At 36.1% G+C, this 57,671-nt stretch carries 52 protein-coding genes, 3 tRNA genes and 1 riboswitch (2 of these 56 only partly in view); of the genes, 32 read left to right on the forward strand and 23 right to left on the reverse strand.

What is annotated here, in order from left to right; all coding sequences use genetic code 11:
• Together ACEN25_RS07140 and folP are read right to left on the reverse strand one after the other, a co-directional pair.
• On the reverse strand, positions 1-802 hold the 5' portion of the coding sequence (locus tag ACEN25_RS07140; RefSeq protein WP_441802326.1) for a calcium/sodium antiporter. Its footprint begins 152 nt before the window's first position; 802 of the gene's 954 nt are visible here — the first part of the coding sequence; the start codon lies at positions 800-802; the stop codon falls past the left edge of the window.
• Positions 803-906: 104 nt separating this feature from the next.
• Positions 907-1,734, reverse strand: coding sequence for a dihydropteroate synthase (gene folP, locus ACEN25_RS07145; protein ID WP_441802327.1), 828 nt, complete (start codon positions 1,732-1,734; stop codon positions 907-909).
• 155 nt (positions 1,735-1,889) lie between these two features.
• On the opposite strand from folP, the gene ACEN25_RS07150 reads away from it, so the two are divergent.
• The 9 genes from ACEN25_RS07150 to ACEN25_RS07190 all read left to right on the forward strand — a co-directional run bounded on the left by ACEN25_RS07150 (position 1,890) and on the right by ACEN25_RS07190 (position 10,019).
• The gene (locus tag ACEN25_RS07150; protein WP_441802328.1) at positions 1,890-2,441 is read left to right on the forward strand and encodes a DUF1599 domain-containing protein; all 552 of its coding nucleotides are present in this window, start codon (positions 1,890-1,892) and stop codon (positions 2,439-2,441) included.
• Between the two features lie 4 nt (positions 2,442-2,445).
• On the forward strand, positions 2,446-4,158 hold the full coding sequence (locus ACEN25_RS07155) for a BT_3928 family protein (protein WP_441802329.1): 1,713 nt from the start codon (positions 2,446-2,448) through the stop codon (positions 4,156-4,158).
• A complete protein-coding gene (locus ACEN25_RS07160; RefSeq protein ID WP_441802490.1) occupies positions 4,155-5,231 on the forward strand; it encodes an ABC transporter permease in 1,077 nt (358 codons plus the stop codon). The genes ACEN25_RS07155 and ACEN25_RS07160 overlap by 4 nt, the downstream gene beginning before the upstream one ends.
• A 213-nt stretch (positions 5,232-5,444) precedes the next feature.
• A complete protein-coding gene (tpiA, locus tag ACEN25_RS07165) occupies positions 5,445-6,194 on the forward strand; it encodes a triose-phosphate isomerase (RefSeq protein ID WP_028376251.1) in 750 nt (249 codons plus the stop codon).
• Positions 6,195-6,203: 9 nt separating this feature from the next.
• Positions 6,204-7,040, forward strand: coding sequence for a 50S ribosomal protein L11 methyltransferase (prmA, locus tag ACEN25_RS07170; protein WP_441802330.1), 837 nt, complete (start codon positions 6,204-6,206; stop codon positions 7,038-7,040).
• 25 nt (positions 7,041-7,065) lie between these two features.
• Positions 7,066-7,341: an ATP-dependent Clp protease adaptor ClpS gene (locus tag ACEN25_RS07175; protein WP_028376253.1), complete on the forward strand. Its 276-nt coding sequence runs from the start codon at positions 7,066-7,068 to the stop codon at positions 7,339-7,341.
• Positions 7,342-7,512: 171 nt separating this feature from the next.
• Positions 7,513-8,379, forward strand: a complete 867-nt coding sequence (locus ACEN25_RS07180; RefSeq protein ID WP_441802331.1) for a M57 family metalloprotease — start codon at positions 7,513-7,515, stop codon at positions 8,377-8,379.
• 139 nt (positions 8,380-8,518) lie between these two features.
• Positions 8,519-8,592: transfer RNA gene (locus ACEN25_RS07185), tRNA-Arg, on the forward strand.
• Positions 8,593-8,867: 275 nt separating this feature from the next.
• Positions 8,868-10,019 (forward strand): porin, encoded by a 1,152-nt coding sequence (locus ACEN25_RS07190; protein WP_441802332.1) that lies wholly within the window; start codon positions 8,868-8,870, stop codon positions 10,017-10,019.
• Between the two features lie 48 nt (positions 10,020-10,067).
• Here ACEN25_RS07190 and ACEN25_RS07195 read toward each other — a convergent pair whose 3' ends face one another.
• Positions 10,068-11,804 (reverse strand): ABC transporter ATP-binding protein, encoded by a 1,737-nt coding sequence (locus ACEN25_RS07195; RefSeq protein ID WP_441802333.1) that lies wholly within the window; start codon positions 11,802-11,804, stop codon positions 10,068-10,070.
• 243 nt (positions 11,805-12,047) lie between these two features.
• A complete protein-coding gene (locus tag ACEN25_RS07200) occupies positions 12,048-12,560 on the reverse strand; it encodes a fasciclin domain-containing protein (RefSeq protein ID WP_441802334.1) in 513 nt (170 codons plus the stop codon).
• A 120-nt stretch (positions 12,561-12,680) separates the two neighbouring features.
• Here ACEN25_RS07200 and ACEN25_RS07205 point away from each other — a divergent pair, with 120 nt between their 5' ends.
• The 5 genes from ACEN25_RS07205 to ACEN25_RS07225 all read left to right on the forward strand — a co-directional run bounded on the left by ACEN25_RS07205 (position 12,681) and on the right by ACEN25_RS07225 (position 17,407).
• Positions 12,681-13,238 (forward strand): RNA polymerase sigma factor, encoded by a 558-nt coding sequence (locus ACEN25_RS07205; protein ID WP_441802335.1) that lies wholly within the window; start codon positions 12,681-12,683, stop codon positions 13,236-13,238.
• Positions 13,235-14,014: an anti-sigma factor domain-containing protein gene (locus ACEN25_RS07210; protein WP_441802336.1), complete on the forward strand. Its 780-nt coding sequence runs from the start codon at positions 13,235-13,237 to the stop codon at positions 14,012-14,014. The genes ACEN25_RS07205 and ACEN25_RS07210 overlap by 4 nt, the downstream gene beginning before the upstream one ends.
• Positions 14,015-14,154: 140 nt before the next feature.
• A complete protein-coding gene (locus ACEN25_RS07215; protein ID WP_441802337.1) occupies positions 14,155-14,379 on the forward strand; it encodes a hypothetical protein in 225 nt (74 codons plus the stop codon).
• A gap of 82 nt (positions 14,380-14,461) precedes the next feature.
• Positions 14,462-16,900: a DUF4982 domain-containing protein gene (locus ACEN25_RS07220; RefSeq protein ID WP_441802338.1), complete on the forward strand. Its 2,439-nt coding sequence runs from the start codon at positions 14,462-14,464 to the stop codon at positions 16,898-16,900.
• A gap of 54 nt (positions 16,901-16,954) precedes the next feature.
• Positions 16,955-17,407 carry a Na(+)-translocating NADH-quinone reductase subunit F gene (locus ACEN25_RS07225; RefSeq protein ID WP_441802339.1) on the forward strand — a complete coding sequence of 151 codons (453 nt, stop codon included), beginning with the start codon at positions 16,955-16,957 and terminating at the stop codon, positions 17,405-17,407.
• 33 nt (positions 17,408-17,440) lie between these two features.
• Here ACEN25_RS07225 and ACEN25_RS07230 read toward each other — a convergent pair whose 3' ends face one another.
• The gene (locus ACEN25_RS07230; protein ID WP_028376266.1) at positions 17,441-19,009 is read right to left on the reverse strand and encodes a solute:sodium symporter family transporter; all 1,569 of its coding nucleotides are present in this window, start codon (positions 19,007-19,009) and stop codon (positions 17,441-17,443) included.
• 25 nt (positions 19,010-19,034) lie between these two features.
• A complete protein-coding gene (locus ACEN25_RS07235; RefSeq protein WP_441802340.1) occupies positions 19,035-19,901 on the reverse strand; it encodes an inositol oxygenase family protein in 867 nt (288 codons plus the stop codon).
• A 361-nt stretch (positions 19,902-20,262) separates the two neighbouring features.
• Positions 20,263-20,354, forward strand: a riboswitch (TPP riboswitch).
• Positions 20,355-20,404: 50 nt separating this feature from the next.
• Here ACEN25_RS07235 and thiM point away from each other — a divergent pair.
• The 5 genes from thiM (at position 20,405) to ACEN25_RS07260 (ending at position 25,877) form a co-directional block, all read left to right on the forward strand.
• Complete coding sequence (gene thiM / locus ACEN25_RS07240; protein WP_441802341.1) at positions 20,405-21,199, forward strand: hydroxyethylthiazole kinase; 795 nt, start codon at positions 20,405-20,407, stop codon at positions 21,197-21,199.
• Entirely contained in the window at positions 21,200-21,859 is a 660-nt protein-coding gene (gene thiE, locus ACEN25_RS07245) for a thiamine phosphate synthase (RefSeq protein ID WP_441802342.1), read from the forward strand.
• Positions 21,860-21,862: 3 nt separating this feature from the next.
• Positions 21,863-22,696 carry a bifunctional hydroxymethylpyrimidine kinase/phosphomethylpyrimidine kinase gene (gene thiD, locus ACEN25_RS07250; RefSeq protein WP_441802343.1) on the forward strand — a complete coding sequence of 278 codons (834 nt, stop codon included), beginning with the start codon at positions 21,863-21,865 and terminating at the stop codon, positions 22,694-22,696.
• Positions 22,683-23,336 carry a thiaminase II gene (tenA, locus tag ACEN25_RS07255; protein ID WP_441802344.1) on the forward strand — a complete coding sequence of 218 codons (654 nt, stop codon included), beginning with the start codon at positions 22,683-22,685 and terminating at the stop codon, positions 23,334-23,336. The genes thiD and tenA overlap by 14 nt, the downstream gene beginning before the upstream one ends.
• 486 nt (positions 23,337-23,822) lie before the next feature.
• Positions 23,823-25,877: a hypothetical protein gene (locus ACEN25_RS07260; RefSeq protein WP_441802345.1), complete on the forward strand. Its 2,055-nt coding sequence runs from the start codon at positions 23,823-23,825 to the stop codon at positions 25,875-25,877.
• A 57-nt stretch (positions 25,878-25,934) separates the two neighbouring features.
• Here the strand turns inward: ACEN25_RS07260 and ACEN25_RS07265 are convergent, their stop codons facing one another.
• Positions 25,935-26,324, reverse strand: coding sequence for a DUF423 domain-containing protein (locus tag ACEN25_RS07265; RefSeq protein ID WP_441802346.1), 390 nt, complete (start codon positions 26,322-26,324; stop codon positions 25,935-25,937).
• A gap of 83 nt (positions 26,325-26,407) precedes the next feature.
• On the opposite strand from ACEN25_RS07265, the gene ACEN25_RS07270 reads away from it, so the two are divergent.
• On the forward strand, positions 26,408-26,920 hold the full coding sequence (locus ACEN25_RS07270; RefSeq protein ID WP_441802347.1) for an adenine phosphoribosyltransferase: 513 nt from the start codon (positions 26,408-26,410) through the stop codon (positions 26,918-26,920).
• On the opposite strand, the gene ACEN25_RS07275 is transcribed toward ACEN25_RS07270, so the two are convergent.
• The 3 genes from ACEN25_RS07275 to ACEN25_RS07285 all read right to left on the reverse strand — a co-directional run bounded on the left by ACEN25_RS07275 (position 26,917) and on the right by ACEN25_RS07285 (position 29,730).
• Positions 26,917-27,069 (reverse strand): hypothetical protein, encoded by a 153-nt coding sequence (locus ACEN25_RS07275; RefSeq protein WP_028376275.1) that lies wholly within the window; start codon positions 27,067-27,069, stop codon positions 26,917-26,919. The genes ACEN25_RS07270 and ACEN25_RS07275 overlap by 4 nt on opposite strands.
• Before the next feature lie 500 nt (positions 27,070-27,569).
• Entirely contained in the window at positions 27,570-29,369 is a 1,800-nt protein-coding gene (locus ACEN25_RS07280; protein WP_441802348.1) for a M56 family metallopeptidase, read from the reverse strand.
• A 1-nt stretch (position 29,370) separates the two neighbouring features.
• Positions 29,371-29,730, reverse strand: coding sequence for a BlaI/MecI/CopY family transcriptional regulator (locus tag ACEN25_RS07285; RefSeq protein ID WP_028376277.1), 360 nt, complete (start codon positions 29,728-29,730; stop codon positions 29,371-29,373).
• A gap of 236 nt (positions 29,731-29,966) precedes the next feature.
• Between ACEN25_RS07285 and cdaA the strand changes: the two genes are divergently transcribed.
• Complete coding sequence (gene cdaA, locus ACEN25_RS07290) at positions 29,967-30,749, forward strand: diadenylate cyclase CdaA (RefSeq protein ID WP_441802349.1); 783 nt, start codon at positions 29,967-29,969, stop codon at positions 30,747-30,749.
• 6 nt (positions 30,750-30,755) lie between these two features.
• Here the strand turns inward: cdaA and ACEN25_RS07295 are convergent, their stop codons facing one another.
• Both ACEN25_RS07295 and truA read right to left on the reverse strand, forming a co-directional pair.
• On the reverse strand, positions 30,756-32,528 hold the full coding sequence (locus ACEN25_RS07295; RefSeq protein WP_441802350.1) for an ABC transporter ATP-binding protein: 1,773 nt from the start codon (positions 32,526-32,528) through the stop codon (positions 30,756-30,758).
• Positions 32,512-33,282 (reverse strand): tRNA pseudouridine(38-40) synthase TruA, encoded by a 771-nt coding sequence (truA, locus tag ACEN25_RS07300; RefSeq protein WP_441802351.1) that lies wholly within the window; start codon positions 33,280-33,282, stop codon positions 32,512-32,514. The genes ACEN25_RS07295 and truA overlap by 17 nt, the downstream gene beginning before the upstream one ends.
• Positions 33,283-33,372: 90 nt before the next feature.
• On the opposite strand from truA, the gene ACEN25_RS07305 reads away from it, so the two are divergent.
• Positions 33,373-33,867 (forward strand): metallophosphoesterase family protein, encoded by a 495-nt coding sequence (locus ACEN25_RS07305; protein WP_441802352.1) that lies wholly within the window; start codon positions 33,373-33,375, stop codon positions 33,865-33,867.
• A 90-nt stretch (positions 33,868-33,957) separates the two neighbouring features.
• Here ACEN25_RS07305 and ACEN25_RS07310 read toward each other — a convergent pair whose 3' ends face one another.
• Positions 33,958-34,368 carry a DUF4293 domain-containing protein gene (locus ACEN25_RS07310; RefSeq protein WP_441802353.1) on the reverse strand — a complete coding sequence of 137 codons (411 nt, stop codon included), beginning with the start codon at positions 34,366-34,368 and terminating at the stop codon, positions 33,958-33,960.
• Positions 34,369-34,578: 210 nt separating this feature from the next.
• Between ACEN25_RS07310 and rho the strand changes: the two genes are divergently transcribed.
• Entirely contained in the window at positions 34,579-36,315 is a 1,737-nt protein-coding gene (rho, locus tag ACEN25_RS07315; RefSeq protein ID WP_441802354.1) for a transcription termination factor Rho, read from the forward strand.
• 352 nt (positions 36,316-36,667) lie between these two features.
• Here rho and rpsT read toward each other — a convergent pair whose 3' ends face one another.
• The 4 genes from rpsT to proS all read right to left on the reverse strand — a co-directional run bounded on the left by rpsT (position 36,668) and on the right by proS (position 38,687).
• Positions 36,668-36,916, reverse strand: a complete 249-nt coding sequence (gene rpsT, locus ACEN25_RS07320) for a 30S ribosomal protein S20 (RefSeq protein ID WP_028376284.1) — start codon at positions 36,914-36,916, stop codon at positions 36,668-36,670.
• Between the two features lie 23 nt (positions 36,917-36,939).
• Positions 36,940-37,011: transfer RNA gene (locus ACEN25_RS07325), tRNA-Glu, on the reverse strand.
• Between the two features lie 46 nt (positions 37,012-37,057).
• Positions 37,058-37,129, reverse strand: a tRNA-Glu gene (locus ACEN25_RS07330).
• Positions 37,130-37,214: 85 nt separating this feature from the next.
• Complete coding sequence (proS, locus tag ACEN25_RS07335; protein WP_441802355.1) at positions 37,215-38,687, reverse strand: proline--tRNA ligase; 1,473 nt, start codon at positions 38,685-38,687, stop codon at positions 37,215-37,217.
• Positions 38,688-38,817: 130 nt separating this feature from the next.
• On the opposite strand from proS, the gene ACEN25_RS07340 reads away from it, so the two are divergent.
• From ACEN25_RS07340 to ACEN25_RS07375, 8 genes are all read left to right on the forward strand, one after another.
• Positions 38,818-39,954, forward strand: a complete 1,137-nt coding sequence (locus ACEN25_RS07340) for a hypothetical protein (protein ID WP_441802356.1) — start codon at positions 38,818-38,820, stop codon at positions 39,952-39,954.
• Between the two features lie 22 nt (positions 39,955-39,976).
• Positions 39,977-41,473 carry an OmpP1/FadL family transporter gene (locus tag ACEN25_RS07345; RefSeq protein ID WP_441802357.1) on the forward strand — a complete coding sequence of 499 codons (1,497 nt, stop codon included), beginning with the start codon at positions 39,977-39,979 and terminating at the stop codon, positions 41,471-41,473.
• Between the two features lie 173 nt (positions 41,474-41,646).
• Positions 41,647-42,327: a GTP cyclohydrolase I FolE gene (folE, locus tag ACEN25_RS07350; RefSeq protein WP_441802358.1), complete on the forward strand. Its 681-nt coding sequence runs from the start codon at positions 41,647-41,649 to the stop codon at positions 42,325-42,327.
• A gap of 44 nt (positions 42,328-42,371) precedes the next feature.
• Positions 42,372-43,859: a cysteine--tRNA ligase gene (gene cysS, locus ACEN25_RS07355; RefSeq protein ID WP_441802359.1), complete on the forward strand. Its 1,488-nt coding sequence runs from the start codon at positions 42,372-42,374 to the stop codon at positions 43,857-43,859.
• Between the two features lie 13 nt (positions 43,860-43,872).
• Positions 43,873-44,121, forward strand: a complete 249-nt coding sequence (gene yidD / locus ACEN25_RS07360) for a membrane protein insertion efficiency factor YidD (RefSeq protein ID WP_441802360.1) — start codon at positions 43,873-43,875, stop codon at positions 44,119-44,121.
• Positions 44,122-44,183: 62 nt separating this feature from the next.
• On the forward strand, positions 44,184-45,119 hold the full coding sequence (lgt, locus tag ACEN25_RS07365) for a prolipoprotein diacylglyceryl transferase (RefSeq protein ID WP_028376291.1): 936 nt from the start codon (positions 44,184-44,186) through the stop codon (positions 45,117-45,119).
• A 4-nt stretch (positions 45,120-45,123) separates the two neighbouring features.
• Positions 45,124-45,609 (forward strand): DUF192 domain-containing protein, encoded by a 486-nt coding sequence (locus ACEN25_RS07370; protein ID WP_441802361.1) that lies wholly within the window; start codon positions 45,124-45,126, stop codon positions 45,607-45,609.
• On the forward strand, positions 45,610-46,527 hold the full coding sequence (locus tag ACEN25_RS07375) for a glutaminase (RefSeq protein ID WP_441802362.1): 918 nt from the start codon (positions 45,610-45,612) through the stop codon (positions 46,525-46,527).
• Positions 46,528-46,621: 94 nt separating this feature from the next.
• Here the strand turns inward: ACEN25_RS07375 and secDF are convergent, their stop codons facing one another.
• The 5 genes from secDF to asnB all read right to left on the reverse strand — a co-directional run bounded on the left by secDF (position 46,622) and on the right by asnB (position 56,191).
• Complete coding sequence (secDF, locus tag ACEN25_RS07380; RefSeq protein WP_441802363.1) at positions 46,622-49,636, reverse strand: protein translocase subunit SecDF; 3,015 nt, start codon at positions 49,634-49,636, stop codon at positions 46,622-46,624.
• Positions 49,637-50,029: 393 nt separating this feature from the next.
• Positions 50,030-50,956, reverse strand: coding sequence for a malate dehydrogenase (gene mdh / locus ACEN25_RS07385; RefSeq protein ID WP_441802364.1), 927 nt, complete (start codon positions 50,954-50,956; stop codon positions 50,030-50,032).
• A 187-nt stretch (positions 50,957-51,143) separates the two neighbouring features.
• On the reverse strand, positions 51,144-52,145 hold the full coding sequence (locus tag ACEN25_RS07390) for a DUF6588 family protein (protein ID WP_441802365.1): 1,002 nt from the start codon (positions 52,143-52,145) through the stop codon (positions 51,144-51,146).
• Between the two features lie 117 nt (positions 52,146-52,262).
• Positions 52,263-54,203 carry a DNA topoisomerase (ATP-hydrolyzing) subunit B gene (gene gyrB / locus ACEN25_RS07395; RefSeq protein WP_441802366.1) on the reverse strand — a complete coding sequence of 647 codons (1,941 nt, stop codon included), beginning with the start codon at positions 54,201-54,203 and terminating at the stop codon, positions 52,263-52,265.
• 305 nt (positions 54,204-54,508) lie between these two features.
• The gene (gene asnB / locus ACEN25_RS07400) at positions 54,509-56,191 is read right to left on the reverse strand and encodes an asparagine synthase B (protein WP_028376298.1); all 1,683 of its coding nucleotides are present in this window, start codon (positions 56,189-56,191) and stop codon (positions 54,509-54,511) included.
• 256 nt (positions 56,192-56,447) lie between these two features.
• On the opposite strand from asnB, the gene ACEN25_RS07405 reads away from it, so the two are divergent.
• The gene (locus ACEN25_RS07405) at positions 56,448-56,999 is read left to right on the forward strand and encodes a DUF2911 domain-containing protein (protein ID WP_441802367.1); all 552 of its coding nucleotides are present in this window, start codon (positions 56,448-56,450) and stop codon (positions 56,997-56,999) included.
• A gap of 59 nt (positions 57,000-57,058) precedes the next feature.
• Here ACEN25_RS07405 and ACEN25_RS07410 read toward each other — a convergent pair whose 3' ends face one another.
• Positions 57,059-57,671: the 3' portion of a 7-carboxy-7-deazaguanine synthase QueE gene (locus ACEN25_RS07410; RefSeq protein WP_441802368.1), read on the reverse strand. The gene runs 20 nt beyond the window's last position; the window shows 613 of its 633 coding nt (coding positions 21-633); its start codon lies beyond the right edge, outside the window; its stop codon occupies positions 57,059-57,061.

The raw sequence follows: 57,671 nt of genomic DNA on the forward strand, positions 1-57,671 counted from the left end.
GATCATCAATTACCGGGATAGGAGTGATCACTGCCGTTAATCCTAATACTGAAGCGATATTAAAAATATTAGACCCTATGAGGTTTCCTAACGAGATTGCTTTCTCCTTCTTTAAAGCTGCTATGATTGAAGCCGCAAGCTCTGGCACACTCGTACCTATTGCAATAACAGTTACTGAAATTGCATAGTCGCTTATCCCTACAGATTCTGCTAATTCTTTAGCCCCCTGTACTAACCACTCTGATCCAAAATATAAAGCTACAGCACCAATAAGTAACCAAACTGTAATTTTAAAATAGGAGGTTTTAGAGAGACCGGCATCAATTTCGTCATTTTGCCCTTCTTGAGTCGCTTGTGACTTTTTTGCCCTACGTATTAAAATAATAAGGTAAAAAACTAAAGATACCAGTAGAATAAATCCTTCTAGCTTTGAGATTGTACGGTCATTCATAAGTGCCAGATAAAGTCCTAAAGAAAACAAAACCATAACAGGCCAGTTAAATTTAAAGAAATCATTATCTATTCCTAATGTAGAAATAATAGCCGTAAGCCCTAAAACCAACGCAATGTTTGCGATGTTACTCCCTATTACATTGCCCAAAGCGATATCTGGCGAACCGTCTAACGCTGCCTGTAAACTAACTAATAATTCTGGAGACGAGGTGGCAAACGAAACAACCGTTAAGCCTATTACCATTTTAGACAGCTTAAGCTTAAAAGATAAGCCCACTGAAGCTCTAACTAAAAACTCACCTCCTATAACCAGCAGCGTGAGACCCACCAAAATAAAAACAATACTCATAAACCTTTTTTAATGCAGCGAAGATACATAACCAACCTATAAAATGGAGAATATAGAAACCCGTCCTAACTCAAGAAATAAGTGTACTTAGTAAAGATTCCAATTTAATTTGAAAGTACCTCTAGTAATTTTATAGCCTGCACGGCTTCTCTCACATCGTGTACCCGCAGAATAGAAGCTCCCTTTTGCAAAGCGATAGTGTTAAGAACCGTTGTACCATTTAAAGCTTCCGCAGCAGAAATGCCAAGTGTTTTATAAATCATTCCTTTTCTGGAAATACCAATTAGAAAAGGTAGACCCGTTATTTCAAACTTTTCAGCATTATTTAAAAGTTCAAAATTATGACTACTAGTTTTAGCAAAACCAAATCCAGGGTCTAAAATAAGGTCATTAACACCTAATTCTCGAGCAGCGGCTACCCGTTCACTTAAATAAAAGAGCACTTCTGTGAGCACATCATCATAATGCGCAAGACCTGCCATTGTTTGCGGAGTACCTTTCATATGCATCATAATGTAAGGCACTTGTAAGTCTGCAATTGTAGTAAGCATTTGCTCATCGAGCATCCCTGCGGAAATATCATTTATTATTGCAGCACCTGCATCTATTGCTTTGCGCGCCACTTCAGCCCTAAAGGTATCTATAGAAATTAGGGTTGCAGGAAAATGTTTTAAAATAGACTCTATAACGGGTAATAGACGTTTTTGCTCTTCATCTACAGAAATATCTGTAGCACCCGGCCTAGAACTGTATGCTCCTACATCAATAAAAGTAGCACCTTCTTTTAGCATTTTTTCTGTTTGATTCAATAGTTTAGAATCACTAGAGTAATTACCTCCATCAAAAAAAGAATCTGGGGTAACATTAAGAATTCCCATCACTTTCGGTTTTGAAAGATCTATAAGTGTTCCTTTACAGTTAATGCTTTTCATGAAAATGTACTATGTTTTTTTAGATTGCTTATTTTAGGCGAAATTTACGCAAAATGAATGAGCCTCTTTCTTGAATCATTATCTATAGACTTCAAGAAATATACATTCAGATACAATTGAAGCACCAAAGCCCCTCGGGTAGTTAAACTATATTAATGAAGCAGACTTCGACACAATACGATGCGGTAATTACTACCTGTCGTAATTTATTTTCTAAAAAAATGAGTGACTACGGAAGTGCGTGGCGCATATTGAGACTTCCGTCTTTGACAGATCAAATTTTTATTAAAGCACAACGTATACGTGGGCTTCAGCAAAATGCAGTTCATAAAGTTAATGAAGGCGAAGCTTCAGAATTTATAGGAATTATAAATTACTCGGTAATGGCATTGATACAACTAGATCGCGGAGTGGTAGATCAACCCGATTTAGATCTTGATGAATCTTTAGAGTTGTATGATAAACATGTTGCTATCACTAAAAATCTAATGGAAAATAAAAATCACGATTATGGCGAGGCCTGGCGTGATATGCGTATTAGTTCATTAACAGATCTTATTTTACAAAAGTTATTACGGGTAAAGCAAATAGAAAATAACAAAGGTAAAACTCTGGTTTCTGAAGGGATAGATGCAAATTACCAGGACATGCTTAACTACGCAGTATTTGCCTTAATATTAATGGAAGAAGGTTCCGCAAAAAAATAAAAATTTGAAAAAACTAGTTGGTGTAATTCGCATTTTTGTAGGTATTCTCTTTATAATTTCAGGATTTATTAAACTCAATGATCCTGTAGGATTCTCTTTTAAGCTGCAGGAGTACTTCTCTCCAGATGTCTTAAATATGGAGTTTTTGAGTCCGTTTGCACTGGGACTTGCAATCTTGTTAGTTATCGTTGAGCTGGTTCTGGGAGTTGCATTAATTATAGGCTATTATAAGAAGCCTACGATGTGGCTTCTATTACTCATGATCTTGTTTTTCACCTTCCTTACCTTCTATTCTGCCTATTTTAATAAGGTCACAGACTGTGGTTGTTTTGGAGATGCGTTACCGCTTACCCCCTGGCAGTCTTTTTCAAAAGATGTAGTTTTATTAATTCTTATTTTGTTTTTGTTTTTCAATCTAAAACACATTCAGCCTTTCTTTTCTAATTTCGGCAGGTCTATTGTCATCTTTGCCACATTTATAGGATGCTTAAGTTTTGGATACTATGTTTTAATGCACCTTCCGGTTTTTGACTTTAGAGCGTATAAAGTAGGTGTAAATATTCAGGAAGGAATGGCTATTCCTGAGGGTGCTGAGAAAGCCGTTTTTGACTACCACTGGAAATTTGACGTTAATGGTTCTCAAAAAATTATTACCACTCAAGGAGAATACCCTTCTTCTGAAGGAACATTTCTAGGTGTAGATACCGAAGTTGTTTCACAAGGTTATGTACCACCTATACACGATTTTACAATAGAAAAAGAAGGTGAGAATTATACTGAAGATTTTCTAAACACACCCAATCTCATCGTAATTATAGCGTACGATATTAATAAAACAGAATGGAATGGCTGGCCGGTTATTAAGGAACTCACAAACGACGCATTAAAAAAGGGTTATACCGTAATTGGTCTTACATCTTCGGGCGAAAATGAGGTTAATGATCTCAAAGAAAAACAAAATATAAATTTTGATTTTTACTTTACAGACGCTACCGTTTTAAAAACAATTATACGCAGTAATCCCGGTATTTTGAAGTTACATAATAGTACAATTCTTCAAAAAAAACACTGGAACGATGCTAAAGAAATTGATCTTGAAGTTTTACCGACTGCAAAATCTACTCTCAATTTAGAATTAAAAAACAAATTAGACAGCATCTCGCGCTATGACCAATTGTATCGCCCCTTATTACAGGAATCAGATCCTGATAAACGTGAAAAACTTGCGCAGGAGTTAGGTATTGCTAAAGAAGATTACACTGGTGATCTTTGGAAAAAACAGCGCATGATAGACACCAGTAATCTAAAAATTATTAAAACGATTTTAGATAATTACGGCTATCCCGGAAAGTCATTAGTAGGCGAACCTACAAATCTTATCGCTCTTGAAGTGATACAGCACAATCCTATTCAGATAGAAGAATATCTAGATCTTTTTAAAAAAGCTGCGGCTCAGGGAGAAATCCCAATGACTCAAGTCGCTGCCTTAGAAGACAAGTATCTTATGCAGCTACACAAGGAACAACTGTACGGAACTCAAGCTCAGATTACAGCGGCAAACGGCTTTTTCATTTGGCCAATAAAAGACCCTGAATCTGTAAATGAAAGACGTGCTGCAGCAGGTTTTACACGTACTATAGAAGAATATGCTGCAGATTTAATGGCCAAAAATACTAGTTATAAAGCATTAAAATTATCTGATATTAAAACGCTCTGATTTCTTATATCCTAAATAAAATTGGTTATGCCCTGCTTACTCTATTTGGAGTAGTTACTGTGGTGTTTTTGTTATTTACCGTGCTTCCGGGAGACCCTGCGCGTATGATGCTTGATCAAAATGAAGATCCTCAGCAACTGGCGATTATTAAGCATAAATATGGTTTTGATCAACCCATATTAACGCAGTATGGGTACTATTTAAATGATTTATCTCCTATCTCAATACACAATAAATCAGGTACAAATTATACCAGTTTAACATCTAGTAAATACACCTATACCACACTCATATCCTCACGTGTTCACGCTTTAGTTTTAAAAGTACCCTACTTAAGAGAGTCGTTTCAAAAAACAGGAAAAACCGTTGTTGAAGTTATTTCAGAAACGCTACCAAATACTATAGTTCTTGCAGTGAGTGCAATTACACTTGCCATACTATTGGGTATTTTTTTAGGAATCGTATCTGCCAATGCTCGTGATACCTGGTTAGACAAATTAATACAAGTAATAAGTACACTGGGAATGAGTGTACCCAGTTTTTTTAGCGCCATTCTATTTGCATGGCTTTTTGGATATGTACTTCACAAGTATACAAATCTTAATATGACAGGAAGCCTTTATGAGATGGATGATTTTGGCGAAGCCATTACTATACAGTGGAAAAATATAGTATTGCCCGCTATAGTTTTAGGCATTCGGCCATTAGCTGTTGTCATTCAATTAATGCGTAATTCGCTTTTAGAGGTTTACAATCAGGAATATATACGTACGGCACAGGCAAAAGGCTTAAATAAATGGCAAATTGTGTGGCGCCATGCCCTTAAAAATGCCTTGAATCCCGTAGTAACCGCTGTTTCGGGTTGGTTTGCTTCGATGCTAGCGGGAGCCGTTTTTGTAGAATATATTTTTGGGTGGAATGGTTTGGGAAAAGAAATCGTTGATGCCTTAAATACACTAGACCTACCTATAATTATGGGATCTGTTTTAGTAATTGCTACGATGTTTATTCTCATAAACATTCTGGTTGACCTCATTTATGCTCTACTCGATCCTAAAGTACGTATTAGGTAGGTCAAATGTTGTAGAATAGCCTTACTAACGTTAATTTTATAGCTTATTCTTATTTTAAGCATAGTCACTTTTTCACGATTTATTTTCCGCTTTGCGACCGTTTAATAAAAGCAAATGTGCCGAAAATCTTCAGGAAAACTTTATAAAACTGAATTTAATAATAATATCATAACGTAATAGTTATTAATACAAACAACTACTAATCAAAATACAATGAGAAAAAACATCGTAGCCGGTAACTGGAAAATGAATACAGATCTTGCTGAAACTCAAGATTTAATTTCAGACTTAAAGAAAATTGCTAAAACTTCTGAGGCAGAAGTTATAATTGCACCTCCCTATACTAATCTTTACAGTGCTTTTGAGGCTGTAAAAGGCTTAGATATAAGCGTAGCTGCTCAAAATATGCATCAATCTGCTTCGGGTGCTTTTACCGGCGAGATAAGTGCAGGTATGTTAAAAAGTATTGGTATTAAAACAGTTATTTTAGGTCATAGTGAGCGTCGCGCGTATTTTGATGAAAAAGAAGATCTTTTAGCAGAAAAAGTAAATACTGCATTAGAAAATGATATGACAGTAATTTACTGTTTTGGAGAAGAATTAAAAGACCGAAACTTTAGCGAGCATTTTGAAGTGGTAAATAAACAAATTAGCAATGCATTATTTCACTTAGATGCAGCTGCGTGGAAAAATATAATATTAGCTTATGAGCCGGTTTGGGCAATAGGAACTGGCGAGACTGCCAGCCCTGATCAAGCTCAGGAAATGCACGCCTTTATACGCAAAACCATTGCCGATGAGTACTCACAGGAAATAGCAGATGAAGTTACCATTCTTTATGGTGGAAGTGTAAAACCTAACAATGCACAGGAAATTTTCTCAAAACCAGATGTTGACGGTGGTTTAATAGGTGGGGCTTCTTTAAAAGCAGAAGATTTTATGGCAATCGTAAATGCATTTTAATATATATAAATGGCTGAAGCATATTCTGAGTATGAGTTTAAAGTAAATCCCGTAAACCCGGGGGTAGAAATACTCATTGCGCAACTTGGCGAACTTGATTTTGAAAGTTTTGATGAGACCGAAGATGGCGTTAAAGCCTATATCGTATCCTCATTAGATCGCAATGATTTACTTGAGAATATTTATATTCTCAAAAATCAGGAGTTTGAAATAAGTTATTCTGTTAATCATATCGAACCGGTTAATTGGAATGAGGAATGGGAAAAGAACTTTGAGCCCATAGAGGTTGATGGTATTTGCTCGGTTAGAGCACCTTTTCATCCTAAACCAGATACCGAGTATGATATTGTTATTGAACCTAAAATGTCATTTGGTACAGGTCATCATGAGACCACACATTTGATGATTAAACATCTATTAAAGCTAGATGTAACCGGCAAAAAAACTTTAGATATGGGTTGTGGCACTGGTATTCTAGCAATACTAGCTGCTATGAAAGGCGCTAAGCCGGTTGAGGCAATAGATATAGACCCGTGGTGTTATGAAAACACGGTAGAAAATGTAGAGCGAAACGGAGTGTCATTTATTGAAGCTTTTGAAGGAGATGTAAAACTTCTAGACGGCAAACAGTATGATTTAATAATCGCTAATATTAATAGAAATATTCTTTTAGCAGATATACCAGCTTATGCAGGTTGTCTAAATCATACAGGTACTTTGCTTCTTAGCGGCTTTTATACCCAAGATATTCCTGCAATTACTGAAGTTTGTAATCAACATGGGCTAAATTTTATCATGAATTTTGAAAGAAATAATTGGGTAGCTTGTAAATTTGTAAAAAATTAAAACCCTGAATTTAAGTTTTTTACATATGAGCACAAGAGAAAAGATTCAAGAAGAAGTAGATGTCCTCGAGGCCGAAGATCGAAATAATGAGATAATTGTTTATAATGACGACGTTAATACCTTTGACCACGTTATAGAAACCTTAATACATGTGTGCGAGCATACGCCCATACAAGCAGAACAATGCTCACTTATTGTTCATTATAAAGGTAAATGTACCGTTAAAACAGGTAGTTACGATTATTTAGAACCCAGATGCAGCGCATTACTTGATGCGGGATTGAGCGCCGAAATCATCTGAAACTAACTCAAATATAATTAATTAAAAGCCTCCTCTCGGAGGCTTTTTCTTGTTAATAACATATCAATTAAATCGATTCAGTCGATAATATGCAAACTTTTAACGTTTAAAGGTTTTTATATTAAGTTTTTTTTAATAGTTTTCAGAAATCATTAATAAAAATTTAAATCTATGTTAGTACACACATTTAGAAAAGCTGCTCTATTCAGCTTAGGTTGTTCTTTAGTATTTGCCTCTTGTTCTGAAGATGCAACCGAAACTCCTGAAGTAGAAATGCAACAAACTGCTGCACTTGAAGTGTCACAGGCAATTCTTGATCAGGTTGAAGATTTAGGAATGAATACCCGATTTGTTAAATGGGATGATTTCTATTTTCCTGATGGCACTTCTGAACCCCGCCTATTTTTAGAAGAAGATGTTATCGTAACCCCAGAGCAATTAACCGCAATGGTCAATTTGACAAAAGTAGAAAAAGGTGCAACACAGAGTAAACAATACAGAACTTCTGCTTTAGTATCTCAGGGACGTACTATTTCTATAATAGGATATACCGGCGGAAACCAGGCACTAAGTACAAAAGAACGTACAGCATTACAGTGGGCAGTAGATAACTACAATAGATTAAGTGGCGTATCTATAAGCTTCAATCTAACCTTCGGTACAAACTATCAAAATAAAGATATGGTTGTTTACAATAATACTGTAAATAACCCAAGTGGTGCAGGTGGGAGCGCAGGGTTTCCAAGTAATGGTTTGCCTCATAAATTTGTTCAGATCTATGGTTTAGCAAATTATGATACTAATGTAGTAGAGCACGTTATTACGCACGAGATAGGACATTCTGTAGGTTTTAGACATACAGACTGGTTTAGCAGACAGAGTTGTGGAGATAATGTAAATGAAGGTGGAGATGTAAATTTAGTACCCGGTACACCTAGTGGTTATGATGCTACATCAATTATGTTAGCTTGCTTTAGCGCTAGTGAAGATGGTGAGTTTAATGCTAATGATATTACCGCTTTAAATAACATGTACTAGTAAACAAAATACCCCTAGAGAAAGCCATTTAAAAATTAAATGGCTTTTTTTTTAATTTATTCTTGTAGATAGTCAAAAAAGACTTATATTTGCACCCGCAAAATGAGACAACTATATGTTGATTTTTTGCTGAAATAAAGGCCTTGTGGCGCAACTGAATAGCGCACCTGATTACGGCTCAGGAGGTTCCAGGTTTGAATCCTGGCAAGGTCACAAAATTTAAAACCACACTTTTTAAAGTGTGGTTTTTTTGTTTAACATATTTTCATAACTAATAATCTAGAACTCAAAGTCTGTATAAGTTTTGGTTCAAAAAGTGAAGTATTGTCAATTTGTTGCGTTAGCTTAATAAGAAGCGCCTCATTTTTTATAAATAATTTTAGTAATTTTCTAAAAGAGCTTCCGAAGAAAATCTTCTAAAAGCCACCTAAAATTGATGTATCGCTCAACATAGCTATATTTCTGCCTATCTAATTTTTACATATTCTATGAAGTCTGTTTTATTTGCCATTCTAACATTCACCTCATTTTGGGGGTTTTCTCAACAAGACGGCAGCCCTGATGAACCTATAATTCCGGTTGATAAAGCAGGTCTTTTAAAAAATATAGATATCACCTTTGATCTACGTATGGACTTTCAAGCCTATACCTTTAGAGGTGGTGACAATTACTACAACGGTCTCCAATTTGAAAATGGCTTTACAGCCCTGGGAATTGCCGCAAAAATAAATGATAAACTCAAATTTAAATTTAGAAATCGATTTAATAAAAGTGGTGATGTACAAAGCCTCGATAGGCTGGGAAGTAATATAGAACTGGCATATATAGATGTTAAATTGAGTAATGCACTCAATATGTATCTTGGCAAAATGACAGCTTTATACGGTGGTTATGAGTATGAGTTTATTGCTCGTGATGTGCTTGAATACAATGATATTTATGGTAATGCACTGGCCTTTGTTACCGGAGCCGGTTTAAGCTATAAAACTGCTGAACATAACACTTTCGGATTACAGGTATTAAACTCAAGAACTGCCCTTTACGAAGATATCTATGGCGATGTGGTTGCTGAAAATATACAGGAACCAGACTGGCCGGTCACTTTTGTAGGCAACTGGCGCGGAAGCTTTTTTGACGGCAAACTAGAAACAATATATAGTTTGAGTCACTCTACAGAAGTTAAAGATAGAGGTACCACATTTTTTACACTGGGACATAAATATGAAAATAAAAACATAACCTTAATGTATGACTTTCATTACAGTTATGAAGAAATTGATACAAAGGGCATCGTCACCCGGGTAATTGACAATGAAGTAGCTGCAGAAAATGTAACCTATGTAGAAAACTGGTTTCGTGGTAAGTATCGTTTTAGCCCTAAAGTTGAGGGGTTGTTAACCTTAATGACCAGTAGCGCTCGCGATAATGCACAAGCCGGTAATAAATTGATAAGAACCAGTTATGGCGTGATACCTACTGTGTATTACAGTCCGTTTAAAGATCTTAATGTCAAGTTTTATTTTGCCTATATAGGTAGATACTATGATTATTCAGAGTATGCGATAGATTCATTTGGCGCATCATCTTTCAATAAAAATGAAGTGCGCGTTGGGTTTATAGCTCCTTTATTGTTGTTATAAATCAACGGCCCTTAAAGGTTTTTACTTCGGAATAATTTAGAGAAAACTTTAGATACGTGCCTGATAGGTAAATAAGTTATAGTATCTCCCCAGATTAGCAATAAGTTCATCGTGTGTTCCGCGCTCTGCAATCTGACCGTTTTCTATAACTAAAATTTGGTCTGCTTTTCTAATAGTACTTAAGCGGTGTGCTATAACAAAGGTTGTTCTTCCCTGAGTTAAGGTAGCCAGACTTTTTTGAATTAGTGCCTCACTTTCGGTGTCGAGATTAGAAGTTGCTTCGTCTAAAATTAAAATTTTTGGATTTGCTAAAACGGCTCTCGCGATTGCGATTCGTTGACGTTGACCACCAGACAATTTTACACCACGCTCACCAATTAAAGTATCTAAACCGTCCTCAAACCTATCTGTAAATTCATTTACGTATGCCGCATTAACCGCCGCTTGCAATTCATCTTCAGTAGCGTTAGGCCTCGGAAACAAAATATTCTGTCGTATACTGCCTTCAAATAGAAATTCATCTTGTAAAACAACACCAAGATGTTTCCTAAAGCTATTTAAATTCACTTTTGAAATATCCTGCCCATCAACGGTTATTGTACCAGACTGCGGATTTAAAAATGTCGCTGCTAGGCCTGCGATGGTACTTTTCCCAGAACCTGAACTCCCAACTAAAGCTACCACTTCACCCGATTTTGCTTCAAAATTAATCCCGGTCAACACCTCTTTATTTTCCTCGTAAGCAAAAGATACATTCTCAAAAACAATATGTCCTTTAAAGTTTTGAAGATGTTGAGTGCGGTATTCCTCGTCAGATTCTGGTGTCATATTCATCAGTTCTTCAGTACGATCAAGACCTGCTAAAGCTTCTGTTAATTGACTTCCTATATTACTCATTTGAACAATGGGCGCTATCATTAATCCTAACAAAAACGTAAAAGTCAGGAAATCACCTATAGTTAGTTCGCCCATCATAATTTTATAACCTCCTATTCCCATTATTCCGGTGGTAGCCAATCCTAACAAAAAAGTTGAAGAGCTGGTCATTAACGCAGTCGCCGTTAAACTCTTTTTTACATTTTGAAAAAGTCGCTCTACACCTTCTTCAAATATTTTATTCTCCTGTTCTTCAGCATTAAAACCTTTAATTACGCGTACACCCCCTAAGGTTTCGGTAAGCCTCCCGGTGACTTCGGCATTTATAACCCCTCTATTTCTAAAAATAGGTCGAATGATCTTAAATGCTTTTAGTGCAATCAAGGCAAACACAGCAAGTGGAATAAGCGTAAACAAAGTCATCGTCCAGCTTATGCGTAACAGCAAAACGAGTGATACCACAGCTGTGATACTACCTCCTACCAGTTGTACTAATCCTGTTCCTATTAAGTTACGTACGCCCTCTACATCACTCATAATACGGGAGACCAGCGCTCCCGATTTTGTATTATCAAAAAACCGAATGGGTAAAGACAATACCTTTTTTTGAACCTGAGCTCTCAACTCTGAGATCATATATTGAGCCTGTACGCTCAAAATCTTTGTTAACAAAAACGACGTTGCTGCTTGAATCAAAATAGCGAGTCCTACAGCTGCGACTAAAAGTTTGAGTAGTTCTACATTCTTATTAGGTATAATATCATCCATTAAATATTTAAGAGACAGGGGAGCTACAAAGCTTGCTGCCTTGCTAATTACAATTAAAATTAACCCTATAAACACCAGCTTTCTTCTGGGCCAAATAATGGTTTTAAAAGCACTGAGAATACTTACTTTTTTTTCTGACATTAAAAAATAGTTTAAAAAATTAAATCAATTTAAATACCAATTGTAATTAGAATTTAAGTCACAAAAACAATCCAAAGAATTTCATCTAGTAACCGCTATAAGCAACCAAGCTTATTATTAGGGCTTAGTCGGAAAATTTTCAGAAAATATCTAGATGAATAAGTTATTTGGACAGAAGTAAAAAATAAAGGGAAACCTTTAAAAAAGATTTCCCTTCACAATCATAGCAATTGATTTCCCTAATTATTCTGGCATTACAACAGTGTCAATTACGTGAATTACGCCATTACTACCCATAACATCAGTAGCAATGATCTCACTGTAATTTCCTTTTTGATCTTTTATCCAGATCTTACCATCTTTTTGCATTACAGTAATGCTCTGTCCATTTAAAGTTTCTAATGTAACGCTACCGTTTCCTTCCTTTAAAGCAGCAACTACATCTGCAGCAGCAAGCTTACCAGAAATTACGTGATACGTTAGTATGCCGGCTAGAGCATCTTTGTTTTCGGGCTTTAGCAACATTCCTAAAGTTTCTGAATCTACTTTACCAAATGCAGCATTGTTAGGTGCAAATACTGTAAAAGGACCATCACCTTGCAATGCAGAAACTAAATCTGCCGCTTTAAGTGCTGTTACCAACGTGGAGAAATCTTCGTTGTCTACAGCGACATCAACAATTGTTTTTTGCGCAGATACAAACTGACTTGCAGTTAACGTAAATACAGCAGTTAAAATAAATACTAGCTTTTTCATAAAAATTTGATTTTTTGGTTAAACGTTTGCGCTGTGTATTGAAGCGCATTCATTTATATTTACACGAGATAATTTACGCTAGATGAGCATAAGCTCTTTTTTGGTAAATCTTTAACATTCATGCAGAACGACAAATTTCTTATTGAAAGACTTAAGAATAAAGAAGAGTCAGCATTAGCGAGTCTTTATGACAAATATGCTCCTGCATTGTATGGTGTAATCCTTAGGGTTTGTAAAGATGAACAGGAATCTCAAAACATTCTACAAGACACGTTCTTAACGATATGGGAGAAATCTCATCAATACGATTCTAAAAAAGGGAAATTTTACACCTGGTCCTATCGTATTGCAAAAAATAAAGCGCTAAACTTTTTAAGGTCAGAAAATAAACTCATCCAGACAGATGATTTTAGCGTATATAATTTAGAAGAAGAACCTTTAACTCAAGAACAGGACTACTTAAAACTTAAAGGAAGCCTTAAACAATTAGAAACACATCACCAGAAAGCTTTAGAGTTAGTCTATTTTAAAGGGTTAACACATAACGAAGCTCATAAAGAAATGAATGTTCCATTAGGAACATTTAAATCATACATAAAACAAGCTTTAAAAAAATTGCAGACCACCTATAGTAAAGCTTTGGTATGGTTAATGATTTTAATTGAAATGATACAATGATGGATAAGTCATACATATTAGAACATAACATCTTAGAGCAATATCTATTAGGTGAGCTGAGTCGTGCCGATGAACAAAAGATTGAAGAATTAATACTGAAAGATGCCGATTTAAAAGAACAATTAAACTCGCTGGAATCTAATTTTGAGTTAATGGCTTTAGAAAATGCAATTACTCCTCCAGAAAAAGTAAAAGATTCTTTAATGAAGGTTGTTAGGGGCTCAAACCTTAAAGGGAATTCTGTCGCGAAAAAAAACTCGTTCAAGGCATATCTAGGTATAGCGGCTACACTTGCTGCGCTATTTATGATTACTAGTCTTTACATTTTAAAACAATTAAGTGACACTCGCAATCAATTAAAGCTAGTAGATACTGAAAATTCAGTCTTGATTGAAAACATAGAAAATCTTAATACTAGTGCAGAACACACATCAAAACTGTTAGCGCTCTTAAAATCTCCTGAAACTGAACAATACATTCTCAAGGGAAATGAGCTAGCTCCCGGTGCAAAGATTGTTAGTTATGTGAATCACAAGGAAAAATCAATCATCGTAAATGCTAAAGATTTACCTAAGTTAGACAAAAATCACGATTACCAGATGTGGGCAGATGTAGAAGGTGTGATGATAGATATGGGTGTTATTACTAAAGAAAGTGATTTGCTGGCGATGAATTATATAGATAAAGCAGCATCTTTAAACATAACTATAGAACCGGCAGGAGGTAATGATCATCCTACTGTTTCCCGTCTGGTATCTAATGTTTACCTCAAATAAATCTAAGATTAATCTCGAGGATTTCAATCTTTAAATAAATTTTAGATCCTCAAATTGCAGCGTGAAAAGGGCCAATTTTAGAAAGTTTACTTGCCTTTTTACGACCTATAAAATACAATAAATTAATTTAAAACTTAAGGATGCAATTAATTCTTCCAGATTTAAAGGAGTACGCTGTTTTAGATGAACGCGTAAAATCACTATTGATTCCTTCAGAAATTATAATTAATACTACAATCAATAAACCGCAACTTGAAGACGGTGAGCATTTTATTGAAGGGCAAAAAGAAATTAGTATTTATCTAGACAAGCTCGAGTCTTTTACAAAACAATGGTATGCGTGCCGTTGTGATATGTTTCCCTAAAAAAATAAGTCTTCCCTATCAAAAAACCATAAAGCGTACCATTTACATTTAATACCGTATTTTTATATCGGTATTAAAATTTATGCGTTCAATTATGGTTCTTAGATCTATTCTCTTTTTTTTACTTTCCACGTTAACCTTATTTGGTCAAACTCGTACGGTTACTGAATTACATAGGGGTTGGCGTTTTCAAAAAGGAAATTTTAAAGATGCTGCACTTCCTTCTTTTGATGATTCTAATTGGGAAGAGGTAACAGTACCTCACGACTGGGCTATTTATGGCCCGTTTGACAAGGAGATCGATAAACAAACCGTTGCCATAACTCAAAATGGTGAACAAACCGCCACCGAAAAAACAGGACGTACCGGCTCTTTACCTTTTACAGGAACCGGCTGGTATCGTACAAATTTTGAAGTGCCAGAATATTCAGAAGATAAAAAAGTGCTTTTATTATTTGAAGGAGCAATGAGCGAACCACAGGTTTACCTCAACGGAAAAAAAATTGGTGAATGGGCTTATGGATATTCTTATTTCTATTTTGATATCACGGCATTTTTAAAAAATGGTAAAAACACACTTGCCGTAGAATTAAGTAATAAAGAATTCTCCTCACGCTGGTATCCCGGTGCTGGTTTGTATCGTAACGTAAGCCTTATAGTTAAAGACAAACAAAGTATAGATCAATGGGGAACCTTTATCACTACTCCTATTGCTACGCAAGAAGAAGCAAAAATTAATATTAAAACTATGGTTAGCGGAAATAATTTAAAACTGATCACCACAGTTTTTGATAAAGCCGGTAATCAAATTACTCAAGATTCTACAGCAGTAGCGTATAACAATCAGTTTGATCAAAATCTAAAGGTTGAAAAACCCAATTTATGGAGTCCTGAAAATCCGTATTTGTACACAGCAGTTTCAAGACTTTATTCGGGTAACGAATTAAAAGATGAAGTGACGACAAAATTTGGTATTCGTTCTATCTCCTATTCTGCAGAAACCGGCTTTCAACTTAATGGAGAAACCCGCAAATTTAAGGGAGTTTGTTTGCATCACGATTTAGGTCCGCTAGGCACCGCAGTAAATAAAGCTGCACTGCGCCGCCAAATGAAAATTTTAAAAGACTTAGGCTGTGACGCCATACGTAGTTCTCACAATATGCCTTCTTTTGAACAGTTAGAACTTGCCGACGAAATGGGTTTTATGTTTCTCGCAGAAAGTTTTGACGAGTGGAAAAAACCTAAAGTTGAAAATGGTTACAATCGTTTTTTTGATGAATATGCCGAAAAGGATGTGGTTAATTTAGTTCGTGCAACCCGAAATCATCCATCTATCGTTATGTGGAGTGCAGGTAATGAAGTGCCAGACCAGTACGGAAGCGCAGGTGTAAAACGAGCGCGATGGTTACAAGATCTTTTCCATAGAGAAGACCCTACACGCCCGGTAACTGTGGGTATGGATCAGGTTAAAAATACCATGGAGTCTGGGTTTGGTGCTATTCTCGATATTCCCGGACTTAATTACCGAGTGCATTTATATGAAGATGCTTATGATAAATTTCCTCAAGGTTTTATTTTAGGCTCAGAAACTGCCTCAACAGTAAGTTCGAGAGGCATCTATAAATTTCCGGTTGAAAAGGCAAGTATGAAACAATATCCGGATTTTCAGAGTTCGTCATATGATTTAGAATATTGCAGCTGGTCTAATCTCCCTGAAGATGATTTTATTTTACAAGATGATAAACCCTGGGTTATTGGAGAGTTTGTTTGGACGGGTTTTGACTATCTGGGAGAGCCTACTCCTTATGACAAGAGCTGGCCATCACGCAGTTCGTACTTTGGGATGATTGATTTAGCAGGAATTCCCAAAGATCGTTATTATCTATACCGCAGCCGCTGGAACACTCAGCAGGAAACACTACACCTACTTCCACACTGGAACTGGGAAGGCCGTGAGGGTGAGAAAACTCCGGTTTTTGTGTATACCAGTTACGACAGCGCAGAACTTTTTATAAATGGTAAAAGTCAGGGAATACAAACTAAAAATGATGCAACTCCACAAACTCGGTATCGATTAATGTGGAATGATGTGATTTATGAACCCGGTACCCTTAAAGTTGTGGCATTAGATGCTAAAGGAAACCCAGTTGCTGAAAAAGAAGTGAAAACTGCCGGTAAACCTTATGCATTAAAACTTAATGCAGATCGCACCACTTTAAATGCAGATGGTAAAGATTTATCATTTGTAACCGTTTCTGTAGTAGATAAAGTAGGGAACCCTTGCCCTACTGCCACAAATCAGTTAAAATTTAAAGTTACAGGAAATGGAAGTTATCGTGCTGCCTGTAATGGTGATGCGACTTCGCTTGAATTATTTCACGAGCCTACAATGCAATTATTTAGCGGTAAACTTGTAGTCTTAGTGCAAAGTGATACTAAACCCGGAACTATTAAACTTAAAGTCAGTGGGACTAATTTAAAAACGGCTATACTAGATTTAAATAGTGCATCAATAAATTAAGGCATCACCTATCTCCCTTTTTTGTAACTTTATAAAAAAGAAAAACGATAAGCTATGAAAACTTCATCTCGTCTGGAACAAGCTATTAGTAAGCTTTATACCGCTTTTCACAGTGGTAATCTCAACCCAGAATGTTGTAAAAGTTGTGCGGTAGGCAATATTCTCGATAATACAGATACCTGGAAACATCTAACGGAAGGACACGGTTCTTTACAACTTACTTACGTAGGCAAAGTGAATGAAGCCTTTGGTCGCAGATTAAATGGCTACTCACCTTTAGAATTATTGAATATTGAAGCTGCCTTTTTAAAAGGTTGTGGGTATACACTTCCGCTTTCGCGAAAGCAAAACAAAACTATCGACCGCAACTCAAAAGAAGTCATGTTTAATGGAATGTGTGAGGCAGTCGCTGTTTTATGCAAACTTGATAATGTTGCAAATGTGATGGACTTTTCAAAACTCTTTGACTTTGAAGAAGACAAGCCGGTTTATCAACTTGCCTTTTAAGTCAATCTTTATAATTGATTTATAAAAATTCTATTAGGATAGCCATATATATATTCCTACGGTAAGCGCTACCAGTATAGACCCTGCCACGTTTACATATTTCCAGGGTTCACTTGGGTTAGGATACAATTCCTGAACATAATTGCCTTTAAAGGTAACTTTAGACACCAGAAACATAATCAGGAAATTTAAAACAAACTCAATACCCCAAAGATGCACAAAGTGGATGTCTAATTTTAGAATAAACGTTGTTAAAATATAGAACGAAAAGCCAAAAAGTAGTCCCGCTTTTGCCCCTTTTGCATTTATTTGTTTGAAGAAAATACCAGCTATAATTACTGAAGAAATCGGGATAAAGAAAATACCATTGAGTTCTTGTAATAATAAATACAATCCATCGGGTGCGTATGCAACCATAGGAGCAACAGCAATAGCTAAAACTGCTAAAACTAATGAAGATAACTTACCAAAGCGCACCAGCTTTTTATCAGATACGGTTGGGTTAATAAGCTTCTTATAAATATCAAGACAAAATATGGTACTCGCAGAGTTGAGTACACTATTAAAGGTACTTAATACTGCTCCCAGAATTACCGCGGCAAAGAAGCCAAATAAGTAGGTAGGCAATACTTTTTTTACGAGCAATGGATAAATTAAATCTGGTGTTGCTTGAAATTCATCTTGAAAATAATAATACGCTATAAGTCCCGGCAATACGATAATTATGGGAACAAAAAGCTTCAAAACACCAGTATAAATAAGTCCTTTTTGCGCTTCAGCAAGATTCTTTGCGCCAAATGCACGCTGAATAATAGCTTGATTCATCCCCCAGAAATACACCTGATTAATCATTAAACCGGTAAATAAAGTTGAAAAAGGAAGGTTAGAATCTTCAGCACCTATGATGTCAAACTTTTCGGGAGCAAAATCATAAACGGTTTGCATTCCGCCAAAAATACTTCCGTCACCAATTTGATATAACGCAAATAGCGGAATCAAAATTCCTCCTGCCATAAGCCCTACTCCATTTAAAGTATCGGAATAGGCAACAGCTTTCAGTCCGCCAAAAATCGCATACAAAGAACCAATTACTCCTATCACCAGGACGGTATAGACAAGTGCTGTAGATCTAGAAATATCAAACATTTCAGAAAAACTAAAAACACTTTCGATATTTATCGCACCTGTATACAATACAATTGGCAACAGTGTTACCACAAAGGAGAGCATTAATAAAAATGCAACTACAGATCGCGTGGTACTGTCAAAACGTTTCTCGAGATATTCTGGAATTGTGGTGAGCCCCATTCGTATAAATCGGGGTATAAAAAATAAGGCTGCAATAACAAGCGCAATCGCCGAGGTAACTTCCCAGGCGATTACGATAATACCATTTTGATATGAACTCCCGTTCATACCTATAAGATGTTCTGTAGATATATTTGTAAGAATCATTGATCCCGCAATCACAGTTCCGGTAAGAGTTCTGCCGGCTAAAAAATAACCATTTGCGGTTGTAAACTGATCTTTACGAAGTTTCCATGTCGTATAAAAAATTACAAATAAGGTGAATCCAAAAAAACCTATATAGGTAGCTGTCATAATTTAAAAAGTCTTCTGTGCCCTATTAAAACTTTAAGGTTTCTGGTAAGTATTTTTTTACCAATTCTTCGTAATACGGTCTCAACTTTTTAGAATCTGGCGGCACCGGTGCTTTTGAATATAAATCGTAGGGATTAAATTTCTTAACCCACTCAAACATCTCGTGATCCTTTTGAGTCATTAAATGTGCATATGCATTTTCCCTATGTTGTGAGTAAAACGAGTGATACCGTATCATATACAAAGCAGGTTCGGGCAGATAGTCTTTAAGAATCTGATACAGATATTCATCGTGTCCCCAACTCATTTTAACCGTATCTAGACCACAATTTTCTTCATAAACACCTAGTTTAGTATTATACTTTTCATTGTAAGTATCAGGATTGTCTTTAAAAAACTCCGGATAAACTATTTTGTCTGAAAAAGCACACCCTACCGGGAAAGTATCTCCTACTACTGCCCATTGTGGCTCTCCAAAAAGACATAATACTTTGCCAACATCGTGTAAAAATCCGGTAAGCACAAACCAGTCTGGGTGACCGTCTGCACGTATAGCTTCAGATGTTTGTAATAAATGCTGTAATTGATCTAAATCAATATCAGGATCACTATCGTCTACAAGCGTATTTAGGAAGTCAATGGCTTCCCAAATAGACATTTCTCTACGATCAAATTTTAAAAATTCATTTTCCTTTTGAGTAACAAAGTCATACGTCTGGAATTTATGATTTACGCGGTAAAATTCTTTAACAGTATCTACCCGATCTGAATCTATATAGTTTCTAAATTCTTCCTCACTTTTCTCTGAAGGTTCCGGATCTGGATATCTGTTTAATAAGTCATCTTCCCAATCGTCTAGATTATGCATAGGGCCGTTTGCTGTAGCATCCATAATATATATTTTTTAATTAAACTTTTTTTGTTGGCACATAGTTAAAGAGTTGACTAAAACGTCTTGAAACCTCTATAAATTTACTAAAATCAACAATTCGCAATCGATTTCGGATTTATTTAATCTAAAAATTTAAAATCCTAAATATTAGGTAATCGATATGCTTTACAAGAATAGATTTAATCTTTATTACGCATATGGATAAACTATGCAGTTATATGTACAACCTCGCCATATCCATTGCAAAAACTGTAGTTTTATAAGAGATCACATAAATATTATTGAGCATCTAGAGAATACCAGAATATTAATAGTTTGGTATTTACTGCTTCGGTAATCTGTCTTAAAACTGTTATCTTTGAATTGGCTTTAGGGGTATTCTATCTAGAATTGAGACAGTCCCTTTGAACCTGTTTGGTTAACACCAGCGTAGGGAAAAGTATCAGAATTTCTACTCCAGAAAGAGCAGTATCCTCTAGCCGTAAATTTAAAAAACATACGCAATGAACGAGAACCTCTGGCAACATATTTTAACCGTAAGAAATCAATCACCTCTAGTACAAAACATCACAAATTATGTAGTGATGAATAACACTGCAAATGCACTTCTCGCCATTGGCGCATCTCCTATTATGGCGCACGCACACCATGAGATGGCTTCTATGCAAAAAATATGCAACGCACTTGTAATTAATATAGGCACCTTAGATGAGTACTGGGTAGAATCTATGCTCATTGCAGCAACCGAGGCAAATCACAATAATAAACCCTGGATTTTAGATCCGGTGGGCGCAGGTGCTACGCCATATCGCGATGAGGTTTTAAATAGACTTTTAGAACTTAAACCTGCTGCAATACGTGGCAATGCGTCAGAAATCCTGGCATTAGCAAAACACAATAAAACACAAACTAAAGGTGTTGATAGTACTGCGTCTAGTCTTGAAGCTATAGATGCTGCCAGATACTTAACTAAAGAATTTGGATGTCTTGTAGTAATCTCTGGCGAAACTGATGTTATTGTAAATGAAGGTCAAGAATTTAAATTAAATAACGGCAATGCATTAATGACAAAAATCACGGGTATGGGGTGCTCTGCAACCGCCATACTTGCTGCATTTATTGCCGTAATTACTAATAAAACTGAAGCTGCAGTTGCAGCAACTGCCCTAATTAGTATTGCAGGGGAACTCGCTGCAAGAAACAGCGCAGGTCCAGGAAGTTTACAAATGAATATTCTGGACAAATTGTATAACATCACAGAAACCGAATTTTTACAGCATATTAAACTCTCTAATTAAATGAATATAAATTCATTTCCGTACCGCTTATATTTAGTCATATCTGAGGAAGCATGTGCTGGCAAAGACTTTCTAAAATTAGCAGAAGAGGCTGTTAAAGGTGGTGTAGACCTTATACAACTACGCGAAAAAAACACTACACATAACTGTTTTTTAGACAAAGCTATTCGGTTAAAAGAAGTGCTTTCTAAATATGATGTTCCGTTAATAATTAATGACAATCTAAGCGTTGCTCAGGAAGCAAAAGCTTACGGAATACACGTAGGTAATAATGATATTAACCCTACAGCAATTAGAAAAGACTGGGAAACCTGTAATTTATTGGGCTACTCTATTGAGTATCTAGAACAGCTATATAACGAGCAAACCTATACATCAGATTATCTGGGAATAAGTCCGGTGTTTAAAACTCCCACAAAAACCGATACCGTCACTGCCTGGGGAATAGAAGGATTACAGCTAATTAGAAATGCTACCGAAAAACCTCTGGTTGCAATAGGCAGTATAAAAGCATCAAATACAAGAGAGATAATTGAAGCTGGTGCAGATTGTGTGGCTGTTGTTTCGGCAATATGTGGTGCAGATAATCCTCAAAAAGCAGCTTCTTTAATACGTAATGAAATTGAAAAAGCTTCAAAATATAAACACAACTTAAGCTAGCTCATGAAAAATTATACATATCCTTCTGTCTTGAGTATTGCAGGTTTTGACGGCAGTGGTGGCGCTGGATTACAAGCAGATCTAAAAACCATTTCTGCTCTGGGGTGTTATGCTACTACGGTATTAACAGCACTACCCGTTCAAAACACAACCGGAGTCAAGTCAATTTTCTCAATTCCTGTATCTGTAGTTGATGAGCAATTAGCTTCTATTTTTGATGATATATTACCTTCCGCAGTAAAAATAGGAATGGTACATACCCCGCAACTGGTGGAAACTATTGCAAGATACCTCAACCAGCATCCTAGTACACCTGTTGTTTTTGACCCCGTTATGGTAGCTACCAGTGGTCATAAATTGATTGAAGAAGCAACAAAAAAAAGTCTTGTCACTCATTTGTTTCCAGTCGCTTCAATCATTACACCTAATATGGATGAGGCTGCGTTGTTAGCCAAAATGGACGTAAAAAATCTCGACGACATGTATGTTGCTGGTCAAAAAATTTTACAACTAGGATGCAAATCGGTTTTATTAAAAGGTGGACATTTAAAAGAAAGCACCCTTACTTCGCTCTATTTCAAAGAAGACGGAAGCGTTTTAGAATATTCCTTTGAGCGTTATGAAACCCAAAATATGCACGGATCTGGTTGTACGCTTTCTTCGGCGATTGCTTCGTATATCGCACAAGGCGAAACCTTAGAGCGTGCAGTACAATTAGGACAGAACTATGTGCATAAAGCAATCTATCACGCAAAAGATGTGGTGATAGGTAACGGTAACGGACCATTAAATCACTTTTTTGATCCTCAAAAACTTATAAAAAATGAAATGGAGTAATATTAGCTGGGAACGAATTCGACCTATATACGACACGATAATTAAAATGCCATTCATCAATCAATTAGCAGATGGATCGCTACCTCTTGAGCAGTTTCAATTTTATATTCAGCAAGATTCAATTTATTTAGAAAATTTTGGGAGAGCACTGGCATTAATCGCAGCACGTTGTCACGACGTGCAGGATATTCTTGCTTATACTCGCTTTGCTGAAGGAGCTATTATTGTTGAAAATGCCTTACACGAATCCTTTTTTAATGATTTTAAAATCACCAAGTCACAGCAAATAAGTCCTGCCTGCCATCACTATATTCACTTTTTAAAAAGTACAGCCGCACTAGATCAGGTTGAAGTTGCAATGGCAGCGGTATTACCGTGCTTTTGGATTTATAAAGAAGTAGGTGATTTTATTTATGCTAATCAAACCTCAAAAAATAATCCTTATCAAAAATGGATTGATACTTATGCCGGCGAAGAATTTGGATTGCTTGTAGATCAAGCAATTGCCATATGCGATAGAGTAGCACAAAACTGTAGTCAAAGTCAACTTGAAAAAATGCACAATGCCTTTTACACGGGTTGTCAACTTGAATTTATGTTTTGGGATAGTGCTTCTAAACTGAATAGCTGGGAGGTCTAATTGTTAAAATTCAATCAAATAAAATAAATTTTGTCACGCAGGCATAAACCTATCGTCATTAAGATAAGTAAGTAAGATTGACAAAATGTTTTCTTTATATTTATTTGGATTAGCCGCCTTTAATATCGAAATCAATAAGCGTTAATTATATATTTCAAAATCCCTTAGATTATTCTAAGGGATTTTTTTTTGCTCATAGACGTAGTCAAATTAACCGAATCAAAAATTAATGAGATAGGTTTACATTTCTCAAACTACTACAAAACGAGTTTAAGTCTAAGCCGTGAACTTTTAGATTTTCAAATCTGCCAATTGGATAAAAGAAACTTTTCTAAATAGATATAAAGTATTCAAAATGTGTAAATCCCGCTTCTGGTTTTTAACAAATATTTAATAAACATTGCTAAAACCCTAACTATCAATACTCCGTACATATTGAGTATCCTAACGGATGTAACTCTTAATTAATCCAAAATACTCAATATTATGAAACACATTTTTACCAAAATTAGTATGCTTTCACTGGCTCTTTTGAGTCTAAGTAGTTGCGACAATGATGACTATTCTGAAGATCCTATTGCAATTGCAACTTGTGATGACGGGATAATGAATGGTACAGAAACAGGTATCGATTGTGGTGGCTCTTGTGCGCCTTGTGCTGTTCCTGTTACTCCGGGAAGACGTTCTGAGCTTTATGTTACAAACACAAACGCTTCAAATCCTTCAATTTTCAAATACAGTATTTCTGGAGATTCACTAGTAACTTTTACTACAAATTCTACAGTAACCGAAGGGATTTATTACAATGCTGCTTCAGATTTGTTAGTACAAGCCGCTGCAATGCCATCTGGTGTATTGCAAGCGTTCTCCGGTACAAGTGCCCTTGACACCTCAACTCTAACGGCAGACTTTACGAGCTCTGCAGATTTAACTAGCCCAAGAGAGATTGCTGTAATAGGCGATACTTATGTGGTTTCAGACAATTCTGACAATACCTTTTATGTATATACATTAAATGGTTCTAGTTTTAGTCTCACTGCAACTGTAGATATTCAATTTCCTGTTTGGGGAATTGCATTTAGAGGAAATGATTTGTACGCAGTAGTAGATGGTCCTGGCTCTAATGAACTTGCCGTATTTGCAGATTTTGCTGCTAATGCATCAACGGGCACTTTAAATCCTACTAAGCGAGTAACGATTGAAGGTATCGTGAGAACACACGGTTTGACATACGATGGCAATGATGATGTTATGATAATGACAGATATAGGTAGTGCTGCTGATGCAAATAATGATGGTGGTTTTCACATGATTTCTAATTTTTCAACAAAATTTGATGCTTTATCAGATGGTGAAGTTTTACCATTAAGTATGCAAGTACGTGTTGCAGGATCAAACACGATGATGGGAAATCCTATTGATGTTGCTTACGACTCTGAAACTGATGCAGTTTACATTTCTGAAGTAGGAAACGGTAAAGTATTAGGGTTTACGAGTATCGGAACTGGTGGTAACTTAACACCTTCGTTTTCTAAAGATCTTGCAGGAGCTTCTTCAATATACTTCTCGAGCGACGAGACAGATGGTAAAACCGGAATGGCTTCTATGAATAAAATGACACAATTATATACTACTAGTACTGCTAATGGTGATATAACAATTTATGATGGTTCTGGTGCTACGTTAAAAACTGTTACCTCTGGTGCTACAGGTTCTGAAGGTATTTTCTACTCTGCACTTACAGATGTTTTAATTCAGGGAGCTCGCACACCTGCAGCGCAACTAGAATACTATAGCGCATTCTCTGGCGCAGCGATGACTGCGACAGCAAGTTTTACAAGTACTGCTAACGCAAACTTAACAAGCCCAAGAGAGATCGCCGTTTATGGCAATAAAGTTGTAGTTGCTGATAACGCAAGTGGAATGTTATTTGTTTACTCGTATTCTGGTACTGCATTTACTCTTGTAAATTCATTTACTCCAGATTTTGTAGATCTAACAGGGGGAACATTAAGAAGCGTTTGGGGTATTACATTTAAAGGTAATGACCTTCTTGCTGTAATTGACGGACCTGGTTCTAACCAACTCGCAGTATTTGAAGACTTTTTAACGGCAAATACTACAGACGGTTCTATATCTGCTACTAAAACTATAGGTATAGCAGGAATCGTAAGAACACATGGTATTGATTATAGTGAAGCAGATGATGTACTTGTTATGACAAATATAGGTCTTGCTGCAGGTGGTGCGATTGACGGTGGAATTCACGTAGTACAAAACTTTAACGCATTACTTACTGCAACTGCCGATGGCGGTACCATTGCAACAAGTAATCAAAATATAATTACTGGAGCTGCAACATTAATGAATAACCCTATAGATGTTGCTTACGACCATAAGACTAAAACAGTATTTGTAGTAGATGTTGCGCAGGGCGCAGTTTATGCATTTGCAAATGCACTTACTCAAGGTGGTAATATCGCTCCTACAGTTAACAATACGCTAGCAGCTGCCGCTTCTATGTATTTATACAATAATTAAGCCCCTGACTTTATCTAATCTAAATTTAAAAGGCTCCTATTTGGGAGCCTTTTTTAATTAAAAATAACTTTGAAAAAAATGTACCATTAATAATAGCCACCCTACAGCAAGCAACAAACCTCCTAATGGAGTTATAGGTCCTAAAAATCGCATTTTAGTTCCTGCAGCACTATTAAGGCAAAGACCGTAAATGGAAAAAGAAAATAAAAATGTACCAAGGCTGAAACATATAATAATTACTGATTCTAAACGCGAATTAAAATTAAGATTGAAGCTTAAAACCAATAATAGAATGGCGTGATACATTTGATATTTTATTCCAGTCTCAAAACTTCTCATTTGATCTTCATTTAATTTTTTCTTGAGCGCATGAGCACCAAAAGCACCAAACACAATTGCTAAAAAACCAAAAAACGATCCAAAAAACTGACATACTAAAATTACCATAATTTATAATTGAATAGAATTTAAAGGTAAATTTTGAGAACTATTTAAACACAACTTTGAGCTGAAAATTATATCTTCAAAAAATGAATTTGAAAAATTATATTACAGACGTACTTAACTTCCCTAAAGAAGGGATAACTTTTAAAGATATTAGTCCCCTACTCGCTAATCCTGAAGCTACAAACAAAGCTGTAGAGCTACTTGCAAAGGGTTTATACGGTTTTGATGCTACAAAAATTGTAGGTATAGAAAGCAGAGGATTTTTATTAGGCATTCTTTTAGCCCAAAAATTAAAACTGGGTTTTGTGCCTATAAGAAAGCCGGGGAAATTACCGGGAGCAGTAATTAGCCAAAGCTATGCGCTTGAGTATGGTGTAGATTCTATCGAAATTCAGGAGAACAGTATTAGACCCGGAGATTTAGTTATTGTTCACGATGATGTTTTAGCAACTGGCGGGACCGCAGCAGCAGCTTGTAAACTAGTAGAAAAATGTGGAGGTACTGTAGTACAATGTAATTTTTTAATGGAACTAAATTTCCTGGAAGGAAGATCTAAAATTAGCAACTATCCACTTCATAGCATTGTACATTACTAGTCTAAGGAGTTTTTAGTAACCCATAATTTATATCCAAAAAGCGCCAATTGAAATTTGCTAGCCTTAGTAAGGTCTAACTCTTTTTTAGTAAAACTGGGCAAAACCCTTTTATTGATTTTTGCCAAAGTTTTAAATAGTTGCTTTTTCATAAACTTCAAATTTTAAACTTTAAAGATCTATTTCTTTCAAATTTAGATTATTAAACACAATTCTGAGCGCGCTTTCAGAAAGTGTTAAGACTTCATTTTTTAGCTGAATAGTGTCTCAATAATTGTAAGAATTAAAGTTACCATAACTGTGATTTTTTGATTGATAAATGATTTGTTCTACAAAGAATGCAAGTAAAAATCACATCTACAATTATTTCAAGCATTATTAATGCAATTGAATACAGTATTGTAAGTATAAAAATGAAATATGCTACATATTACAATACCTCGTTCTTACTTTCGATTACATACATTAATTAAACAGACAGCTAAGTATAAAATATGAAACAATTACAGGGTTCTATTTTAAGTAATTTTAATATTCTAGGGGTTTTTGAGGCTAATTTGACATAAAAATAACCTACTCATCATATTTAATAAAAAAGACCTGCAATTCAAAATAAGAAAAGCAGGTCTTAAAAGTTGATTTATTACAAATACTAATTGTTACCTTTTTTCAGTTTAATTATGATAACTCCTGTTTTCCCTTTCATTTGATCTTTATATTCTTTTGTCTGTTCTTCACCTTTAAGAACATTTATAGATTCTATAGTAGCAGGATCTATGCTATTTAAATTTTTATTCTCCACAACTTTACCATCTATTACGATTAGAGCTTTTGAGGATTCATTTTCAGCATTTTGATCTTTAACATATTTTGCATTTGAATGTTTCTCGCGCAACTCAATTTTAATAGGTTTTTCTTCTTCATCAATTTTCTGATTAATGGATTTACTTTGCTTCTCCATTTCTTCACGTTGCTGATCAAGTTCTAACCTTCGCGCGTCCATTTCTTCACGTCTTTTATCCATTTCCTCACGGCGCTTCTCCATTTCTGCTCTACGCTCATCCATTTGAGCACGACGAGCATCCATTTGTTCTTGCATAGCATCACTACCACTTACAACTGTATTTGTACCTGAACGTTGTGTGATACTATTTGAAGCAGAAACCACTCCAAAACTTCCATCTTCAGATCTATAAATAACAATATCTCCTATAGGGTTTGAGCTATTGTAAGACGAGCTTGATTTGCTACCAGATTCTTCATCTACCACATTTAAAGTTATAGATGTAATTAAGCCCTGGCTGTTGTATTTAAGCTTTGAATACTTTAGCAAAACCTTGTATTCAGATTTCAACTCTTTTACTAAAGCATCTAATTCTGCTTTTGTGGCAGATTTAGAAATCACCTTTTTAAATTCTTTTGAGTTGGTCATAGGTGATTCAGTATTTGGAGTTAATTCTATAACTGGATTTGTTTTCATTTCTGAAGTTTTACCAGTTTCTTTTTGAGAGGTTGCTACTGACACAGATTGTGCAGCTTGCTCCGCTGAAACAGTAGCATTTTCCGCCTCGCTTTCCGAAGTATAGCTTACAACTTCTTTTACATTGAAACTCCACATAAATGCTGCCATTACCGGTAAAACCAGAAGCATTTTCCACTTATTGATCCTTTTTGATTCTTGTTTGTTTAACATAACTATTCGCTTTTTAATAAATGATTGATAAAATGAATGTGTAAGGCTTGGTACTCTTTGCGGTAAAGCAACGCGTACCAATGCCATTTGATATTGTTTTTGATCTGCAACTTGACTGGCTGTAGCAAAGTCTGCGAGGTATTCTAAGTTTTGATCTACTGCCTTCTTATAAAGCCACGCAAAAGGATTAAACCAAAGCATCACCAATGTAACTTGCATCAGAAGCATATCTAAACTGTGACGCTGGCGCGCGTGGTTTTGCTCGTGAAGAATGATCATATCCAGTTCTGCCTGGTTATGACCCGTATGGTCTAAAACAATATAATTAAAAAATGAAAATGGAGTTTCTAAACCATCAATTTGAATATAATGAAATCCATTACGTGTTGTAGAAACTGACATTTTAATAAAAATCAAGATATTTATAACTTTTTTAAACAGTAAAAAAATCATTATTAAAACCCCTACTCCATATATTAAACCGGCAATTTGCCAGCCGTTAATATCTACCCAGGCAGTCGTTATTATATCATTTGAAACGCTATTCTGAACGGGAATATCAAAATCTATAAGCGGTTCTTTTTTATAAACTGTACGAGTCAAAGTCACTGCAGGAGCAAAAATTGCTGTGAGGATTCCTATGAATAAAAAATGTCTGTTTAGTTTAAAAAAGGTTTCTTTTTCTAATAACAGTTTATAGGCCACATAAAAAATAGCTAATATAGCGGCGCTTTTTAATAGGTAGGTTATAAGTAACATACTACTGTTTATTTTCAATTAGTTCGAGAATCTCACGCAATTCGTTTGCTGTAATCTTCTCTTCCTTAGCAAAAAAGGAAACCATATTTTTATACGAACTATCAAAAAATCGTCTGGTAGCTTCGTTCCAGAATTTATGACCGTAAGCTTCTTTAGTAATAATAGGAAAATATTGATGTGTTTTACCATATGCTTTATATCCCACATAACCTTTCTCTTCAAGATTTCTAACAATTGTAGATACGGTATTGTAATGTAAGTTTTCATCCTCGAGACCAGCCTGCACTTCTTTAACGAATGCTTTTTCTAGATTCCAAAGCACGTGCATAATCTCTTCTTCCTTATTTGTTAATTTTTCCATCTCTATAATTTTAGGGGTTTTGGCTTTCATTCTATTCTATTTCTGCTTTTGTAATTATAATTACATACTTAAACAACTAATTATAAGCAGCTGATCAAATGTAAAACTAAAAAATTAGGCAAACAACTATTTTTATAGTTTTAAAACTACATATATAGTTTTTTAGTCTCATTACTATAAAATCGTATTCTAGAAGCGTGAAATTTTTACCTATTTTTACAGAAACCTATTAGCCCTTGGACATTCTTGAAAATTTTAGAATACTCGATTTAGTCGATATTCTATTAGTTGCAACCCTACTCTACTACCTTTACAAACTTGTTAAAGGGACTGTTGCTATTAATATATTTCTAGGAATTTGTATTATCTGGGTCATCTGGAAAATTACCCAGTTATTACAAATGGAAATGCTAAGTACCATTCTAGGACAGTTTATAGGTGCCGGGATGTTTGCTTTAATTGTTGTCTTTCAACAAGAAATACGTAAGTTTCTTTTAATGATAGGCTCTACTAACATAGGTCGCAAAAGCGGATTTTTAAAGCACATTAAATTTTTGCAAGATGAAGCCAAAGATTCTTCAAACACTAAAGTTGAAGTAATCATTGAAGCCTGTGAGAAAATGGGAAGCGATAAAACGGGAGCGTTAATTGTGATTCAACGTACAACAAATCTAGATTTTGTAAAAAACACTGGGGATTCTATGAATCTGGAAGTAAACAAACCCATTTTACAAAGTATTTTTTTCAAAAACTCTACACTTCACGACGGAGCTGTAATTATCGAAGAAAATAGAATTACCGCCACCCGTGCTATTCTTCCTGTTTCTAATGAACGTAACATACCGCTACGTTTTGGTTTACGACACAGAGCAGCTGTAGGTATAACAGAAAAAACAGATGCAGTAGCCCTAGTAGTGAGTGAAGAAACAGGAGCAATAAGTTATTTAAAAGATGGGGAATTTGTTCTCTTTAAAACCACTCAGGAACTTATAGAAATACTACGGAAGGATCTTTCTTAGAAAGAACTAAACGATTTCTTGATTAGCCGCAAACTGAACTTCATAAAGATTGCGGTAATAACCACCCTCCTTTTGAAGGAGCTCTTTATGACTTCCTATCTCAACGATAACGCCTTTATCCATAACAATAATCTTATCTGCTTTCTTTATAGTAGCAAGGCGGTGTGCTATAACAATAGAAGTTCTGCCTTTTGTTATTTTATTTATCGCTTTTTGAATAAGCTGTTCGCTATTAGAATCTACAGACGAAGTTGCTTCATCAAGAACCAAAATTCCAGGATTGCTCACGTATGCACGTAGAAATGCAATAAGCTGTCGCTGGCCACTAGAGAGCATTGCCCCTCGTTCCTTAACATTATAATGATAGCCGTTAGGCAGACTACTTATAAAAGAATCTACACCAATAGCTTTAGCAGCTTCAATTACGTCTGCTTCAGTGATATTAGGATTATTTAAGGTTATGTTATTTAATATAGAATCTGCAAATAAGAATACATCTTGCAAAACAACAGCGATTTCAGAACGCAGCGAACTTAGCTTTACCTCTTTAATATCTATACCATCAATTTTAATTTTACCGCTATCTATTTCATAAAAACGACCTAGTAGATTAATTATCGTAGATTTTCCTGCACCTGTAGAACCTACAATGGCAACCGTCTCCCCTGCTTTTACTTCGAGGTTAATCCCCTTTAAGACTTCTTCATTAGAAATATAACTAAAACGCACATCTTCAAAAGCGAGATCACCTTTAATATTCTTTAAAATATGAGTTCCTTTATCTTCAATTCTAGAATCGGTATCTATTATGGCAAAGACCCGGTTTGCAGCTACCATACCCATTTGTAGCGTATTAAACTTATCTGCTATTTGCCTTAAAGGCGTAAAAAGCATTTGCGAAAATTGTATAAAAGCGGTAACTAAACCTATAGTTATAACATCACTTTGTGCTGCCCGCAGACCGCCGTACCATACCAAAAGACCAATTGTTATTGAAGTAACCATTTCTGCAACAGGAAAGAAAATCGAGTTATACCAGACCGTCTTATTCCAGGCGCGCATATGTTTCTTATTTATGCCATCAAATTTCTCACGCTCTATATCTTCTCTTGAGAAAATCTGTACGATTTTCATCCCGGTTACACGCTCCTGTACAAACGAATTTAAATTAGCTACCTGCGTACGTACTTCTTCAAAAGCGACTTTCATCTTCTTTTGAAAAATACGGGTTGCATAAAGTATAAAAGGTAGAATAACAAAAACGATGAGTGCTAATTGCCAGCTTTTATAAAGCATAACACCCGCAATAACAAGCATTTTGAGCATGTCACTAATTATCATAAATAGACCTTCGCTAAATATACTTGCTATGGTTTCAATATCATTAACAGCACGGGTAACCAGCCTACCTACAGCTGATTTATCATAATACTGCATTTTAAAGCGAATCATATGACCAAAAAGTTTCACACGAATGTCACGCACTACTTGTTGACCCAGCCAGTTTGCAAAATAAATAAATAGCAGTTGAAATAGGGATTCACCTAATAAAACAACCAGGGTAAGCTGAATATAATAAATTAAGCTATCAATATCTTTAGGCTGCATACCTTCATCTATGGCAAGCTCCAGATAGATAGGCCTTAATACAGCAAAAACAGATATTAATATTGCGGCAAAAGCCACAAAGTAAAGCCTTACGCGATATGGCTTAGTATAACCAAGCAAACGCTTAAAAAGCCCAAAATCAAATGCATTACCCTTAGTCTCTTCTGCCATCTATCTTAAAAATTTCTTCTGGATATTTAACTGCCGTTAAGTATAGCCCGTGTGCCGGTGCCGATGCTCCTGCTTCAGATCTCGATCTGCTCGCAATTATAGTTTTTACCTGCGAAGGCGCTATATTTTGCATCCCAACATCTAATAAGGTTCCTACCACAGCACGTACCATATTACGCAAAAAACGGTCTGCAGTAATTGTAAAAATTAATTGCTCGTCTTTACGTTCCCAATTCGCCTTAGTAATCTCGCAAAGATAAGTTTTCACGTCTGTATTTGATCTGCTGAAACATTTAAAATCTTGCTTACCGAGCAAGTGCCCTGCCGCAAGATTCATAAGATCTACATCAAGTTCTTTCTCAAAAAAATAAGATTGATTGTTTAAAAATGGATTCTTAGCCTGATGTAATTTATACTCATAACTGCGCGCAATGGCATCAAAACGAGCGTGTGCTTCTTCCCTAACAGGTAAAATTGAATATACAGCAATACTCTGGGGCATAAACCGGTTTAAACGGTGCTGCAAATGCTTTAAGTCTTCTTCTGAAAAAACAGTCTCTATATCAACGTGAGCAAAGAGTTGTTTTGCATGAACACCGGCATCTGTTCTACCCGCTCCGATAACAGCAACATCACCTCGTAATAATGTAGACAAAGCGTCTTCTAAAACCTCTTGCACACTTATACTATGGGGCTGCCGCTGCCAACCGTGATAGGGTTGACCATCATATGCTATCTCGATAAAATACCGCAATCTGTAGGTTTGTAATTAAGCCTGCAAAGATACATCTTTGCAGGAAGTCTTGATTCTTCTCAATAGATTTTGACAAAATCTGATTAATTTATGAAAAAAATTCTCCTCCTTAGTGACACGCATAGCTATATAGATGATCGTATTTTAGCGTATGCCCAAAAAGCAGATGAAATCTGGCACGCGGGAGATATAGGCAGTCTTGAAGTTACAGACGCCTTAAAAAAAATAAAACCCTTGCGGGCAGTGTTTGGTAACATAGATGATCACGAAATCAGGAATGAATTTCCTTTAAACAATAGATTTATCTTTGAAGGTGTTGATGTTTTGATAACTCACATTGGTGGTTATCCCGGTAGATACTCCCCGGCAATACGCGAAGAATTACGCGCAAACCCGCCTAAACTCTTTATTTGTGGTCACTCTCATATTTTAAAAGTAATGCCAGATCGCAAGCTTAATCTGTTACACATGAACCCTGGTGCAATAGGCATTCACGGCTTTCATAAAGTACGTACTATGCTAAGATTTACCGTAGGTAACGGAAACATAGAAAATCTCGAAGTTATTGAGATTGAAAGAAAATAAATCACACACGATCTAATTTAGATACAAAGAAAAACCCTGCAAGTTGGCATACTTACAGGGTTTTTGCACTAATTAACTAAGATAGTAGATCTATCGCAACCGGTCAACAGATTTTACAAGATCCTCATCCCGCTTAATTGCTTTGTTGGCCAAAGCGATAAAAACGATAGAAATGATGGGGATTAGCATCCCAATACCCTTCTCAGGAGCCGCCGCCCCTCCAGATAAGATTTGCGACTGGTAAACCAATACACCTAGCAAAATAAAGTTCAATATTATATTAAGTCGGCCCAGAACAAACTGAAGCTTTCTGTTTTTAAATAAAAAAATAGTAATCAAAGATAGTAAAGCGCTTCCAAAAAACAACCCTACTAACTCTAATTTATCAACAGCGTAAACTAAGTCACCTCCTGCTGTACTGTATACCGGAATAACAAAAAGCAAACACGCAGAAACTACTGCCGCAAGAAAAAGATAAATACTCTGTATACGTTGAATCATATATTCTATAAACCTGTTAAGGATCACAAAAATATAAACTTCTTTGAGACTAGAATCATTTAAATAAAAAATATTATCGTATAATTGCATTAGAAAGCCTAACCACTTCTTTGTTGGTTACTTACTTGCCGAAAAATTTCTTAGACCTTCTTCAAAATTTTTTGTCAGCTTTCAAATTCAATACGATACAGAAATTCATACTTATATTTAATGTTTAATATTTCAGAATTAAAAGCTAAGAAACTTCCCGAACTTCAGGAAATAGCTAAAGGCCTAGATATCCCCAAATACAGGACTTTAAAAAAACTAGACTTAGTATATAAAGTACTAGATCAACAAGCTGCAGATCCTAAAGCTGTGGCAGAAGTTATAGAAGTCTCCTCTACCGAGAAATCTACAAAACCGAATACTCCAGAGGTTCAAAAGACACCAAAACCAAGAGCTCAAAACAAAAACAATTCTAAGAATAATCGTCCTGAACGAGATAATTCTAAGAAACCAGAGCCAGCTGCTGCAGCAAAAAATGAGGATGTCAAGACAGAAAAACCTGAAATAAAAGAAGACAGACAGCGCAAACCAAGACCTGTAAAGTCTGAGTCTGATTCTTCTAAACAAAACGACAATAAGCCTCAAAAAACTAGAGCTCGTAACGAGAATTCTTCTAATTCTAATAACCGCTCTAATACAAGAGAAAGAGATACTAACGGTAATAGTAACAGTAACTCAAATAACAATAACAACTCTAATAATCGTAATAATAACCGCAATACAAACTCTGGCAATAACGGAAACAAAGACACGCGAAACCGTTACAGAGAGCCAGATTATGAATTTGAAGGACTAATTGAAAGCGAAGGAGTATTAGATATTATGCAGGATGGGTATGGCTTTTTACGCTCATCAGATTACAATTATCTATCATCACCAGATGATATTTATGTATCTCAGTCTCAAATCAGATTATTTGGATTAAAAACAGGAGATACCGTTCTTGGCGTAATTCGCCCACCTAAAGAAGGTGAGAAATATTTCCCACTTATTAAAGTGTCAAAAATAAATGGCTTAGATCCTAGTGTAGTACGTGATCGCGTTTCTTTTGAGCATTTAACACCTTTATTTCCTAAAGAAAAATTCAATATTGCAGACCGTCAAAGCACAATCTCCACTCGTGTGATGGATTTGTTTGCCCCTATAGGAAAAGGGCAACGAGGCATGATTGTATCACAACCCAAAACAGGTAAAACTATGCTTCTTAAGGATGTTGCAAATGCAATTGCAGCTAACCACCCAGAGGTTTATCAAATGATATTACTTATTGATGAGCGTCCTGAGGAAGTAACAGATATGCAACGTAATGTAAAAGGTGAAGTTGTAGCTTCTACTTTTGATAAGGAAGCTCACGAGCACGTACGCGTTGCAAATATTGTATTAGAGAAAGCAAAGCGCCTTGTAGAGTGTGGTCACGATGTGGTTATACTACTGGATTCGATTACGCGTTTAGCAAGAGCTTACAACACAGTACAACCTGCTTCAGGTAAAATTTTAAGTGGTGGTGTTGATGCTAATGCACTTCATAAACCAAAGCGTTTCTTTGGTGCTGCCAGAAATATAGAAAACGGCGGATCATTAACCATTATCGCTACTGCACTTACTGAAACAGGCTCAAAAATGGATGAGGTTATTTTTGAAGAATTTAAAGGAACCGGTAACATGGAGCTTCAGTTAGATCGTAAGATCGCAAACCGAAGAATTTTCCCTGCTATAGACCTTACTTCTTCAAGTACTAGACGAGATGATTTATTATTAAGTGATAACGCAATACAAAGAATGTGGGTAATGCGTAAATATCTTGCTGATATGAATCCTGTTGAAGCTATGGAATTTGTTAGCGAGCGCATAAAACAAACTAGAAATAATGAGGAGTTCTTAATATCTATGAACGGATAATAAGAGTTAAAATTTATTATAATAAAACCCGGTATCTCAAGATACCGGGTTTTTCATTTTATATTTTCTCATCCTTGAACTTTTAATGATACTTATATCCTGACTAATCAAATTAGACACCAACCTCGTTCATAAACTCAGAATTAGGTTAATAACCTCACTAAATAAAAAAGATCTTTAGAATCCCTATAAATGAATAAAACAAACTATCAATTCCTCTAAATTATAAATATTTAGACACCTTCAATTTTTAAAAGTACAACCCACATAGCGCACAAATAAATCTGAATTATAAAACAAAAAAAACGCCTACAATTGCTTGTAGGCGTTTTTAAGTTTTTAAAACAAGTTACTATAACGCATTCACGTGCTTAGCAAGTTGAGATTTTAAGTTAGAAGCTTTGTTATCGTGAATGATATTATTCTTAGCTAACTTATCAATCATAGAAACCACAGATGGAAACAAAGTTGTTGCTTCAGCTTTGTCTGCCTCACGCAATCTCTTCATTGCATTACGAGTAGTTCTGCTCTGGTAACGATTTCTTAAACGCTTTACTTCGCTATTTCTAATTCTCTTTAGAGATGACTTGTGATTTGCCATTATCTTGTTTTGTTTTTAAATTGTAGCCCGTAGGGGAATCGAACCCCTCTTACCAGGATGAAAACCTGGCGTCCTAACCGATAGACGAACGGGCCATTATGTCAAATATTTATGCTTTTAGGCGCACAACCAACCTTACTGTAGTCCGTAGGGGACTCGAACCCCTGTTACCAGGATGAAAACCTGGCGTCCTAACCCCTAGACGAACGGACCAATCTTTCGCTTAATTGCGGATGCAAAAATACACATATTTTTAGATCGTGCAATAGCTAATTGAATATTTTTTAAAAAAAATCAATTAATATGCCTTAGCAAAGAGAACACGCATTTTTGCAGGATTGCCGCTATAAACACACACACCCTCTTCCTCTTTGAAATTCAACGGAATACATCTAATTGTAGCTTTAGTTTCTGATTTTATACGCTCTTCACTTTCTTTTGTACCATCCCAAAATGCACTAACAAATCCTGTCTTATTTTCCAAAATATCTTTGAATTCATCATAAGTATCTACTTCGGTGATATGACTATCCCTAAAGTTCTTTGCCTTATCAAAAAGCGCTTTTTGCATTTCTGTAAGAAGTTCCTGTACACGATCTACTATAGCATCTTTAGAAACAGTTTCTTTAGTAAGGGTATCTCTACGCGCTAACTCAACGGTACGCTTCTCAAGATCTCTTGGGCCTATTGCTATACGCAATGGCACACCTTTAAGTTCGTACTCATTAAATTTCCAACCTGGTTTGTGTGTATCTCTATCATCATATTTAACAGAAACACCTAATAACTTAAGTTCACGCTGAAGCTCTCTTGCAACTTGCGAAATTGAATCTAACTGATCTTCTCCCCTATAAATAGGAACTATTACAACTTGTATTGGAGCAAGGTTAGGAGGTAATACGAGTCCATTATCATCACTGTGCGTCATTACTAAAGCTCCCATTAATCGCGTTGAAACACCCCAGGATGTTGCCCAAACGTGTTCCTGCCCGCCTTCTTTAGTTGCAAACTTCACATCAAATGCTTTAGCGAAATTTTGACCTAAAAAATGACTGGTACCCGCCTGAAGAGCCTTACCGTCCTGCATTAAAGCCTCAATACAATACGTATCTAAGGCTCCTGCAAAACGTTCACTTTCTGTCTTAGTACCTTTTATAACCGGCATAGCCATAAAATTTTCAGCAAAATCAGCATAAATACGCATCATTTGCTGCGCTTCTTCTATCGCTTCCTGTTGGGTAGCATGAGCAGTATGACCTTCTTGCCATAAAAATTCTGCAGTTCTTAAAAATAAACGTGTACGCATTTCCCAACGCACCACATTTGCCCATTGATTGATTTTTATAGGAAGATCTCGATAAGACTGAATCCACTTTCTATAAGTATCCCAAATAATTGTTTCAGAAGTTGGGCGAACAATTAACTCTTCTTCTAGTTTAGCATCGGGATCAACTATGATACTCCCATCTACATCATTTTTTAAACGATAATGTGTTACAACTGCACATTCTTTTGCAAAACCATCTACGTGACTCGCTTCTTTACTAAAATAAGATTTAGGAATAAACAATGGAAAATAAGCATTTTCATGCCCTGTATCTTTAAACATTCGATCTAATTCTGCCTGCATCTTTTCCCAGATTGCATAGCCATATGGTTTAATCACCATACAACCCCTAACACCCGAATTCTCAGCTAGATCAGCCTTTACAACCAACTCGTTATACCATTTTGAATAATCCTCTGCCCTCGTAGTTAAATTCTTTCCCATATATATTTATTTGGCACAAATATTGTGACTTTATCTTTAATTGAAAGTTTTGCAACATGTTTGTTAAATGCACAAAATTGACCGCAAAACTAACTAAATTTACAATGTACAACAATAAAATACGGATGATATGCGAAGCGCGAACTTTACTCTAACAACTTTTATAAAACCAGCAGTTGCTGCTGTTTTAACCTTAGTGGGATTTGTTTCCTGCGGGCCATCTCAGTATTCTATGAATGATGGAATCTATGGTACTAGCACTCGCATGTCTGACACCAATTATGAGCAGGAAGTAGCGAGTTCTAATGCTAATGTTTATGCAAATTATTTTTCTCAAGGTGCATCAGATTTACAAACAGCACAGGATGATGGATCAATATTTACAGATGTAGAATCTTACAGCTCAAATTCTCAGTATACTGATGAAAATGCGATATCTCAAGGAGACCTTGCCTACAATTCGAATGCAGGTTGGGGAGATACCTATGATGAGGTAATTGTAAATATATATCCATCATTTTACAATCAAATGGGTTTTGGTTTTGCGAGACCTTTTTGGGGTTATGGTGGTTTTGGTTATGGCCCTTATGGCTACGGAGGTTTTGGTTTTGATCCTTTCTTTTCAGGTTATGCCTGGGGAGGGTATCCTGCCTTTGGTTATGGATATGGTTACGGTTTAGGATGGAGATCGCCATTTTATTATGGGTATAATCCATATTTTGGATATGGCTATAGAAATTACCCATTTTACGCTAACCGATATTACTCCGGTTATAACAACGGGAGATATGCCTATGCGAACAACAGACGCTCAAACAACACCTATAGCACTAGTAGAACTGCAAATTCCCAATCTACTGTTACTTCAAGATCAAGAAATTCATCAGTAAATTACGCACGTACTAGTAGAACGTACAGCCGTAACAATGTAGGCGTAAATCCTACTTCTAGAAGTAATGCTTCGAGAACCTCTGCTAATACGTCGAGATCCAATTCTATTTATAATAGTACAGCACGTAGAAGCAGCAATACCACAAGAACTTCAACAAATTCTAATACGGTTATTAATAGATCTACAGCTACACCCTCAAGATCGGGCACGTACTCAAGAAGCAACTCTGCGAGCACTCCAGTAAGGAGTTCAGCTCCTGCTAGAACATCTGCTCCAACGAGAAGCGCTGCTCCGGCAAGAACATCTGCCCCTTCGAGATCAAGTAGTTCTGGATCGAGCAGAAGCAGTTCTGGAGGAAGACGTGGTGGCCGTTAATCAAACATCAAAATAATTTATAATGAAAAATATTCTCATACTCCTATTCATAGGTTTAAGTGGGCAGGTATTTTATGCCCAAACCGTAAGCGATGCGGTACGGTACAGTTCTCAAGACATAACAGGTACCGCAAGGTATCGTGGTGTTAGTGGTGCATTTGGCGCCTTGGGCGGCGACGTTTCTGCTATTAACAACAATCCGGCAGGTTCTGCAGTTTTTAATAAAAGCTTTGTATCATTATCCTTATCATCTGGAAACTATGATAACCAAACTTATTATAATGATGGTATCACGGTTTCTGACAAAACTGATATAGACTTAAACCAGTTTGGAGGTGTATTTGTTTCTCAAGGAAACGGTAAACTTAGAAAGTTTGCATTTAGCTTTAATTATGATCGTTCAAACGATTTTGACAATGGTTATGTGGCTTCAGGTACAAGTACAAATTCTATTGCAGATTACTTTTCAGGATATGCGCAGGGAATTCCTTTAGATCTTTTAGAATTGCGAGATGATGAAACTACAGCAAGTTTATATCAATTTTTAGGCGAAAATGAAAGTTTTGGTGCGCAACAAGCTTTTTTAGGATATCAGGGATATTTAATAAATCCTGAATCTGACGACATCAACAATACAAACTATACTAGCGCTCAAAACGGCAATTCGTTTGATCAGGAATATCAGTATTTAAGTTATGGTAATAATAGCAGATTTACATTTAACGCAGCAGCACAGGTTTCTGAAAATTTGTATTTGGGAATAAATTTAAATGCACATACATTTAATTTCAGAAAAGAAACCATCTTTTTTGAAGATGCAAATAGCGCTGCAAATGCGGTGTCTAGCACACGATTTGATAATGAGCTAAGAAGTTATGGTACCGGCGCATCCTTGCAACTAGGTGGCATTTACCATATTTCTCCTAGTTTGCGCTTAGGAGCGACCTATGACACTCCTACGTATTACACTATTTCTGAAGAAACTGACCAATATCTATCAACTAACGGAATTAATGGCAATGTCGTTTTATCTCCAAATGTCACTAACATATATGAAGATTATGATCTTCAAACACCCGGAAAAGCAACAGGTAGTATAGCATATATTTTTGGCTCTAACGGATTTTTAAGCTTTGATTACTCTTATGAAGACTATACATCTATGAAATACAGACCAGATAATGATGTCTTTTTTCAGCAAGTAAATGCAAATATTGAGAATCAATTAACGGGCGCCTCTACGTATAAAATAGGAGGTGAGTTTCTTTCTGGTGACTGGAGTTTTAGAGGAGGTTATAAATTTATAGAAAGTCCTTATAAAAACGATGCAATTTTAAGTGACCGTAGTGGTTACTCCTTAGGTCTGGGTTACGCGATAGGCAATGCACGAATTGATTTAGCATATGACTGGGCAAAACAGCAAAGTAATACAGCTTTGTATGATGGGGCATTTGCAAACACAGCATATATAGATACAATAAATACAAATATTGTCGCATCTCTCTCTTTTCAACTTTAAAGAATTTGCGCATAATATTAGAAATCCCTCAAAACACTATTTTGAGGGATTTTTTTTTGATTTATAGCTTTTTTAGACCAATTAAAACTGATGACATCAAGACGTTTTTAAATTGTTAAATTAACTATCTTTGCAAGCCTTTAGCCTAAGCAGCGACTAATAGCTTTATGAATATGAATTTTGAAAACGAAGAACTAAAAGCAATCGATGAAGCAGGTGATAATCACCACAGCTCTTCAGCCGAAACTCCCCTAAGAGAAGATGCTTTTGAAATGAGTGATGCTGAAAAAATTGCTCTTATTAAGGATGATGTAACTCACATTATGCAAACATTAGGCTTAGATCTTACAGATGACAGTTTAAAAGGAACTCCAAACCGAGTTGCTAAAATGTTTGTAAATGAGATATTTGGAGGTCTTAATCCACAGCGAAAGCCTAAAGCTTCAACCTTTGAAAATAATTATAAATACGGCGAAATGCTTGTAGAGAAAAACATTACTGTTTACTCAACCTGCGAGCACCACTTATTACCTATCGTAGGTAGAGCGCACGTAGCTTATATTTCTAACGGTAGCGTTGTAGGACTTTCTAAAATGAATCGTATTGTAGATTATTATGCTAAGCGACCACAGGTTCAGGAACGCCTTACGATGCAAGTGGTTCAAGAATTACAAAAGGCTTTAGGAACTCAGGACGTTGCATGTGTTATTGATGCAAAGCACCTGTGTGTAAATAGCCGCGGCATTCGCGATATTGAAAGCAGCACAGTAACAAGTGAATTTGGCGGAAGATTTAAAGAAGAATCTGTACGTCGTGAATTTCTAGATTACATTAAATTAGATACTGCTTTTTAAGCAACGTACTTCTCATTTAACATAAGCATATACAACCCATTTTTATGACGTCATTGTATTCTAATCAAGCCGTTACTCTTTACAATTCTTTATCTGGCGAAAAGGAACTTTTTAAACCGATATTAGAAGGAAACGTAGGGATGTATGTTTGCGGACCTACAGTTTACAGTAATGTACATTTAGGTAACGTACGCACATTTATGTCTTTTGATATGATTTTTAGATATCTAAAGCATTTAGGTTACAAAGTACGCTATGTTAGAAATATTACAGATGCGGGTCATTTAACAGATGATGCAGATGAGGGTGAAGATAAAATATCTAAAAAAGCAAGACTAGAGCAAATAGAGCCTATGGAGGTTGTACAACAGTACACTATAGACTTTCATACCATACTTCAAAAATTTAATTGCCTTCCTCCCAGCATAGAACCTACCGCAACAGGGCATATCATTGAACAGATAGAAATTATCAAGGAAATTTTAGAGAACGGATATGCGTATACTAAAAATGGATCTGTTTATTTTGACGTTCTAAAATTTAATGAAACTCATAATTACGGCAAACTGAGTGGTAGATTACTTGAGGATATGATTACCAATACTCGAGAACTTACTGCTCAAAGTGAAAAGAAAAATGCTCAGGATTTTGCACTATGGAAAAAAGCAGAACCCCAGCACATTATGCGCTGGCCATCACCCTGGGGTGACGGTTTCCCGGGTTGGCACTTAGAGTGCACTGCGATGAGTACAAAATACCTTGGCGAAAAATTTGATATTCACGGTGGTGGTATGGATTTAAAATTTCCGCATCACGAGTGTGAGATTGCTCAATCTGAAGCATCAAACGGTAAAGACCCGGTTAATTATTGGCTGCATGCAAATATGCTTACCCTTAATGGTAAAAAAATGTCTAAAAGCACCGGTAACAATATTTTTCCGGCTGAAATTTTTAGCGGTGAAAGCCCTTTTTTAACAAAAGGTTACTCCCCCAGTGTTGCGCGCTTCTTCATAATGCAGGCACATTACCGCAGTGTTCTTGATTTTAGTAATGATGCGTTACTCGCAAGCGAAAAAGGATTTTACCGCCTTATGGAAGCCATTAATTTGCTTGAGGGATTACCTACTTCCGCACAAAGTTCAATAGATGTAGCATCCTGGTCACAATCGTGTTATGATGCGATGAATGATGATTTTAACTCACCTATTTTAATAGCCCAACTTTTTGAAGGAGCTAAGTTTATTCATCAGATAAAAGAAGGTAAAGCCACAATAACCCAGACAGACCTTGAAGCATTTCAAAAAGTCATTCATTCATTTGTTTTTGATATTTTAGGCCTTGAAGATTTAAATGCTACGGCAGAATCTAACTCAGATAAGCTTAATGGAGCGATTGAGTTATTAATTCAACTTCGTAAAGACGCCCGTGCTAACAAAGATTTTGCAACCAGTGATCAAATAAGAGATCAACTTCTAGAATTAGGTATTCAACTTAAGGATGGTCGCGATGGAACCACATATACATTCTCCTAAATTATAATTGTAGGTGAAAAATTTAGCTAAAAACATACTTATTTTTCCCATTCGATTATATCAAAAATTTGTATCGCCTATTTTGCCTCCTGCCTGCAGGTATGAACCCACGTGTTCTCATTATAGCGTAGAAGCCATACAAACGCACGGGGCTTTTAAGGGAATGTGGTTAGCAATAAAACGTATTGCAAGTTGTAATCCCTGGGGCGGCTCTGGTTATGACCCTGTCCCTAAACGGGAAAATCACCATTCACATAATTAATATAAAAACGACTTAGAAGCCTACAGGCTTTTATATATTTACGCTTAAAACTTTTTATGCTTATGCTTCCTCTAAAAATGACTTGGAATCCTTCTACAGGCTTAGATCTGGGATTTTTAACCATACATTATTATAGCCTTATGTTTGTTCTGGCCTTTTCTTTAGGCTGGTATTTAATGAAGAAAGTTTATAAGTACGAGGGCGTTGAGGAAGAAAAACTAGATCCTTTATTCATCTATTCAGTTTTAGCTATTTTATTAGGTGCGCGATTAGGACACGTATTCTTTTATCAAACCGAATTATTATGGGAAGACCCACTTTCTGTTTTACTTCCATTTAGATTTGTACCCGAGATAGAATACACCGGTTTTCAGGGTTTGGCAAGTCACGGTGCCGCAATAGGTATGATTTTCGCCATGTACCTGTACAACAAAAAAATATTAAAAAAGAGTGTCTTGTGGTTGTTAGATCGCGTAATACTCCCTGTTTCTTTGGGTGCTATTTTTGTGCGTATAGGTAACTTCTTTAACTCTGAAATGGTAGGGAAAATAACCGATTCTAATCTCGGAATTAAATTTGTTCAGGATCAATACAATAAATACGAGGTGCAACGCCTTACCGGAATTCCTAACGAGCATAAAGCTTTTAGAGCACTTACAGACGATCCTCAATTTGCAAATTATATTGCAGATATACCGTATCGTTTTCCGGGTCAGCTAATGGAAGCTACAGGTTACGTTTTTGTCTTTCTAATTTTGATGTTTGTGTATTGGAAAACTGAACTACGCAAAAAAGAAGGACTCATTTTCGGTTTATTTCTTGTGCTTTTATGGACGGTTCGATTTATTGTAGAATATTTTAAAAGAGCACAGGTAGAAGGTCGTGAAAATTGGATCTTTGGGTTGAATACCGGTCAAATACTGAGTGTTCCTTTTATACTTATTGGAATATTTTTAATTATACGCGGTTTTAATCAAAAGAAAAACCCTAAATACTAATATCATGTGCCGCAAATTCTTTTTTTTATTTTTTCTAGCTAGTGCACTCACCTCTTGTAAAAATGAGAGTACTTCTGAAGAAAACACACTAGATCAAGCTCCTATTACATTCACTAAAGAAGGAGAACTCAACATAATTAAAGTAGACAGCAGTACCAAAACATTAGATATAGAATTTGCTGAAACAGAATACGAGACCTCTACGGGTCTAATGTATAGAGAATCTATGGAAGGAAATCAAGGTATGCTTTTCATCTTTCAAGATGAGCGACCTCACAATTTCTATATGAAAAACACTTACATCCCATTAGATTTATTTTTCATTACTAAAGATAAAAAAATTGCCACTATCATTGAAAATGCGATGCCTCTTGATGAATCTAATCTACCTTCAAAAGTACCGGTTACTTATGTTCTTGAAACTAATGCAGGTTTTGCAAAAGAATGGAATATTAAAGAAGGAGACTCTGTAAGCTGGACACGTAATTAAATGGATTATCAAAAAGTTCTTGATGAGATAGTTGCAGAAATCGCACTCTTTAATGCAGAAGGAAAGGTAGCAACCTACATACCTGAGCTAGGCAACGTAGATCCTAATAAGTTTGGTATTTATCTTCAATGCACAGACGGAAAAGGATACGCTACCGGCGATGCTTTAGAACGCTTTTCAATACAAAGTATATCAAAGGTTTTAAGCCTGTCACTTGCCCTAAAATTAGTAGGAAATCATATCTGGACGCGTATAGGCGTAGAACCCTCTGGAGACCCTTTTAATTCACTTGTTCAATTAGAATATGAAAAAGGTATTCCACGCAATCCGTTTATTAATGCCGGAGCTCTCGTAGTGGCAGATATCTTAATGTCTGAACTTGATAATCCTAAAGAAGAACTACTTCAATACGTAAGAGATCTCGCCGAAGATCAAACCATAGAATACAATCATAAAGTTGCTGCTTCAGAAATGGAGCACAAATATCGTAATGCCGCACTAACGCATCTTATGAAGGACTTTGGTAATATCAAAAATGATGTTAATGAGGTTTTGGATTTCTATTTTCATCAATGCGCTATAGCGATGAATTGTAAACAACTCGCACAGGCCTTTACAATTTTTCTTAACTACGGAAAATATGATTTGAGCTCAGAAGCCGCTGTACTAGATTCTACATTAGCAAAACGTATTAATGCTTTAATGCTTACCTGTGGGTTTTATGATGAGTCGGGTGAGTTTGCGTTTAGCGTAGGTTTACCGGGTAAAAGTGGTGTGGGCGGAGGCATTGTAGCATTGCACCCTAAATATTACAGCATAGCAGTTTGGAGTCCGCCTTTGAATTCTAAAGGTAATTCTGAATTAGGACTAAAAGCACTAGAGCTTCTTACAACAAAGACTGAACAATCTGTATTCTAAATAAACCCAAGAATACTTTTAAGTATTAGGCATAAAAAAAGAGAGCCGATAGTTTTAAACTATCGGCTCTCTTTTTATGAATTAAATTCAGTAGTTAAGCTACTGTCTCTTCTTCAACTTCTACTTCAGGCTTTAAAGCCTTTTTCTGTATCGTATCAAACATAACCGGCGTTGCGATAAAGATAGATGAGTATGTACCTACTACAACACCCACAATCAATGCAAACATGAAGCCCATTATACTAGCACCTCCAAAAATGAAGATCGCAAGTAATACGATTAATGTAGTCATCGAGGTATTTAACGTACGGCTTATAGTACTGTTAATTGCCTGATTTATTATAAGATCCATTTTACGAGTAGGACCATATTCTTTCATAAATTCTCTAATACGGTCAAATACAACCACCGTATCATTCAGCGAGTATCCAATTACTGTAAGAATCGCAGCGATAAATGACTGATCTACTTCCATATTAAATGGCATAAACTTATAAGTCAATGAGAAGATACCTAAAACAATTAATACATCATGGAATACTGCAGCAACAGCTCCCAATGAAAATTGCCATTTTCTAAAACGTAATAAGATGTATAAGAACACTACTACAAGAGAACCTAATACTGCCCAAAACGAATCTTTTTTGATGTCATCTGCGATAGTAGGACCTACTTTGTTATACTCAAGTATACCTATTTTAGCTTCACTAGATCCACCTTTTACAAACTGTGAAAGGGTTAAATCTGCAGGTAGATAGCTTTTTAAAGCCGTAAATAATTTTTGCTGAATATCATCATCTACTTCAGAAGCCTCTTCATCAATTCTATACTTAGTAGTAATCTTTAACTGGTTTGCTTCACCATATGTTTTGGCCTGTGCACTTTCTAATTCTGCAATCAGTTTACCTTCAACTTCACTAGCATTTACAGGTTGTTCAAAACGCACTGTATAATTACGACCGCCTACGAAGTCTACTCCTTGATCTAAACCATTAGTAAATAAAGAAATTAAACTAACAATGATCAATGCACCACTTACGATATAAGCAATTTTACGTTTTGCTAAGAAATCTTTATTGAAATTAGTGAATAAGTTACGTGTAGCTGCAGTACAGAATTCTAGTGCCTTACCATTTTTACCGTATCCGTCAATAAAGAGACGTGTAACAAAAATTGCTGTAAATAATGATGTTGCTATACCTATCATTAAAGTAGTAGCAAAACCTTGTATAGGTCCTGTACCAAATAAGAATAAAATTAATGCAGTAAGGAATGTTGTAATGTTAGCATCAAGAATAGAAGAAAGTGCATTACTAAAACCATCTTTAATTGCATCTTTTTGCGACTTACCTTTTGCAAGCTCTTCTTTAATACGCTCAAAAATAAGCACGTTTGCATCTACAGACATACCTATTGTAAGTACGATACCTGCAATACCAGGAAGTGTAAGTACCGCTCCCAGTCCAGCAAGAATTCCGAAAATAAATAAAATGTTTACTGCAAGAGCAATATCTGCAAATAGACCTGCTTTACCGTAATAGAAAACCATCCAAACCAGTACTAAAACCAATGCAAGCACAAAAGAAATCAAACCACTGTTGATAGCTTCCTGACCTAGTGAAGGACCTACAACGTCGTAAGAAATAATTTTTGCTGAAGCAGGTAATTTACCAGCTTTTAAAACATTTGCTAAATCCTGAGCTTCAGTAACTGTAAAACTACCAGAAATCTCTGTAGCACCACCTTTAATCTCTTGCTTAGCGGTTGCAGCAGAATAAACTACATCATCAAGAACAATTGCGATAGCATTTCCTTCACTTGCAACTTCTCCTGTTAATTTAGCCCATTGACCAGGACCCTGACCTTCAAAATCTATACCTACAGATGGTAAGCCAGATTGGGTGTATTGTTGACGAGAATCCTGTACCACATCACCGTCCATAGCAGGAGTTCCGCTTCTGTCAGATTTTAATGCGTAAAGACCTACTACACTAGTTTCTCCTTCTGCAGTTCCCCATCTAAATTTTGCATAACGTAAATCCTGTGGGCGTAAACGCACAACTTCCGGTTTAGATAAATAGCTGTTAATTGTCGCTGTATCTTTTGCCTGAGCATAACCTACAACAGCAGCCTGCCCGTATTGTTGAATGGCAGGATTAAAGCTGAAAAGTTCAAATAAAGGATTATTCTGAGTAGTTGTGCTTACTGAATCTTCTTCACTAGCTAATAACTCTTCAATAGAATCATCTTTAGTTTCGGTAGAATCAACATTAACAGCTTCTACCTCTTCATTTGTAGCAGGAGCTACAAGATCTTTTAGAACTGTATTTACCTCAAATAAATAAGGAGCAACGTTAGCTGCATAATGTGTTTTATAAAACTCTAACTGAGCAGTACTTTCTAACTGAAACTTCACACGCTCAATATCTGTTGCACCAGGAAGTTCAATAAGTATTCTTGATTGATTGTCTAAACGCTGAATATTAGGTTGAGTAACCCCAAACTTATCAATACGATTACGTAATACTTCAAAAGCAGACTTTATAGACTCTTCTACTTCTTTCTCGATAACAGGCTCAACCTCAGCATTACTCATGTTGAAGTTTACTTTCTCTCCTAAAGTAGTATTTGCAAAAATGTCTGGAGAAGCTAGTTTATTGTCTCCCGGAAGAGCATTAAAAGCATCGAAGAAATCATCAAGAAAACTATTTTGACTGTCTTTTTGTGCTTCAGCAGCTTGATCTAATGCCTGATTAAATGCAGGATCTGTACTGTTATTACTTAAACCTTTAAGAATATCTGCAACAGAAATCTCAAGAATAGCATTCATACCACCTTTAAGATCCAGACCTTTATTAAGTTCTTTAGCTTTTGCATCATTATAAGTAATTCCTAAAGCGATAGGATTATTACCTACAGAATCTAAATAGCGACGCTCTACTTCACCCCGTCTATCTACATAATCTTCTACAGTATTTGATACCTGACGCTCTGCGTAAGCCGAAGCTTCGTCTTCTGCCTTATTTGTAAAGTACGTAAACGAAAGCTGGTATAAACTCACCAACCCAAATAAAATCGCAAATACTCGTATGAGTCCTTTATTCTGCATTATTCTATAAATATTTATTAATTCTTCCCGAACTTTTTCCGGGCAATTTTTTAAAACGTGCAAATATAGGGTTTCAATGCAGAAACGCCAATAAATATATTTTAGATTCCTTTAACTTTTTAATATTAAAACTATTTAAATAAAAACAGACCAATAATTTGTAAATCAATTATTTACGAAATAAATAAAATTCAGTCTTTACCATATAGCTACACAATCTTAAAATCAGATTCTTTAAATGTCTAATTCTTAATAGGTATTAAGCTCAATTTGCCGCTTAGTAACTTCCTAGAGATTTTTAAGAATTATACGTGTATTTATTTTAAGTTCTCAATTAGGTTTAAAAAAAAATGCCACCCTAAAGGTGGCATTTTTAATCGAAGTTAACTCAAATTAAAATTCAAGTAATCCATTGGTTTTACGCACAGCATCTGCACTTTCTTGCAGTTTTGCTTTTTCAGCATCACTTAGTTCTATAGTAACGATCTTCTCGATACCATTTTTACCTAAAAGAACCGGCACACCTATGCAAATATCTTCTAAGCCATATTCACCTTCTAATAAAACTGAACACGGAAACATTTTTTTCTGATCACAAGCGATTGCCTGCACCATTCCTGACACAGCTGCTCCCGGAGCATACCACGCAGAAGTACCTAATAATTTTGTAAGTGTAGCACCCCCTACTTTAGTATCTTCAAGAACCTGATTTAAACGATCTTCAGCCAAAAATTCTGAAGCTAATACGCTATTACGGGTTGCTAAACGGGTTAATGGAATCATACCGGTATCACTATGACCGCCTATAACCATACCATCTACGTCAGAGATAGGGCATTCTAATGCTTCAGCTAAACGGTATTTAAAACGAGCGCTGTCTAACGCACCACCCATTCCTATAATTTGATTTTTAGGAAGTCCTGTAGCTTTATGTACCAGGTAAGCCATAGTATCCATAGGATTACTCACAACGATTATAATTACATTAGGAGAATGTTTAATTAAATTAGTAGCAACATCCTTTACGATTCCTGCATTTATGCCAATTAATTCTTCTCTGGTCATCCCCGGTTTACGAGGAATCCCACTTGTAATTACAGCTACATCACTATTAGCTGTTTTAGAATAATCGCCTGTGGTACCAGTTATGCGGGTATCAAAAGCATTTAATGACGCAGTTTGCATTAAATCCATTGCTTTACCTTCTGCAAACCCTTCTTTAATATCTAAGAGAATAACATCTGAGGCAAAATTTTTCATTGCAATATATTCGGCACAACTCGCACCTACTGCTCCTGCTCCTACTACGGTAACTTTCATTCTATTTTTATTTTAGTGAATAATATATTAATTGAGCACAAAAACTAACTCAAAAAACGTTAACGTTTGCGCTTTTCAAAAATACGATTTCTAAAAGAGTATGATAGCAACTAAGCTTTTAAAATTGACCTAAATAAGAATGACTTTCAATACTGAAAGTCATTCTTATTTTATAAACTGAAAAATGCTATCTAAAACTAAATGCAATACCTGCACTTACATTGCTATATTCCTGAACCGTATAGTCTGCAAAAATCTTAAAAAATGCAAGATTTAAACGCGCTCCTAAAGAAGCTCTCACACTAGACGGATTGTAAGACAACATTATAGGATTTGTAATTGTACCATTATTGGTTGCACTTCCGTTTGTTGCATACTCATAAGTACCTAATACATTCAACTCAGATTTACCACCTGTAAAACCTAACCCGCCATACACAGTTACAATAGGAAAGTCTAAAGATGCTACTCCCTGTACCGTATATGAATTCAGTTTAAACTCTGCTGCCTGATTAGAACCATCTATAGTAGATTCTGCCTGAATATCATAATCTACATTCATCGTTGTAAATGCACCTACAACCGCCACATTTAAGGGCAAGTTATCTAAAGGACCGAAATACTGCATAATGTTATGTTTGAATCCCGCACCAAAAAGCTTCCCTTTTACATTATCACTTCCTACTTCAGGAACAAAGCGCACCATCAAATCTGTACCTTTAAAAACCCCAAGACTCGCTTGTATGGCCGGTGCAGGAACTGCGTTTATAGGTAAATCATCTTTAACTCCCTCTGGCATAGTAAAGGTCACATCACCTTCAGAGGTATTAAATGTTACTTCAGAAGGTGTAGCGTTACCCGCAACGGTAGGTGTTAAATCTGAACTGGCATTATATTGATTTTGAAAATTAAGACTCCCTAAAGAAAATATCTCCTTTTCTGAAGGAACTATAGCCCCGTTAAAACCTATCGTAATATCAAAACCCAATTGCTTGTGTGTCTTTGCAGTGTGATACCAGCCTCCAGACATACTGTAAACAAGACCTTCCATAGCCGGTGCTATATACGCCCCCATTAACGTGTTTGCATCTGCTCTTCCTGCTTTTACAATAGCTTCAAAACCATCATCCTGGCTATAAGCTGATAATGTACAGGCTGTAACAATTAAAGTAAGTAGATAGTTTTTCATAAATGATATTGATTTGGTTCAGTCAAAAATAGCGAAAGCACTCGTAATCATAACTTAAAACAATAAAAAAACCTGTTTCTTTCAAAACAGGTTTTAAACAATTCTTTATAATTAAGACTAGACGTCTATATTTGCATAAATAGCATTTTTCTCTATAAACTCTCTACGAGGCGGCACCTCATCTCCCATTAACATAGAAAAAATACGATCTGCTTCGGTACCATTATCTATAGTCACCTGGCGAAGCGTTCTAAATTCAGGATTCATAGTTGTATCCCAAAGTTGTTCTGCATTCATCTCCCCAAGACCTTTATAACGTTGAATACCGGCACTACCGCCCATAGCTTCGTTATACTCATCACGTTCTTTTTCAGACCAGGCATAGCGCATTTTTTTACCTTTTTTTACCAGGTAAAGAGGCGGAGTAGCAATATATACGTGACCACCTTCAACTAATTCGCGCATATAGCGGAAGAAAAAGGTAAGAATCAATGTTGCAATGTGACTACCATCTACATCGGCATCACACATAATTACAATTTTATGATAACGAAGTTTACTTAAGTTAAGTGCTTTGCTATCTTCTTCTGTACCTATGGTAACTCCTAATGCAGTAAAGATATTTTTAATCTCTTCATTTTCAAAAACCTTGTGCTGCATCGCTTTTTCTACATTCAGAATTTTTCCACGAAGTGGAAGAATTGCCTGAAAGTTACGATCACGACCCATTTTTGCAGTACCACCTGCCGAATCTCCCTCGACTAGAAACACTTCACACTCTTTAGGATCAGTTTCTGAACAATCGGCTAATTTTCCAGGTAAACCACCTATACTCATCACCGTTTTACGCTGAACCATCTCACGCGCTTTTTTAGCTGCGTGACGTGCCTGAGCTGCCAAAATAACTTTTTGAACAATAGTTTTGGCATCATCAGGGTGTTCTTCTAAATAGATCTCAAGCATTTCTGAAACTGCTTGCGATACTGCTGAAGTAACCTCTCTGTTACCTAATTTAGTTTTAGTTTGACCCTCAAATTGAGGTTCAGCAACTTTTACCGAAATAATTGCAGTAAGCCCCTCTCTAAAGTCATCACCTGCAATATCAAATTTCAACTTATCGAGAAGACCAGAAGCATCTGCATATTTTTTCAGAGAAGTTGTTAAACCCCGTCTGAAACCAGCTAAATGTGTTCCTCCCTCGTGTGTATTTATATTGTTTACATACGAGTGTAGATTCTCTGCATAGCTGTCATTATAAATCATTGCAACCTCAACAGGAATGTCATTCTTCTCACCTTCCATAGAGATAACGTGACCAATTATAGGCTGACGATTGCCATCCATAAACCGTACAAACTCTTTCAGACCTTCTTCAGAATGAAAAGTTTCTACATCAAACTCGCCTTTATCATTTTTATGACGCTTATCTGTAAGGGTTATTGTGATGCCCTTATTTAAATAAGACAGCTCGCGCATTCTACTTGCCAGCGTATCATAATTAAATTCTACAGTTTGCTGAAAAATTGTAGGATCTGGTAAAAAAGTTACCGCGGTACCTCTGTCTGTAGTATCACCTATAGCTTTAACAGGATACATCGCTTTACCTTTCTCATACTCCTGCTCCCATATTTTACCATCACGATAAACAGTAGCACGCAAATGGTCTGAAAGTGCATTTACACAACTCACCCCAACACCGTGTAAACCACCAGAAACTTTATAGGAGTCTTTATCAAATTTACCTCCGGCACCAATTTTAGTCATTACTACCTGTAGAGCAGACACACCTTCTTTTTTGTGTAAATCTACCGGTATACCACGACCATTATCTTTAACGGATATCGAATTATTTTCATTTATGACAACATCTATAGCATCGCAATGCCCAGCCATAGCCTCATCAATTGAGTTATCTACAACCTCATAAACCAAGTGGTGCAAACCACGTACTCCCACATCTCCAATATACATTGAGGGACGCATACGCACGTGCTCCATTCCCTCAAGCGCCTGAATACTATCTGCCGAATATTGCTTCTTATTGGCTTCTTCGCTCATATATCTTTATTTAATTAAAATGTTCTGTTTTTCTTAAAGCGGAAACTTTTTGCTCTATCTAATTATTGCCTAATAATCAAAAAATAACCCTCAAAGGTCGTGTTTTTTGATAGCTAACAAATATAAAAAATCGCATCCCCATATATAAGCAAAACCCGAGCCAAAGGCCTTAAGTTATCAACAAAATGTGTAAAAAAAGCGTAAAAACAGATTATTATCAGTTCATATTATTTTCAATACACATAATGACAAAAAAAAGCCGCTTTCTAAACAAGAAAGCGGCTTCAAAATTTAACCTCAACAGCTTACGCGTGTTGTTTTTTAATATATGCATCAGAATGCACATTTGCGACCGCTCTTCCCGAAGGATCGTTCATATTTTTAAATGCCTCATCCCACTCTAAAGCAATTTTAGTACTGCACGCTACAGAGGCTTCCTGAGGCACAGACCACGCTGCTGCATCGCTAGGGAAATGATCTGTAAAAATACTTCTATAGTAGTACTCTTCTTTATTTGTAGGTGTTTGAATAGGGAATTTATACTTAGCATTGGCTAATTGCTCATCACTAATTTTCTCATTTACAACCTCCTTAAGAGTATCTATCCAGCTGTAACCTACCCCGTCAGAAAATTGCTCTTTCTGTCTCCAGGCAACACTCTCTGGTAAATAGGATTCAAAAGCTTTACGCAGAACCCACTTCTCCATACGCTCTCCATTAATCATTTTGTCCTGAGGATTAATGCTCATTGCTACATCCATAAATTCTTTATCTAAGAACGGTACACGACCTTCAATACCCCAGGCAGCAAGTGACTTGTTAGCACGTAGGCAATCATACATATGTAATTTACTTAATTTACGTACCGTCTCCTCATGAAACTCCTGAGCATTAGGAGCTTTATGAAAGTATAAATACCCCCCAAAAACCTCATCTGCACCTTCTCCAGAGAGTACCATTTTTACTCCCATAGATTTAATTACACGCGCCATAAGATACATAGGCGTAGAAGCTCTAATGGTTGTAATATCGTAGGTCTCGAGGTTATATATAACATCTTTTATCGCATCAAGACCTTCTTGTATTGTAAATTTTATTTCATGATGCACAGTACCTATATGATCTGCAACTTTTTGAGCAGCAGCTAAATCTGGCGAACCTTCAAGCCCTACTGAAAACGAGTGTAATCTTGGCCACCATGCCCCATCTGTGTCTCCGGATTCAATTCGCTTTTCGGCATATTTTTTTGCTACCGCAGAAGTGATTGAAGAATCTAATCCCCCAGAAAGTAGTACTCCGTAAGGTACATCAGACATTAATTGACGGTGCACAGCTGCTTCTAAAGCATCACGTAATTTTTCAATACTGGTCTCGTTATCTTTTACAGCATCATACTCCATCCAGTCACGCTTGTACCATTGTCTCAATTCACCATCTGCACTGTGTAAATAGTGTCCTGGAGGAAATAATTTAATCTTTGTACAGGTTCCTTCAAGAGCTTTAAGTTCTGAAGCTACATAAAAAGTACCGTGCTCATCCCAACCCATATAAAGTGGAATAATACCCATATGATCTCTTGCTACAAAATACTCATCTTTAGCAGCGTCATATAAGGAGAAGGCAAAAATTCCATTCATCTCATCTAAAAAGGCAGGGCCTTTTTCTTGATACAAAGCAAGAATTACTTCACAATCTGATTCTGTTTGAAAATCATATTTACCCTCAAATTGCTTACGCAGTTCGCGATGATTATAAATTTCGCCATTAGCTGCAAGGATTAATTTTCCGTCTGGGCTTAACAAAGGTTGCTTTCCCGATCTGGGATCTACAATAGATAAACGCTCGTGAGCTAATATTGCTTTATCGTCTGCATACACCCCATTCCAGTCAGGACCACGATGACGTATTTTTTTTGACATTTCTAATAACTGAGGTCTTAACACTTCAGCCGGTTGCTTCAATTCATAGGCACATACTATCCCGCACATAATCGTATTGTTTTAATTTGTTAGGTCAAAGATGCTAATTCAATTCTAATTGACAAACAAATAAAGTTATTATAGTTACATATTGTAACATTTTACCTCAAAAGTGTATTAGTTTATAATTAAAAATGGCTTTCTTTAATACATAAAATTTATATTATAAATCATCTGGCATTTTAATAAAGCCTTAACAAACCTAAGCTCCTGACCATTGTACATTTGTATGCATATTTAAAAATAAATTCAAAAAAAAAATTAAATGAAATCTCTTATAATCAGCAGTTTTCTGCTTACATTTTTAGTAATGGGCAATACGGTAAATGCTCAAAAATTTAGTGAATTAGATAAAAGTCCATTAGACATTGCAATGTTTAGAGGGCAGGATAAAGCTCCTAGAGTACGTGTTATTTACAGCAGACCTCAACGTAAAGGACGTGATGTTTTTGCAACTAAAGATGGTTTACAGAAATATGGTGAGGTATGGCGTACCGGTGCTAATGAATCTACAGAGATTAAATTCTATAAAGATATGATGCTGGGCGACAAAAAAGTTATTGCAGGTACTTACACACTATTTACCATACCAGGAGAAAAAGAATGGACTGTAATACTAAATAAAGATCTAGACACCTGGGGAGCTTATGGTTATAAAGAAGAACGCGACCTGGTACGTTTTACAACGCCAGTTCATAAAACAGCTGCTCCTATTGAGTCTTTCTCAATCTCTTTTCAACCTACGGAAGCAGGTTCTGACATGTTTTTAGGGTGGGATGACACGTATATACAAATACCAGTTGAAGAAATTCAATAATATTGTATTTCTAAATAAACTAAAAAAAGGCTTCCAGATAACTGGAAGCCTTTTTTTCTTTACGGTATATTAAGATATTTATGAGTTTGTAAACTTATTTTCCACTTGGGGTTTGCCATTACATAATCTACTATTAAAGGCGTCATTTTATCGCGTACACTCCATTCTGATTGTAAATACAATTCACAATCCTCATTTACGAGGGCTGCATGTTCTTCGGCAAAAGCGAAATCAGATTTATTAAAGATTATTACTTTTAATTCGTGCGCTTCTTTATAAATACGCGATTTAGGTAACATGCGCTTTTTTGGGGAAAGACAAATCCAATCCCAGTGACCACTCAACTCGTAGGCACCAGAGGTTTCTATATGCACTTTAAGGCCTTCTGCCTTGAGAAGACTTGTAAGATGCTCCATATCCCACATTAGTGGTTCACCCCCTGTAATAACAATGGTTTTACTATACTTAACTGCATTTGCTACAATTGCAGCTGCTTCTGTAGGAGGATGTATTGCAGCATCCCAACTTTCTTTTACATCACACCAATGACAGCCTACATCACAACCACCTACCCGTATAAAATAAGCCGGTGTACCTGTATGTGCTCCTTCACCCTGAATTGTATAAAACTCTTCCATTAAAGGAAGTAATTCTCCCAGCTTTACCCGGGTT

Origin of the sequence: Leeuwenhoekiella sp. W20_SRS_FM14 (genome assembly GCF_052119605.1) — a bacterium.
Taxonomy (GTDB): domain Bacteria; phylum Bacteroidota; class Bacteroidia; order Flavobacteriales; family Flavobacteriaceae; genus Leeuwenhoekiella.

Excerpts from the sequence above, each read along its gene's own strand:
- folP (WP_441802327.1), bottom strand. The coding sequence starts at position 1,734 with ATGAAAAGCATTAACTGTAAAGGAACACTTATAGATCTTTCAAAACCG.
- ACEN25_RS07150 (WP_441802328.1), top strand. The coding sequence starts at position 1,890 with ATGAAGCAGACTTCGACACAATACGATGCGGTAATTACTACCTGTCGT.
- tpiA (WP_028376251.1), top strand. The coding sequence starts at position 5,445 with ATGAGAAAAAACATCGTAGCCGGTAACTGGAAAATGAATACAGATCTT.
- prmA (WP_441802330.1), top strand. The coding sequence starts at position 6,204 with ATGGCTGAAGCATATTCTGAGTATGAGTTTAAAGTAAATCCCGTAAAC.
- ACEN25_RS07175 (WP_028376253.1), top strand. The coding sequence starts at position 7,066 with ATGAGCACAAGAGAAAAGATTCAAGAAGAAGTAGATGTCCTCGAGGCC.
- ACEN25_RS07180 (WP_441802331.1), top strand. The coding sequence starts at position 7,513 with ATGTTAGTACACACATTTAGAAAAGCTGCTCTATTCAGCTTAGGTTGT.
- ACEN25_RS07190 (WP_441802332.1), top strand. The coding sequence starts at position 8,868 with ATGAAGTCTGTTTTATTTGCCATTCTAACATTCACCTCATTTTGGGGG.
- ACEN25_RS07195 (WP_441802333.1), bottom strand. The coding sequence starts at position 11,804 with ATGTCAGAAAAAAAAGTAAGTATTCTCAGTGCTTTTAAAACCATTATT.
- ACEN25_RS07200 (WP_441802334.1), bottom strand. The coding sequence starts at position 12,560 with ATGAAAAAGCTAGTATTTATTTTAACTGCTGTATTTACGTTAACTGCA.
- ACEN25_RS07205 (WP_441802335.1), top strand. The coding sequence starts at position 12,681 with ATGCAGAACGACAAATTTCTTATTGAAAGACTTAAGAATAAAGAAGAG.
- ACEN25_RS07210 (WP_441802336.1), top strand. The coding sequence starts at position 13,235 with ATGATGGATAAGTCATACATATTAGAACATAACATCTTAGAGCAATAT.
- ACEN25_RS07215 (WP_441802337.1), top strand. The coding sequence starts at position 14,155 with ATGCAATTAATTCTTCCAGATTTAAAGGAGTACGCTGTTTTAGATGAA.
- ACEN25_RS07220 (WP_441802338.1), top strand. The coding sequence starts at position 14,462 with ATGCGTTCAATTATGGTTCTTAGATCTATTCTCTTTTTTTTACTTTCC.
- ACEN25_RS07225 (WP_441802339.1), top strand. The coding sequence starts at position 16,955 with ATGAAAACTTCATCTCGTCTGGAACAAGCTATTAGTAAGCTTTATACC.
- ACEN25_RS07230 (WP_028376266.1), bottom strand. The coding sequence starts at position 19,009 with ATGACAGCTACCTATATAGGTTTTTTTGGATTCACCTTATTTGTAATT.
- ACEN25_RS07235 (WP_441802340.1), bottom strand. The coding sequence starts at position 19,901 with ATGGATGCTACAGCAAACGGCCCTATGCATAATCTAGACGATTGGGAA.
- thiM (WP_441802341.1), top strand. The coding sequence starts at position 20,405 with ATGAACGAGAACCTCTGGCAACATATTTTAACCGTAAGAAATCAATCA.
- thiE (WP_441802342.1), top strand. The coding sequence starts at position 21,200 with ATGAATATAAATTCATTTCCGTACCGCTTATATTTAGTCATATCTGAG.
- thiD (WP_441802343.1), top strand. The coding sequence starts at position 21,863 with ATGAAAAATTATACATATCCTTCTGTCTTGAGTATTGCAGGTTTTGAC.
- tenA (WP_441802344.1), top strand. The coding sequence starts at position 22,683 with ATGAAATGGAGTAATATTAGCTGGGAACGAATTCGACCTATATACGAC.
- ACEN25_RS07260 (WP_441802345.1), top strand. The coding sequence starts at position 23,823 with ATGAAACACATTTTTACCAAAATTAGTATGCTTTCACTGGCTCTTTTG.
- ACEN25_RS07265 (WP_441802346.1), bottom strand. The coding sequence starts at position 26,324 with ATGGTAATTTTAGTATGTCAGTTTTTTGGATCGTTTTTTGGTTTTTTA.
- ACEN25_RS07270 (WP_441802347.1), top strand. The coding sequence starts at position 26,408 with ATGAATTTGAAAAATTATATTACAGACGTACTTAACTTCCCTAAAGAA.
- ACEN25_RS07275 (WP_028376275.1), bottom strand. The coding sequence starts at position 27,069 with ATGAAAAAGCAACTATTTAAAACTTTGGCAAAAATCAATAAAAGGGTT.
- ACEN25_RS07280 (WP_441802348.1), bottom strand. The coding sequence starts at position 29,369 with ATGTTACTTATAACCTACCTATTAAAAAGCGCCGCTATATTAGCTATT.
- ACEN25_RS07285 (WP_028376277.1), bottom strand. The coding sequence starts at position 29,730 with ATGGAAAAATTAACAAATAAGGAAGAAGAGATTATGCACGTGCTTTGG.
- ACEN25_RS07295 (WP_441802350.1), bottom strand. The coding sequence starts at position 32,528 with ATGGCAGAAGAGACTAAGGGTAATGCATTTGATTTTGGGCTTTTTAAG.
- ACEN25_RS07305 (WP_441802352.1), top strand. The coding sequence starts at position 33,373 with ATGAAAAAAATTCTCCTCCTTAGTGACACGCATAGCTATATAGATGAT.
- ACEN25_RS07310 (WP_441802353.1), bottom strand. The coding sequence starts at position 34,368 with ATGATTCAACGTATACAGAGTATTTATCTTTTTCTTGCGGCAGTAGTT.
- rho (WP_441802354.1), top strand. The coding sequence starts at position 34,579 with ATGTTTAATATTTCAGAATTAAAAGCTAAGAAACTTCCCGAACTTCAG.
- rpsT (WP_028376284.1), bottom strand. The coding sequence starts at position 36,916 with ATGGCAAATCACAAGTCATCTCTAAAGAGAATTAGAAATAGCGAAGTA.
- proS (WP_441802355.1), bottom strand. The coding sequence starts at position 38,687 with ATGGGAAAGAATTTAACTACGAGGGCAGAGGATTATTCAAAATGGTAT.
- ACEN25_RS07340 (WP_441802356.1), top strand. The coding sequence starts at position 38,818 with ATGCGAAGCGCGAACTTTACTCTAACAACTTTTATAAAACCAGCAGTT.
- ACEN25_RS07345 (WP_441802357.1), top strand. The coding sequence starts at position 39,977 with ATGAAAAATATTCTCATACTCCTATTCATAGGTTTAAGTGGGCAGGTA.
- folE (WP_441802358.1), top strand. The coding sequence starts at position 41,647 with ATGAATTTTGAAAACGAAGAACTAAAAGCAATCGATGAAGCAGGTGAT.
- cysS (WP_441802359.1), top strand. The coding sequence starts at position 42,372 with ATGACGTCATTGTATTCTAATCAAGCCGTTACTCTTTACAATTCTTTA.
- lgt (WP_028376291.1), top strand. The coding sequence starts at position 44,184 with ATGCTTCCTCTAAAAATGACTTGGAATCCTTCTACAGGCTTAGATCTG.
- ACEN25_RS07370 (WP_441802361.1), top strand. The coding sequence starts at position 45,124 with ATGTGCCGCAAATTCTTTTTTTTATTTTTTCTAGCTAGTGCACTCACC.
- ACEN25_RS07375 (WP_441802362.1), top strand. The coding sequence starts at position 45,610 with ATGGATTATCAAAAAGTTCTTGATGAGATAGTTGCAGAAATCGCACTC.
- secDF (WP_441802363.1), bottom strand. The coding sequence starts at position 49,636 with ATGCAGAATAAAGGACTCATACGAGTATTTGCGATTTTATTTGGGTTG.
- mdh (WP_441802364.1), bottom strand. The coding sequence starts at position 50,956 with ATGAAAGTTACCGTAGTAGGAGCAGGAGCAGTAGGTGCGAGTTGTGCC.
- ACEN25_RS07390 (WP_441802365.1), bottom strand. The coding sequence starts at position 52,145 with ATGAAAAACTATCTACTTACTTTAATTGTTACAGCCTGTACATTATCA.
- gyrB (WP_441802366.1), bottom strand. The coding sequence starts at position 54,203 with ATGAGCGAAGAAGCCAATAAGAAGCAATATTCGGCAGATAGTATTCAG.
- asnB (WP_028376298.1), bottom strand. The coding sequence starts at position 56,191 with ATGTGCGGGATAGTATGTGCCTATGAATTGAAGCAACCGGCTGAAGTG.
- ACEN25_RS07405 (WP_441802367.1), top strand. The coding sequence starts at position 56,448 with ATGAAATCTCTTATAATCAGCAGTTTTCTGCTTACATTTTTAGTAATG.